Source organism: Anaerolineales bacterium (assembly GCA_003105035.1).
In the GTDB taxonomy this organism is placed as follows: Bacteria; Chloroflexota; Anaerolineae; order Anaerolineales; family UBA4823; genus FEB-25.
The window spans coordinates 57,672-106,180 of sequence record PQAL01000028.1; the positions used below are offsets into that span (position 1 = coordinate 57,672).

Annotated in this window: 43 protein-coding genes, 1 tRNA gene and 1 other RNA gene (1 of these 45 only partly in view); 31 read left to right on the plus strand and 14 right to left on the minus strand. The window is 51.0% G+C overall.

Features of this window, described 5'->3' with window-relative positions; all coding sequences use genetic code 11:
• Together C3F13_11975 and C3F13_11980 are read left to right on the plus strand one after the other, a co-directional pair.
• A protein-coding gene (locus C3F13_11975; protein ID PWB52239.1) for a hypothetical protein crosses the window boundary here: on the plus strand, positions 1 to 264 show its 3' end. It extends 339 nt beyond the left edge of the window; 264 of the gene's 603 nt are visible here — the last part of the coding sequence; its start codon lies off the left edge, out of view; its stop codon occupies positions 262 to 264.
• A complete protein-coding gene (locus C3F13_11980) occupies positions 248 to 3,145 on the plus strand; it encodes a hypothetical protein (protein ID PWB52240.1) in 2,898 nt (965 codons plus the stop codon). The genes C3F13_11975 and C3F13_11980 overlap by 17 nt, the downstream gene beginning before the upstream one ends.
• Before the next feature lie 166 nt (positions 3,146 to 3,311).
• Here C3F13_11980 and C3F13_11985 read toward each other — a convergent pair whose 3' ends face one another.
• Complete coding sequence (locus C3F13_11985; GenBank protein ID PWB52241.1) at positions 3,312 to 4,535, minus strand: hypothetical protein; 1,224 nt, start codon at positions 4,533 to 4,535, stop codon at positions 3,312 to 3,314.
• Positions 4,536 to 4,694: 159 nt separating this feature from the next.
• Here C3F13_11985 and C3F13_11990 point away from each other — a divergent pair, with 159 nt between their 5' ends.
• The 4 genes from C3F13_11990 (at position 4,695) to C3F13_12005 (ending at position 10,135) form a co-directional block, all read left to right on the plus strand.
• A complete protein-coding gene (locus C3F13_11990; GenBank protein PWB52242.1) occupies positions 4,695 to 6,002 on the plus strand; it encodes a hypothetical protein in 1,308 nt (435 codons plus the stop codon).
• Position 6,003: 1 nt separating this feature from the next.
• The gene (locus tag C3F13_11995) at positions 6,004 to 6,726 is read left to right on the plus strand and encodes a response regulator (GenBank protein PWB52243.1); all 723 of its coding nucleotides are present in this window, start codon (positions 6,004 to 6,006) and stop codon (positions 6,724 to 6,726) included.
• A gap of 87 nt (positions 6,727 to 6,813) precedes the next feature.
• Positions 6,814 to 8,904, plus strand: coding sequence for a hypothetical protein (locus C3F13_12000; protein PWB52244.1), 2,091 nt, complete (start codon positions 6,814 to 6,816; stop codon positions 8,902 to 8,904).
• A gap of 121 nt (positions 8,905 to 9,025) precedes the next feature.
• A complete protein-coding gene (locus C3F13_12005; protein PWB52245.1) occupies positions 9,026 to 10,135 on the plus strand; it encodes a BMP family ABC transporter substrate-binding protein in 1,110 nt (369 codons plus the stop codon).
• Here C3F13_12005 and C3F13_12010 read toward each other — a convergent pair.
• Genes C3F13_12010 through C3F13_12025 form a run of 4 tightly spaced genes read right to left on the minus strand, consistent with a single transcriptional unit; the run spans position 10,121 to position 14,095 of the window.
• On the minus strand, positions 10,121 to 11,260 hold the full coding sequence (locus tag C3F13_12010) for a hypothetical protein (GenBank protein ID PWB52246.1): 1,140 nt from the start codon (positions 11,258 to 11,260) through the stop codon (positions 10,121 to 10,123). The genes C3F13_12005 and C3F13_12010 overlap by 15 nt on opposite strands.
• Positions 11,257 to 12,366: a hypothetical protein gene (locus C3F13_12015; GenBank protein PWB52247.1), complete on the minus strand. Its 1,110-nt coding sequence runs from the start codon at positions 12,364 to 12,366 to the stop codon at positions 11,257 to 11,259. Before C3F13_12015 ends, C3F13_12010 begins: the two co-directional genes overlap by 4 nt.
• Positions 12,281 to 12,727, minus strand: a complete 447-nt coding sequence (locus tag C3F13_12020) for a hypothetical protein (protein ID PWB52248.1) — start codon at positions 12,725 to 12,727, stop codon at positions 12,281 to 12,283. Before C3F13_12020 ends, C3F13_12015 begins: the two co-directional genes overlap by 86 nt.
• 51 nt (positions 12,728 to 12,778) lie before the next feature.
• The gene (locus C3F13_12025) at positions 12,779 to 14,095 is read right to left on the minus strand and encodes a UDP-N-acetyl-D-mannosamine dehydrogenase (GenBank protein PWB52249.1); all 1,317 of its coding nucleotides are present in this window, start codon (positions 14,093 to 14,095) and stop codon (positions 12,779 to 12,781) included.
• 302 nt (positions 14,096 to 14,397) lie between these two features.
• On the opposite strand from C3F13_12025, the gene lexA reads away from it, so the two are divergent.
• From lexA to C3F13_12055, 6 genes are all read left to right on the plus strand, one after another.
• Positions 14,398 to 15,123, plus strand: coding sequence for a repressor LexA (gene lexA, locus C3F13_12030; protein PWB52250.1), 726 nt, complete (start codon positions 14,398 to 14,400; stop codon positions 15,121 to 15,123).
• Between the two features lie 124 nt (positions 15,124 to 15,247).
• Positions 15,248 to 15,880, plus strand: a complete 633-nt coding sequence (locus C3F13_12035; protein ID PWB52251.1) for a UDP-galactose phosphate transferase — start codon at positions 15,248 to 15,250, stop codon at positions 15,878 to 15,880.
• The gene (locus C3F13_12040) at positions 15,852 to 16,793 is read left to right on the plus strand and encodes an EamA family transporter (protein ID PWB52252.1); all 942 of its coding nucleotides are present in this window, start codon (positions 15,852 to 15,854) and stop codon (positions 16,791 to 16,793) included. The genes C3F13_12035 and C3F13_12040 overlap by 29 nt, the downstream gene beginning before the upstream one ends.
• A 13-nt stretch (positions 16,794 to 16,806) precedes the next feature.
• Positions 16,807 to 17,703, plus strand: coding sequence for a pyruvate dehydrogenase (locus C3F13_12045; GenBank protein PWB52253.1), 897 nt, complete (start codon positions 16,807 to 16,809; stop codon positions 17,701 to 17,703).
• 150 nt (positions 17,704 to 17,853) lie between these two features.
• Positions 17,854 to 19,446 (plus strand): FAD-binding oxidoreductase, encoded by a 1,593-nt coding sequence (locus C3F13_12050; GenBank protein PWB52254.1) that lies wholly within the window; start codon positions 17,854 to 17,856, stop codon positions 19,444 to 19,446.
• Positions 19,447 to 19,489: 43 nt separating this feature from the next.
• Positions 19,490 to 21,238 carry an FAD-dependent oxidoreductase gene (locus tag C3F13_12055; GenBank protein ID PWB52255.1) on the plus strand — a complete coding sequence of 583 codons (1,749 nt, stop codon included), beginning with the start codon at positions 19,490 to 19,492 and terminating at the stop codon, positions 21,236 to 21,238.
• 125 nt (positions 21,239 to 21,363) lie between these two features.
• Here the strand turns inward: C3F13_12055 and C3F13_12060 are convergent, their stop codons facing one another.
• From C3F13_12060 to efp, 6 genes are all read right to left on the minus strand, one after another.
• On the minus strand, positions 21,364 to 22,161 hold the full coding sequence (locus C3F13_12060) for a hypothetical protein (protein PWB52256.1): 798 nt from the start codon (positions 22,159 to 22,161) through the stop codon (positions 21,364 to 21,366).
• Positions 22,162 to 22,315: 154 nt separating this feature from the next.
• Positions 22,316 to 24,187: a cell division protein FtsH gene (locus C3F13_12065; protein ID PWB52257.1), complete on the minus strand. Its 1,872-nt coding sequence runs from the start codon at positions 24,185 to 24,187 to the stop codon at positions 22,316 to 22,318.
• Between the two features lie 178 nt (positions 24,188 to 24,365).
• A complete protein-coding gene (locus tag C3F13_12070; GenBank protein ID PWB52258.1) occupies positions 24,366 to 25,472 on the minus strand; it encodes a 3-oxoacyl-ACP synthase in 1,107 nt (368 codons plus the stop codon).
• A 2-nt stretch (positions 25,473 to 25,474) separates the two neighbouring features.
• Complete coding sequence (fabF, locus tag C3F13_12075) at positions 25,475 to 26,719, minus strand: beta-ketoacyl-[acyl-carrier-protein] synthase II (protein ID PWB52259.1); 1,245 nt, start codon at positions 26,717 to 26,719, stop codon at positions 25,475 to 25,477.
• 110 nt (positions 26,720 to 26,829) lie between these two features.
• Positions 26,830 to 28,062 carry a hypothetical protein gene (locus C3F13_12080; GenBank protein ID PWB52260.1) on the minus strand — a complete coding sequence of 411 codons (1,233 nt, stop codon included), beginning with the start codon at positions 28,060 to 28,062 and terminating at the stop codon, positions 26,830 to 26,832.
• A gap of 308 nt (positions 28,063 to 28,370) precedes the next feature.
• A complete protein-coding gene (efp, locus tag C3F13_12085) occupies positions 28,371 to 28,928 on the minus strand; it encodes an elongation factor P (GenBank protein PWB52261.1) in 558 nt (185 codons plus the stop codon).
• 123 nt (positions 28,929 to 29,051) lie between these two features.
• Between efp and C3F13_12090 the strand changes: the two genes are divergently transcribed.
• The 3 genes from C3F13_12090 (at position 29,052) to C3F13_12100 (ending at position 31,346) form a co-directional block, all read left to right on the plus strand.
• On the plus strand, positions 29,052 to 29,495 hold the full coding sequence (locus C3F13_12090; GenBank protein ID PWB52262.1) for a two-component system response regulator: 444 nt from the start codon (positions 29,052 to 29,054) through the stop codon (positions 29,493 to 29,495).
• Between the two features lie 83 nt (positions 29,496 to 29,578).
• A complete protein-coding gene (locus tag C3F13_12095) occupies positions 29,579 to 29,956 on the plus strand; it encodes a hypothetical protein (GenBank protein ID PWB52263.1) in 378 nt (125 codons plus the stop codon).
• 1 nt (position 29,957) lies between these two features.
• Positions 29,958 to 31,346: a hypothetical protein gene (locus C3F13_12100; protein PWB52264.1), complete on the plus strand. Its 1,389-nt coding sequence runs from the start codon at positions 29,958 to 29,960 to the stop codon at positions 31,344 to 31,346.
• Positions 31,347 to 31,368: 22 nt separating this feature from the next.
• On the opposite strand, the gene C3F13_12105 is transcribed toward C3F13_12100, so the two are convergent.
• Positions 31,369 to 31,650 carry a hypothetical protein gene (locus C3F13_12105; protein PWB52265.1) on the minus strand — a complete coding sequence of 94 codons (282 nt, stop codon included), beginning with the start codon at positions 31,648 to 31,650 and terminating at the stop codon, positions 31,369 to 31,371.
• A gap of 278 nt (positions 31,651 to 31,928) precedes the next feature.
• Here C3F13_12105 and C3F13_12110 point away from each other — a divergent pair, with 278 nt between their 5' ends.
• From C3F13_12110 to C3F13_12185, 16 genes are all read left to right on the plus strand, one after another.
• Complete coding sequence (locus C3F13_12110; GenBank protein ID PWB52266.1) at positions 31,929 to 33,515, plus strand: hypothetical protein; 1,587 nt, start codon at positions 31,929 to 31,931, stop codon at positions 33,513 to 33,515.
• On the plus strand, positions 33,515 to 33,961 hold the full coding sequence (locus C3F13_12115) for a hypothetical protein (protein ID PWB52267.1): 447 nt from the start codon (positions 33,515 to 33,517) through the stop codon (positions 33,959 to 33,961). The genes C3F13_12110 and C3F13_12115 overlap by 1 nt, the downstream gene beginning before the upstream one ends.
• A gap of 8 nt (positions 33,962 to 33,969) precedes the next feature.
• Positions 33,970 to 34,045, plus strand: a tRNA-Arg gene (locus C3F13_12120).
• A gap of 77 nt (positions 34,046 to 34,122) precedes the next feature.
• Positions 34,123 to 34,650, plus strand: a complete 528-nt coding sequence (locus tag C3F13_12125) for a thiol peroxidase (GenBank protein PWB52268.1) — start codon at positions 34,123 to 34,125, stop codon at positions 34,648 to 34,650.
• 24 nt (positions 34,651 to 34,674) lie between these two features.
• Positions 34,675 to 35,103 (plus strand): heat-shock protein Hsp20, encoded by a 429-nt coding sequence (locus tag C3F13_12130; protein ID PWB52269.1) that lies wholly within the window; start codon positions 34,675 to 34,677, stop codon positions 35,101 to 35,103.
• A 41-nt stretch (positions 35,104 to 35,144) separates the two neighbouring features.
• Positions 35,145 to 37,724, plus strand: a complete 2,580-nt coding sequence (lon, locus tag C3F13_12135; protein ID PWB52283.1) for an endopeptidase La — start codon at positions 35,145 to 35,147, stop codon at positions 37,722 to 37,724.
• Entirely contained in the window at positions 37,696 to 38,088 is a 393-nt protein-coding gene (locus tag C3F13_12140; GenBank protein PWB52270.1) for a hypothetical protein, read from the plus strand. Before lon ends, C3F13_12140 begins: the two co-directional genes overlap by 29 nt.
• A 62-nt stretch (positions 38,089 to 38,150) precedes the next feature.
• The gene (locus C3F13_12145) at positions 38,151 to 39,878 is read left to right on the plus strand and encodes a transcriptional regulator (protein PWB52271.1); all 1,728 of its coding nucleotides are present in this window, start codon (positions 38,151 to 38,153) and stop codon (positions 39,876 to 39,878) included.
• A complete protein-coding gene (locus C3F13_12150; GenBank protein ID PWB52272.1) occupies positions 39,829 to 40,317 on the plus strand; it encodes a GNAT family acetyltransferase in 489 nt (162 codons plus the stop codon). The genes C3F13_12145 and C3F13_12150 overlap by 50 nt, the downstream gene beginning before the upstream one ends.
• 24 nt (positions 40,318 to 40,341) lie before the next feature.
• On the plus strand, positions 40,342 to 40,839 hold the full coding sequence (locus C3F13_12155) for a molybdenum cofactor biosynthesis protein (protein ID PWB52273.1): 498 nt from the start codon (positions 40,342 to 40,344) through the stop codon (positions 40,837 to 40,839).
• A 52-nt stretch (positions 40,840 to 40,891) separates the two neighbouring features.
• Positions 40,892 to 41,488 carry a signal peptidase I gene (gene lepB / locus C3F13_12160; GenBank protein ID PWB52274.1) on the plus strand — a complete coding sequence of 199 codons (597 nt, stop codon included), beginning with the start codon at positions 40,892 to 40,894 and terminating at the stop codon, positions 41,486 to 41,488.
• A gap of 89 nt (positions 41,489 to 41,577) precedes the next feature.
• On the plus strand, positions 41,578 to 42,135 hold the full coding sequence (locus C3F13_12165; protein ID PWB52275.1) for a hypothetical protein: 558 nt from the start codon (positions 41,578 to 41,580) through the stop codon (positions 42,133 to 42,135).
• Positions 42,132 to 42,896: a hypothetical protein gene (locus C3F13_12170; GenBank protein ID PWB52276.1), complete on the plus strand. Its 765-nt coding sequence runs from the start codon at positions 42,132 to 42,134 to the stop codon at positions 42,894 to 42,896. The genes C3F13_12165 and C3F13_12170 overlap by 4 nt, the downstream gene beginning before the upstream one ends.
• Positions 42,897 to 43,107: 211 nt before the next feature.
• The gene (locus tag C3F13_12175; GenBank protein PWB52277.1) at positions 43,108 to 43,611 is read left to right on the plus strand and encodes a hypothetical protein; all 504 of its coding nucleotides are present in this window, start codon (positions 43,108 to 43,110) and stop codon (positions 43,609 to 43,611) included.
• 25 nt (positions 43,612 to 43,636) lie between these two features.
• Positions 43,637 to 44,143, plus strand: a complete 507-nt coding sequence (locus tag C3F13_12180; GenBank protein PWB52278.1) for a hypothetical protein — start codon at positions 43,637 to 43,639, stop codon at positions 44,141 to 44,143.
• Between the two features lie 23 nt (positions 44,144 to 44,166).
• Positions 44,167 to 45,396: a hypothetical protein gene (locus tag C3F13_12185; protein ID PWB52279.1), complete on the plus strand. Its 1,230-nt coding sequence runs from the start codon at positions 44,167 to 44,169 to the stop codon at positions 45,394 to 45,396.
• A gap of 66 nt (positions 45,397 to 45,462) precedes the next feature.
• Here the strand turns inward: C3F13_12185 and ffs are convergent.
• Positions 45,463 to 45,562, minus strand: an RNA gene (gene ffs, locus C3F13_12190) — signal recognition particle sRNA small type.
• Positions 45,563 to 46,150: 588 nt separating this feature from the next.
• A partial coding sequence (locus C3F13_12195; GenBank protein PWB52280.1) for a hypothetical protein occupies positions 46,151 to 48,509 on the minus strand: 2,359 nt, incomplete at its 5' end.

A 48,509-nucleotide genomic window follows, 5' to 3' on the forward strand; every position in this document is an offset into this window, starting at 1 on the left:
CAGACTCCTTCACCCGAGCAATCTGCCATCACCAAGGAGGCTAAGGAAAGTATCTGGAAAGCTGTCGATAAGCTGGATGAAAAGCACAAGCTGCCGATTATCCTGCGCTATGTGCACGAGCTAAGTGCGGCAGATATTGCAAACATGCTCCATATCAGCGAGGGTACTGTGCATTCGCGGCTTCATTATGCTCGCAATAAATTACAAACCTTGATTGGTCCAACAGCTCCTACCCAGGAGGCATTCCATGAAACTACCCGTTGAACTATCGCATGCCGAAGCCAGGAAACTGATCTCAAAAGCTCTGGATAGTAAACTGGACCATGCTCAAGCGGAAACACTTGAGCAGCACCTGCAAGATTGTGGTGAATGCCGGGCATACGCGGCACAGCTCGAAACGCTTGATCATAATTTAAAACATGAATTAAGGAACCGCTGGCCAGAGCAAGATTCAAGCAGCTCACGGGTGGCTGCTGTGTATGATGAAATTCAACCTGCCCTGAAGCGCAACAAGCGTAAAGATAGTCGAGCTGTCACGCTACGCAGCCTGGGATGGAGTGCCCTGGCAATTGTGCTCATCGCCAGCCTTGCCTGGACCATTAAGACCCTGGCACCCATCCCTTCCCAGGTACCAGCAGAAGAAACCACAGTTGAACCTACCTCACCTGTCCTTGAGGCGAGCCAGGTGATCACACCTACCCAAGCGGTCATCGCCAACACAGCTGAGGGTTTATTGACCGGGTCCTGGAGTGCCACTACCGATTTTGGTCAACTTATTTTCACTGTAGATGAAGCACCTGCAAGGATCACGCGCATTGATTACCTGTTTACCAATTGGAGCTGTGGTGAGATCACTCAAACCTCGGAAATTGTGGATGCTTCGAGCTGGCTATTCACTGGCAACCAGTTTACAGCCTACTCAACCTTTGACCGGGATGGTCAGCTGACCATGGAAATTAATGGCTCTTATGATCCTGCAAGCCAGAAATTAACGGGCACATGGCAGCAAGCCGCTCAAGGCAGTCTTTGTTCGGGGCCATGGGAGGCTTTGCCAGCCACCATCGCTGCGCCGAATCTTCCCAATGCTCCTGCCAGCCAATTCCCGAACCTGTTGATCACCTTCGCCGCCTCCCTCCCCAGCTCACCCACAAAAATGATGGTGTACCAGCAGCAACTATCAGAGGCAGTCAATGCGGAAAGCGCCCGGCAGGTTGCAAACGAGTGGGGCGTGGCGGGCGGGGTCTATTCATCACCCAGTGAAGGAATGAACGACACCATCTTTGACGTCATGGACGGGGCGCGTTTTATCCGCTTTTTGAACTTCCCCGATCAGTTTATCTATACCGTGGGGTATGCCAGTCCAAATTATGGCAGTGCGTTAATGGATAATGGTCCCCTGCCATCCTTTGATGAACAGGTATCGATTGCTGAGAGCTTCCTGAAGCCCCTGGGTATCCTGGATATGCCTTATCGGACCGTCCCCATGGAAACCGAACGGGGTATGGTGGCCTTCATCCCTCTGCTGGATGGTTTCCCCGTGATCCAAGAAATCGGCGTGGATCGCAGCAATATTGGCTGGATAGATGTTAAAGTTAACACACCCGGTAATGTGACCATGGTACAGTACAGCGACCACGAATATCTACCAATTGGAGAATATCCCATACTCACCGCAGAGCAAGCCTGGGAGCGATTTACCGCCGATACGAGCTTCCAACACTCCCGCTATGCGGTGCTTTCTCCGGAAGGGGAGAACTCCTACCAGACCTGGCTGCATAAATACAAGCCAGGGCAAGAGACAGAAATTTACGGCTGGGTGGAAGGTCACCAGCCAGCGGAGGTAGGCACACAGCCATTGGTGATGATCAATAACCTGCCCCTCATCGGGGACATCACCGGCCTCGTCCCCGACAATCCATATGATATTCGCTTCGTGCATGCCTGGGGACAGATTCAAGGTAGCCCCACAGATGGCGTCGCCTTGAGAGTCCAGGGCTGGGAAGACTCAACCTTGGCTGATGAATACATCACCGGCACGCTCACCACCCAGGCAGGCCAAACTATTCTCGTCAACCCTGTCCGTACCCTTCTGTTGATCGAACCCCCGCCTGACATTCCAGATGGAATGCAGGTGGGCATCCAGGGAGTGGTCCTGATGGCCAATCAACCTGCATTGAACTGGAAATTCATCGAGACCGGGCAAATGCACTTATCTTATGGAGCTTCCAATTCCTGTGGGGGAGGTGGAAGTGGTGGAGGTGGATCAGCCAACGCCGACTTTGGCGGCGGACGATTTTCACAGTTCAATGTTGATGGTCAGGATAGCCAGGCAACCGTTCAGGAAGACCCGCCTTATAAACCTGGCGATGCACTGGATGCTGTTGAAAGCCGGGTTTACGTGACACAACACATCTACCTGGGTGGCTCAACCTCACTGGATGTGATCTTATCTCCTGACCCTTCGTCCTCCCCGGACCAAAACTGGGTGTATTCCCTGATTGGCGAAAACCTAAAGGGCATTGAGCAATATAACAACCTCCCCATCCGCATCTGGGGGCAGGTAGATCGCCTGGAACCGAATACCGTGTATGTGGAAGTGAGTCGATTTGAACCTGTCTACCCTGGTGAGCAGATCCAGGCCTGGTCGGGGACTGAGCAGATCACCAACCTTGATGGGCAGGACGTAGTTTTATTCACCACTTTGGCGGGAGAAAGCTACGTGCTCAAATCCTCGCTAGTATGGGGAGCGGAAGGTAATATCATTGGCAGGCTGGGTGACCTGATCGAAATCGAAGGCTACCTCATCCCTGACCAGCAGATGGGCGGATACACTCTTATGCAGGACATCGCTGGTACTGCGCAGCCAGATGGTATCGTGGATAGCGCCATAGTACCCGTCCTGGATCACAGCCAGGACCTGGCTTCGAACCCCGGTGCTGTACTGCAAGGCACACTTACCATCGAAACGGTCGAGCTGGCATATGATGCCATTAACCTTGACCGTTGTAATCCATCAGCAGCAGATGACCCTAATCTGGTGCCCTGGTTGGTGGTACAGCCCATGTGGGTTTTCAACGGGCATTTCGATGATGGCCGCAGGTTTATTGTTCAAGTCCAGGCACTGCCTGAGGAGTTTCTCAAGTAGCTGGCAGCCTCCCAAATTTTAATTTTTATCTGCCCTTGTATCTGACCATCCATTTCTTATCGAGGCAGTTAATGGGGAAGGCCGCGCATCATAATTAGGAAATATTTGCTATCAGTTACTAAATCCTGGATGTTGGTGCTAGAACGATTGGGAGAGAGAAGAAAGCTTACCGGTCAACCAATAAGAAGTTATAAAACTCGCTTGCCAGCTGCATCACACGGCCATATTCTGCCCGTTCGCGAACCACTGCCAGGTTCTTATCCGCTGCCTGCTTACGTAATTGTAAGTCAGCGATCGCCTTGAGAATTACTCCCGAGAGAGCTCGGGGATCGCCCGGATCAACCAAAAAACCATTCTCCCCTGGCGTGATCCACTCCCGCAAGGATTCGATATCCCCGGCGATTGGGAAACATCCGCATGCCAGGGCTTCCAGCATGGTATTTGGGGTGCCATCATGGGTGGTGATGGATACCATAATTTCAGCCCGCCTGAACAGGTCTGCCATTTGCTGCTTGCTCTGCGGCGGTAGCAGCTCCACAGCCTGACAGATCTTTAGCTCAGCCATCCATTTTTCAGCCTGGGCTTCACCAGCCATTGCCGGGCAGACGAAACGGACATGCGGATGCTTTTCAAGAATCAAGGGAATGGCATTGAAGAACGTGTCATTCCTGACGTATGCCCGAAAACCGCGCGGATTAATTACCGTCAACGACATGTCGCTCGTTCTCGGTGCCTGACTGGCTGGTTCAGGTCTGGTGGCTGGATAAAAAATATCCATCTGCACACCTCCTCCACCGGGCAGCACGATCTTGGGCTTCGCTGCCTCAAAGCCGAACTCAACCGCCAGGCGTTGGTCACGCTGGCAATCCGTGTGCAGGGCATCCGCTGAAGCCATCGCCCGGCAGGTAAGATCATACATCGGGCGGGTCGAGCGGGCATGCAGAGTAAAATCATTGCCCCACACCGAGATTATCAAGGGTGGTTTCTTTCTCTTGCTTGTCCAATTTACGCTGCCCTGCATTGCCATAGCTGCCAGCATGCCTTCATAAGGGATACGCATGGCATGCACCAGGTCGGGTTGGATCGAGTTGATCAACCCGACCAGGTATTCTGCTGCCCGGGGTAATGCATATGGCACAGATCGATGCCTGATCAGCGTGCGGAACTTGACCGGCAGGATCCGGCGTAACAAACGGCTGCTGGCGGTTCGATTCTTACCTTTATACATGCCTTCCATGGGCAACGGGATTGTATTGATGGATGCCAAACCAGCCACCGGCTCACACGGAAATGTAGACGCTAGATGCACCTCGTAACCGGGTTGGATGAAATGGTTTATCCAATTCAGGGAAATCGGCGAGCGTCCATCAGCGACAAACAGGATTCTCATCTGCCAAAGGGTACAACATTTCTGCCAGAAAAGCAATAGCCAGTGTCAAAGAGCCCAAGGCACCTGAGTGCTTGACATTGCAGGTGGAAATCCTTATCCTATCTATTATCACCTGAAGTTATCAGCATTCGATATTTCGTTCTTAAGGGAGAAAACCGTATGAAATATACCACGAACATCCAGGCATTTTTAAACTCGCCCGAAAACCTGGAAAGCCTATACCAGAGCGCCAGACAAGCTAATGAAGAAGCCGAATTCCGTACGGATTTTCAGGAAGTATTCGATAAGAGCCCGGATAATATCCTGTTAGCTGCCTGGAACGCCCGGTTTATGCAGATGCCGCTCTTAAAAGTAAAACGGACAACCAATTGGCTGCTGGCAGTGATCCTCGGCCTCGTCACGGGGGCGATCCTGTGGGCGATTTCAGACCCTAGCCTGACTATTAAAAACGGAGCGCCATACATCACCCTCCTTTGGTCACCGATCGCGACCATCCCAACCTTGATTTTCCTGTCAGCGATATCCAAACGAAATTATCTATATACAGGTTTAATTGCCCTTGCCTTGATCGTGGCTGGCGTATACGCGCTAGTGATGGCACCCCGTATGTCTAGCTACCCAAGCAACGATTATCTCATCCTGATGCTCTTCGTGTTACCGCTCTTATGCTGGATGGGTCTGGGAATTGCAGTGTTGAAATTTAAATCATCAACCAACAACCGATTTTCCTTCCTGATTAAATCCATCGAGGTGATCATCACTGCCGGCGTCTACCTGATCTTTGGGGTAGCGTTCGGCATGATCACCATCGCCATGTTCGCCGCCCTGAATGTCACCTTCCCAGATGTCCTCATGCGGCTAGCAGTAGCTGGTGGTTTTGGACTGATCCCTATCATGGCTGTGGCGACGATGTACGATCCACTGTTACAACCAGAAGCTCAAGATTTCAGCCAGGGGTTGAGCAAGTTTATTTTCACCATGATGCGACTGTTGCTGCCACTCACATTGATTGTGCTGGTCATATATTTGCTGGTCATCCCGTTCAATTTCATGGCGCCTTTCCAGAACCGCAACCTGCTCATCGTTTATAACGTGATGCAGTTCGCCATCATCGGCCTACTCATCGGTGCCACACCACTAAAATTAGACGACCTGTCGGAAAAGTTGCAAACCTGGCTACGCAGGGGGATCCTGGCAGTCGCCATCCTGGCACTGGTCGTCAGCCTTTACGCCCTCTCGGCAGTAGTCTACCGGACAGTTGGTGATGTGCTCACCTTGAACAGGTTGACAATCATTGGCTGGAATATCATCAACATTGCCATCCTGTTCGTGTTGATTTATACTCAGTTCACGAAAACAAGCCCCGCCTGGCATGAGCGCTTGCAGCATGTTTTTAGCAGGGCAACCACGGTTTATTTGATCTGGTCGGTTTTTTTGGTCCTTGCATTACCATTGATATTTAGATAGCATGTTTTCAGTTCTGCTTGTTGAAGATAATTTGCACCTCCGCCCCGCCCTCAAGGCGGGGCTTGAGGCTCTTCAGGATGTATCCGTCAGATACGACTGTAGCAGCGGGGAAGAAATCCTTGAATACTGCCTGCAGACTGAGCTCGACTTGAGTTGTTCGGTGATCCTGATGGACGTGCAGCTGGCAGGCTCCCTCAATGGCATCCAGGCTGCCATCGCCATCCGTCGTGAATTTCCACGCTTCCCGGTCGTTTTTTACTCCATCCAGGATGAAGATAACTATTATCGCGAATTCAGGCTATCAGGCATCCTCTCCAATTATGCTTATGTAAAAAAATCCAACTTCCTGCTGCCCGAAATGCTCTTGCCCTTGTTAAAAATCGCTACCAGCGGGGGAAATTATATTGATCCCGAGATCGATGCCAGAGTACGTGAAGTACAGGTTAGAGATGAGAACAACCCGCTCGACCTGCTTGAACCCAATGAGCGCGAAGTGGCACTGATGCTCGCCGATGGAATGACAAATGAACAGATCGCCACGCGCATGGGGTTCAGGGATAAACGGACTATCAGCCGTATCAATGGCCAGATCTACAGCGTTTGGGGACTGAACCTATCCACCACCGATGAGAAAGTCGCCCGGACCCGGGCCGCCATCATCATGCGGGAGAGGAAAATCCTGTACTGGGACGATAATGGTGAGATAATCGAAGGAAAGGTATAACAGGGCGTCAACAGATTGATAATCCTATCGATGATCGTCTAGATATAATCTCTCAGTAACATGTCCACTGAAATACTACTAAACTGGATGGTCCTGGCTATCTCGATATTCAATACCATCCTGCTTTTATGGCTGGGTTTGACGGTGTTATTAAACGCAGAGCGTCGCACGCCGGGCGTATGGATAGCAGGAGCAGGATTATTGATGGGCAGCCTGTTCTTCCTCAACCATACAGCCATCCTGAGCGCTGGTCCGTTGCAAACCGATGCCAGGATGAACCTGATGTGGCAGACGGGCTGGATCCCCGTTGTGACGATGCCCTATGCCTGGTACCTGGTGATGCTCTGGTATTCCAGCTTTTGGGATGATCCACACAGCTCGATTAGGCAGCGGCATCAGATCCCATTGATCCTGGCAACCTTGTTAGCCATCAGTACGGTGGGATTAATCCTCATTTTTAATGCCCTACCATCCTACAACCAGGCCGTTCAGCTGGACCTCGGTGAGGTTCTCGCTGTCGGGGATATCCCCATATTGATGGTCGTATATCCCATTTACTTACTGCTTTGTATGGGTTTTTCCCTGGATGTTCTGCTTCATCCAGGTATGCCTGTGCGGTTAATGGGGCAGCTTGCCCGCCAGCGGGCACGACCCTGGCTACAGGCAGCAACGCTTTCATTGCTATTTGTCAGCTTATCCGTAGGCGCCATCATCATGTGGGGGATTTATCAATCGAACCAGGGAATTAGTGCTTCAGTTTTCAGCGAAGCGATCTCAATTTTTGATCTGGCCATCGATGTCTTGCTGGCGATAACCATCATCTCGATTGGTCAAGCTATTATCTCGTACGAGATCTTTACCGGGAAAATATTGCCCCGCCAGGGGTTAAAGAGGTATTGGTACTGGGCGATTGTCCTTTCACTTGGTTACGCAGTTTTTGCCTCCTTTGCCTTGGTTAACCAGTTCGAATCGATCTACCTGATCCTGATAAGCATCTTCCTGATCACAGGAATCTATGCACTGGTGGGCTGGCACTCATTTGTTGAAAAGGAAAACCACCTCAAAAGCCTGCGTCCATTTCTAACCAGCCAACATTTGTATGATCAGCTTATCTTTCGAAACCCGGAAGCCTTCAATCGTGAAATTACAAATGCCTTCCATACCTTATGTAAGGATGTATTGGGAATCAGGCAAGCCTACCTGGTGCCGCTGGGCATCTTTGGCCCGCTGGCTGGAACAAAAATCTCATTTCCCGAACGAGTCGACTCGAAAGACGATCAGGGTATCGAGCAGGAAATCCATGCCATCAGCACATCCAAGCTGGGTGCCGTCCCGCAGCTGCTACCTGGCTCGAAACACCTGGGACAGAATCCCCTGGCGATTGCTTTATGGAGCGAACGTGGCTTGATCGGTATGCTCATCCTGGGTGACAAACAAAATGCAGGACTGTTCACTCAGGAGGAAATTGACATTGCACGGACAGTGGGAGAGCGATTGATCGATAGCAAAGCTACCAACGAGCTTACCCACCGGCTAATGCAGCTTGAACGCCAGCATCTCGCAGAGACCCGGGTGGTGGACCAGCAAACCCGACGTACCTTGCATGACGACATCCTGCCACGTATCCACTCGCTGATGATCAAGCTATCTGGCTCACCTGCAGGCAACCCAGAAGCCGTGCAGGAAATGGGTGAGATCCACCACCAGCTTTCAGATATGATGCGTAATCTACCAGCAGTGCAGGATCCTGAGTTAGCCAAGCTAGGGCTGGTCGAAGCGCTGAAATCTTCGGTTGCCCACGATTTTGAACATTTTTTTAATACTGTAACATGGCAGGTGAGTGAAGGGGTTGCTAAAAATTCGCATGCATTTACCCCCCTTGTGATGAATGTCATCTATCACGCCACTCGCGAAGCCGTACGCAATTCTGCCCACCATGGCCGGCTACCCGGCTCGGACCAGCCCATCAACCTGTGCATCAGCATGAAATGGAGGGATGGGATACTCATCGAGATATTGGATGATGGGATTGGTTTTAATCCCGCGATGATCGCTCCTCATGCGGATGGCCATGGGATGAGCTTACACAGCACGCTGATGGCCATCATCGGTGGCTCTTTGGCTTGGGAGAGTATCCCAGGAAAATACACAAAAGTTACCATCAACTTGCCAGTTTGAAATATGTCCTAATAACCAGTTGACACACTTTTTATTAGGATTACAATTAAGCACAATTGGGGGATGGATTCTGCTACATAGTTTCTTCATGTCCGAGAGATCATGAAATGAGGAGGGTGTCATGAACGGACTGTTTTCAAACTTAAGAAGTGTAAAGAAATATTGGCGAGCGAGCTCCCTGATAGTAATCAGTGGTGTAGCTTTGTTAATCGTGACTGGATTACTATTTAGCCTGCATACCATCTCAGCCAAAGCAGCAAACACAAAAGTAGGTATGATCATCCTCGGATCCATTACGAATAATGGCTTCAACTGGCTCAGCTATCAGGGGTTGGTACGTGCAGAAACAGAGTTTTCTGTTATCGGAAACCTGTACATAGCGAACAACGAAGGCGAGATTGAGTTAAAAACGACGCAGTGTGTTGCAGATGACAATGACCTGTGTATCGGTGTGGGTTTCCTGACTCAGGAAGAAATTTCCGCAGCCGCTGCTGCTTATCCCACCACTTATTTCGCTATTGTTGATGCAGCATCTAGCATCTACCCGACTAACCTTCGCTCGCTGTTATTCGCCTCCGAAGAAGTCGGCTACCTGGCTGGTACGTTGGCAGGCCGAATGAGTCAATCCGACACCATTGGAGCTTTGGGTGGTTGGGAAATCCCGTCCGTAACTCCCTTCATTGAAGGATATGAAAATGGAGCTTTGTGTACCAATCCAGAAATCACCACGATCATCAGCTACACAAATGACTTTTATAATCCAAAACTTGGTTCTGAATACGCTCAAGGAATGATTGGACGTGGAGCAGACGTGATTTTTGCAGTAGCTGGGCCTACCGGTGACGGAGCCATCCTGACCACAACCCAATCTGGAGTATGGGCAATCGGTGTGGACACCGACGAATACTATACCTTATTCATGACGGGTACTGTCGAAGGGGCCGAATATCTTTTAAATAGTGCGATGAAGCGTACAGATAATGCAGTATTCCTGACGATTTCCGACGTGGTTTCGGGGACGTTTACATCGGGATCGGTCATTTACAACCTTGAAAGTGGTGGAGTCGGGCTCGCCCCCTTCCATGAAGCAGATCCAGCGGTACCGACGGAGACTAAAATCTGGCTTAATCTCATCTCACAGGCAATCATCTCGGGAGTGATACACCCGCTTGAAAAGGATAGCCCCTGCCTCGTGATGAACCAGCTCTATCTGCCATTAGCCCGTAGATGATGGAGTATTACATTCAAGGAGCTTGTTCAGCACTTCGATAAATACACGAACCATGGCTTCGACATTGATCTCATCCGCCACAATGCGATAGGAAGCTGCGCCCATCTGGCGGAGCCTGGTCCTGTCCGACAACGCCTGTTGAAGGGTATTTGTTAAGGCTGCTAAGTCTCCTGGGGGAACTTGCCAGCCATTTTCTTTTCGTACCAGGTCATCCTGAGTGCCATCACCCTGGGCAACGACCACTGGCAACCCTTGGGCCATGGCCTGCTGGATGGCTAACCCGCCCGTACCTGGCAAAACAAACAGGTCAGCTTGTGCGTAATACGGAATCAGTTCCTCGCCTTGCCTGGCACCGGGGAATTCTGCAGCTGGGTAGAGCTGAGTAGCCAAATCTACCAGCCTAGACTTTTCCGGACCATCCCCAACGATGACCAGGTGGGGTTGAAGACCCTTCGGGAGACTGGCACACGCTCGAAGCAACAGGTCGATGCGTTTACGTGCCTGGAGGCGACCGACGAAGAGCACATTTGGTTGGCTGTCTGCCTTAATTAGCCGGAGAGGAGGGGCTGATTCGGGTGCTGGGTCAACGGCGTTGCATGCCACGTAAACCTGCTCGGAGGGTAATCCTAATTGACGGTATTGTTCAGCACCCTGTCGGCTGTAGGCAATGATCGCATCCAGTGAGTGCAATATACTTAACCGTTCTCGGGCACGAAAACCTGCCAGGCTACCTGTAATGGCTGGGGCACCCAGTCCCCAACCAACCACCTTCCTGCCCTGCGCATGCATCCAGCGGATCGCCTGCCGTGTGGTGGGATAGCGGGGGTTGGCTTCAACAATCAGGACATCAGGTTGCCAGCTTTGCAGCCACTCCAGGAATCCTGGCTGCCAGCAGACAAACAAGGACGAGCTAGGGTCACTAAAATAACGGTTCGAAATACGGACTAATTGGGCAGTCTGCAGTTGGTTTACAGGTGCAATGCCCTCAATGGGAAGAGGCTGACCGGCAAGGACGCTCAGTCCCGCCCGGCAAGAACCAGCCAATAAATCGAGAAAAGCAGCCCGATAGGTGGGTATTACCCGCTGCTGTAAACCCAGCCTGCCCGGGAAGGTGTCGCTGTTCATAGCTGCATTGCTTCCAGATACCCTTCCACCATCCGATCGATCCCAAAGGCTACTTCAGCCCTACGTCTGGCAGCGAGGCGATAATCAGCCTGAAAATCGAGAATGCGGTTGACTGCCACGGACAACCCATCAAGATCGGGAGGGTCCAATTTCCAAGGGTCACCGCCATAAGGCACCAGCAGACCTGAGCCCTCGGTCACAATCTCGGACAAGGCACCCGTATCGAAGCCCGCTACCGGCAAACCACAAGCCAGGGCTTCGATGACAGAATTTGGGCAGGCTGGGTTGATATCTGCAGCGAATAAAACATGGGCAGAGCGGTCAATTTCGGGGATGATCTCAGCTGGCACCTGCCCGGTGAAGTTCAACATAAGATTGGTGCGAGCGATCCATTCCTGTTGTAATGCCTGGGATACACGCCCCACCACCACGACCTCAATTTCGCGCTTGAAGTTGTCACGTAAGAGTTCTCCCAGCCGGACGGCATTCTGTAAACCAGCTTCATAACCACTGCCCAGGGTGCCTTCCACCACCAGGATGCGGTAGTGTTCAGCAGGCAAATCCCCTTCACCTGTAGGGGTGTAATGTTCCAAGTCTACGCCATTGTGAACCACCCGATACTCAACCCGGGTTTTTCCATACACCTCTTCCCACCAGCGGTGTGAGAACTCACTCTGATAAATGATCTGGTCAGCAAGCCGCTGGCGGATGGTAGATAGTATGAAATTCCCATATTCGGAACGGAAATAATGACGCCACCCGGTATGCGTCTTGCGGTGGATCCAGTTCATCCCATCCAGCCGCTGAAAGATGCGTACTCCCCTACGTTTGGCCCGCCATAGCCCTGCTAAATCGCGCGTTCCCCCAATCACTAAGATGGTATTGTACGGAGTATCGCGCAGGTTGAAAGTGACCTCATACCCCCGCTCGAGTAATCCATTTACCAGCCTTCCCCGAAAGGAAACCATCCCACCAATACCATGCACTTTGGGGATGATACATACCCTGCGGATCGAGCGGTTACTTTCCATCCCTGGTGCCCACACAGCGGGCTGGCATACCCGCCCAAATTTCATTTTCGCCGGTCGACTCAAGCAGAACGGCATTCGCGCCAATGACGCTACCCTTGCCGACCGTGAGGATACCTTCTTTACATAAGATCTTCGCACCGGGGCAAAGGATACTATCGTCTTCGATGACAATTCCCTTGAATTTAGACTGTTCTATGGGGCGGTAGATATCCGCTCTTCCCAAAGTGACCCCTGGGTATATCTTCACCCGTGCTCCAATCGTGCTGGCTGAATGGATTACCACCCCAAAACCTCCGTGAGCCAGCTCAAGACCATCTCCCACCACCACCGAGCGAGGGATCTCTACCCCGAGAAGTTTTAAAATGTAATAAGCAATGCTTCCGAGCACAGGTGTTTTGCGGGCAGAAACCAACCGGGCGTAAATATCACGTGTCATATGCGGCACATGAAGGAAGTTACCTGCGAAACACGGGAAGGATAGAGAAACTCATCGGTCCTGCTTCCCATCGCCCAGGCGGAGGAATGTGAAGCCTGCACTAGACCACGATTCCTTGTCCCAGGCTCCCACGGTGTCGATCACCCAACGGGCGGAAGAGACCTGTCTGACCCACGCTGGATCTAGCTCTTTCAATTCCTTATGACCGACCAATAAACAAAGCAGGTCAGTGTCTCGTATGGCGTCTTCTAAACGCAGCGATAGGGTGACACCCGGTATCGATGCATCCGGTTTGTTTGGCTCATAGGCAGAGAGGATCACACCTGCCTCAGTAAGCAAGCGTGCCACCTCAATCGCCGGACTTTCACGCAGGTCATCCACATCGGGTTTAAAGGCTAAGCCGAGAAGACCAATATGCTTCCCAGGTAGCTTACCGTCAAAAATACCTGATATAAGATCGAAAACAAAGTGCGGTTGGGTATCGTTCAGATGACGGGCTGCAATGATGAGCTCAGTCAGATCGGGAGCGGCCTCTACCAGGAACCAGGGATCGACGCTGATGCAATGACCGCCCACCCCTGGGCCAGGATTCAAGATCTTCACCCGAGGATGCCGGTTTGCGATGCCGATCGCCTCCCAGATGTCCACGCTGAATCGTTGGGCCAGGCGTGAAAATTCGTTGGCGATGGCAATGTTGATATCCCGGTAGGTATTCTCCATCAACTTGACCATCTCAGCCGTGGTGGCATCGGTGAGGACAATCTCACCCCTGACAAAATGGGCATATAGATCACGTCCAGCTTCCGCTGAGGCGGCATTGATGCCTCCGATCACGCGTGCATTCTCGGTCAGCTCCTGGAGGATCCTGCCGGGCAGTACCCGCTCAGGTGAATAAGCCAGTAGAAAATCAACCCCGGCTTTCAATCCCAAGCCTTCCAGGATCGGCTTGACGAGATCAAGCGTAGTGCGCGGTGGAGAGGTTGATTCGAGCACAACCAGGTTCCCACGGCGCAGGTGGGGTAAGATCGATTGGGTTGCAGCAGTCACGGCGCGCATATCAGCCAGGCGATACTCGCGTCCATTTTGGACTTTCTGTTCGTCGTTATAAAATGGGGTTGGCACGGCGATGATGAACGCATCTGCTGACTCAGGGGTATCACTGATCACCAGTCTTCCTGCTGATAACGCTTCCTTGACTAATTTTCCCAGGCCCGGTTCAGAAATATGCAGCTCACCGTTACGCAAAGTGGACACCACACGGGGATTATTATCTACACCGATTACGTGCAGTCCATGAGTGGCAAATGTACTGGCAGTTGGCAGTCCGATGTAACCCAAACCTAATACACAGACTTTATCGAATTTCATACCTGCTCCATGATCACCTCGGAAGAAGCCCGAGAGAGTTTTATTCAAGAATAAAGCTTTCTAGACAATTATCCCACAATATTTTCCGGCATTCACCTGTGCAACGGTGAAACGCTTATGAATATGATCCATGATGGCGTTTTTTGACCCAAATCTATCATGGAGCAGGAGTTCACTTTTCAACTTTTATCGGTTCACTTTTCAAGTTTGAATAACATAAGTTACGAGCTACTTGACATCGAACGAATGTTCTGGTATTATAAGTTTATAGAACAACTGTACTGATATTTCGGAGGTGAAAGATGACACCCAGGCGTCGCAGCTCGACTCTCACTGAGCCACAGATCAAAGTCCTCAAGGTGATTGAAGATTATCAAAACAATAACGGCTTTCCCCCTTCCATCCGTGATATCCAGGATATGGGAAAGTTTTCTTCAACATCCGTAGTCAATTACTACCTGGATCAATTGGAGAGCATGGGGCATATCAAACGCTCAGGGCGAGTCTCGCGCGGGATACGCCTGATGAAACCGTTTAATGAGATCGCCCAATCAACAAAAGGGATGGTGCAAAATGTGCGCGAGTCAGTAGAGCAGGTGCTACGCATCCCGGTAATGGGGCGAATCTTCGCCAGCGAACCAGTCCCGGTTCCGGGTTCAGATTTTGCCTACCTGGACGCAGAGACAGTGGTCAACGTTGCCCGCAGTATGCTTCCAGCTCGTGAAAAAGTGGAAGAGCTGTTTGCCCTCGAAGTAAATGGCGATTCCATGATCGATGCGATGGTCAATGATGGTGACATCGTGATTATGAAACCTGCCAAAGATGTTCACAATGGAGACCTGGTAGCCATCTGGCTGCGCGATAAAGACGAAACCACATTAAAGTATTTCTACCTGGAAGATGGAAAAGTTCGCCTGCAACCAGCCAATCCCACCATGAAACCGATCTTCATCGATGACCCAACCACTGTGGATATCCAGGGCAAGATCGTGATGATCATCCGCCCTTGTCAAATGTCTCTTTTATAGAGGCATTTCTTTCAATAAGACCAAAGCTGAAATCCTGAGGATTTCAGCTTTTTTGTCCCCCAACTAGCCAGGCATTCGAATCCTTATCCCGGCTCTAATAACCAACATCTGGTAGAATTCCGGTATGCTCCTTGTTGGTACGCATTCACCTATCCCGGCAACCAAACGAATCCTGGACATCATCGTTACTATCCCCAGCATTATCCTTCTGTCTCCGTTATTACTGGTCATTGCCATCCTGGTCAGGATTAATTTCGGAAGCCCGATCATCTTCAGGCAAAAACGCCCGGGATTCCATGGGAAACCCTTCTGGGTGCACAAATTCCGCTCAATGACCAATGAACGTGATGACCAGGATCAGCTGCTGCCTGATGGGCAGCGTATGACGCGCCTGGGCCGATTCCTTCGCTCCACTAGCCTGGATGAGTTGCCGGAGATGATTAATGTGCTGCGTGGAGAGATGAGCTGGGTGGGGCCACGGCCATTGCTGATGCAATACCTGGAGCGGTATTCCCCTGAACAGAACCGCAGGCATGATGTGTTACCAGGGATCACCGGCTGGGCGCAAATTAATGGGCGGAATGCACTCACCTGGGAAGAAAAATTCGAGCTGGATGTGTGGTATGTGGACCACTGGTCGCTCTGGCTGGATATAAAAATCCTATTGTTGAGTGTCGTCAAAGTATTGCAACGCCAGGGGATTAATCAACCAGGTCAGGCTACTGCAGATGAGTTCATGGGCAACCATGAATCCTAATATCGGGGAGCTGGCAGCACTCCTTACTGCAATGTGTTACTCCATCTCATCCATATTTTTCACCGTTGCTGGACGGAAATTTGGTCCGGCAGTCTCCAACCGGGTGAGACTGGTGGTGGCAATCCTCCTTCTCTGTAGTGTACACTGGCTTATTTATGGCACACCGTTACCAGTTAATGCCGAGGTGGAACGCTGGTTCTGGTTGGGGATTTCTGGCATCGTTGGGTTGGCAATCGGTGATCTGTTCCTTTTCAAGGCATATATCTCGATGGGCCCGCGCATTGGATTGCTCTTCCTCAGCCTGGCACCCGCTATTGCCACTCTGCTGGCATGGGTTTTCCTGGGAGAGACACTCAGCGTGGGAAGCATTTTTGGCATTATCCTTACCCTGGCAGGCATCACCTGGGTGGTGCTGGTAAGTAACAGCCGAAGCGAGACCCAGCAAACAGTAGAGAGATCCATTGCAAGCCGGATTGATGCAAAGGGCGTCCTGGCGGGATTAATTGCCGCCTCAGGGCAAGCATTGGGTGTCGTCCTGGCAAAAAACGGGCTGAAGGGAAATTTTCCAGCGTTATCAGCCAATGTCATCCGCATGAGCGCAGCTTTCCTGGCTTTTTGGCTGGTAACGATACTGCAAAGGCAGGTTGTTTCTACCATTCAGCGAGTGAAAGATCAAAGGTCGGGAATGGTGTATATCCTGGGTGGAGCGTTATTCGGCCCGCTGATCGGTGTTTCCTTATCGTTATTTGCCATACAGAATACCAGCATCGGGATCGCCAGCACCATCATCGCCCTACCGCCCATTTTCCTGCTGCCCATCGGTCACTTCGTATTTAAAGAGAAAATATCCTGGCAGGCGGTGACCGGTACTATCGTCGCGGTGACCGGTGTAGCTATGCTATTTTGGTTATAAGCATATAATTAGGATGACCATGATTTTTGATAACATTTTATACCGGGCTCTCTACCGCATTCGCAGGTTCGAAGAAACGGTGGCGGATAATTTTACCCGTGGCGTATTTCACGGTACCACACACACCTGCCTGGGGCAAGAAGCTAACGCAGTTGGAGTACTCACCCAGATCCAGGAAAACGACATCGTCTTCAGCAATCATCGCAGTCACGGCCATTTCTTAGCGTACGGAGGCAATCCACGAGCATTATTTGCCGAACTAATGGGCCGGTCCACCGGGGTGTGCGGGGGAAGAGGCGGTTCGCAGCACCTGCATTGGCGTAACTTCTATTCCAATGGGATTCAGGGTGGCATTGTACCAATCGCCACGGGCATGGCATTGGCAGAGAAATTTAAACGTTCAGGAGACATTACCATCGCCTTCCTGGGCGATGGCACCCTCGGAGAAGGCGTTATCTATGAGGCCTTCAACATGGCCTCGCTATGGCAGGCACCGATCCTCTACGTGCTTGAAAATAACCACATTGCCCAGACCACACCTTCTGAGTATGCCGTGGCGGGGAGTGTCCCAGACCGCTTCAGAGCATTCAATATTCCTGCTCAAGAGCTGGATACATCTGACGTGCATGAAATCCTGGCAGTTGCCGCGGAATTACTTTCACAGGTACGCCAGGCTAGTTCCCCGCAGGCGATGATCATCAATACCAGACGGTTTGGACCCCACTCAAAGGGTGATGATACCCGCGATCCAGTAGAGATCGATTCTATGCGAAAGAATTATGACCCGATCAAGATCCAGGCTGCTCGTTTAAATACTGAGGAGAGGAAGACCATTCATGCTGAGGTTGATGAAGAAATAAAAAATGCATATGAGCAAGCAGCTAATGATCCATTCCCATCGTTCGGATGAAAGAGATGTAAACCAGTTTCTCGTCATTATCCAACACCACATCAGACTCCAAGATTGAAGAGTGGGAAGATAACAAGCTATGAAGAACAATCCAGAATGGAAGCATAAAGGTGATATCAAGGGCAGCACGGCTCTTCCAGGAGCCACTCTATGAGACGCTGGAATGGTTGGGGAGATGATTCAGTAGACTATCCTCTCCATGCTTCTTCACAAAGGTTCCTGGACAGTCTGGTGGGGATTGGAGCAAGGCCGAAGCAGGCAGGCTTGCAAGAATTAATCAAGCGTGTGCCTAAGTCGCGTCTACACTCACATCCCCTGGTATCAGTCGACCCATTTCAACGCCTGACGCATACACGCGGGCAGAGCTTCCCAAACTGGCTGGATTTGCGAAGTGGGCAGCTGGATAGCTTCCCGGATGGCGTGGGATACCCTTTAACCGATGAAGATGTCAACGAGCTTATCCAATATGCAAGCCGGCATGGATATCAAATTATCCCCTACGGCGGAGGAACTAGCGTCGTGGGGCATATCGACGTGATGAAGGGCAGAAAACCTGTCCTAACGATAGATATGTCGCACATGAACCGGCTGGTCGATCTCAATGCCACCAGCCTGCAAGCAACGTTCATGGCTGGTGTTTCGGGGCCAGTCCTCGAGTCACAGCTCCGGGCGCATGGCTACACGCTGGGGCATTACCCCCAATCATTTGAGTATTCCACCCTGGGCGGATGGATCGCCACCCGCTCAAGTGGACAACAATCCTTACGATATGGGAGGATAGAAAAGTTATTTGCTGGCGGCAAAATAGAAACCCCGACCGGGACGTTGAATATCCCGGCTTTCCCTGCTTCGGCCGCAGGACCGGACCTTCGTGAAATTATATTGGGTTCGGAAGGCAGGCTGGGTATCATCACCCAAGCTTGCGTACGCATCAGTCCGATCCCCGAGCGAGAAGACTTCCATGCCGTCTTCTTTCCTGATTTTCAACACGGCATCGAGGCGGTCAGGCAAATCCTGTCGTACGGCATACAATGCTGTATGCTGCGCCTCAGCACAGCCATAGAAACCTCCACCACACTGGCCCTGGCAGGCCATGAAAACCTGATCGGCGCCCTGGAACGCCTGCTGTCAATCCGAGGGTTAGGTGAGAAAAAATGTATGCTCCTGCTGGGTTTCAGTGGTAAAGCCAGCCTGGTACGTGCCTACCGCAGCGAGGCTTTAGACATCACCTCAAAATGGGGCGGTGTGCATGTGGGCAAGACCTTTGGAGAGCAATGGCACAGGAATCGTTTCAAAACCCCTTACCTGCGGAATACCTTGTGGGAGATGGGTTATGGGATTGATACGCTGGAGACAGCCATCGACTGGGGAAAAACCATCCAGATGGTTGACCAGATCGAGTCTACCCTACGTCAGACCATGGAGAGCTTCAACGAAAAAGTACACGTCTTCACCCACCTTTCGCATGTTTATCCTTATGGATCATCGGTTTACACGACTTACCTGTTCAGGCTGGCAGCAACGTCTGAAGACACGCTGAGCCGGTGGCAGGCGATGAAAGCCGCTGCCAGCCGGGTAATCGTCTCACTTGGGGGAACGATCAGCCATCAACATGGGATTGGGATGGACCATGTACCCTATCTGCCCGCAGAGAAGGGGCCTTTAGCGATAAAAACCATCACCAGCCTGTGCCATCAGTTCGACCCCAAAGGCATGATGAATCCAGGGAAATTAGTGCTGTAAAGTTGCCTGAGCCAGCCTAAAATAATATATGATGGAGAATGTGATGTGGAATAACGAATGGCGAAAAAAGACCTGGCAAGAGATTGCTGGCCCATGGGATATGATCGTCATCGGTGGTGGGATTACCGGGGCAGGCATCCTGCGGGAAGCCACCCGCCTCGGCCTGCATGCATTATTGGTTGAGCAGCGTGATTTCGCCTGGGGTACCTCCAGCCGGTCATCCAAACTGGTGCATGGGGGGCTGCGGTATCTTAAAGAAGGCAAACTTATCCTGACCCGTGATTCGGTCCATGAAAGGGAGCAATTGCTGCATGAGGGTCCGGGGCTGATCGATCCGTTAGGTTTCCTGATGACCGTATATAAAAATGACTCACCCGGTCGGTGGGCTTATGAGGTCGGTCTAACAGTGTATGACCTGCTGGCCTTACGCTGGGACCATGCCTATTACTCGGCTCAGGATTTCAAGCTGCTGGCTCCCTACATCAGCCAGAACGAGCTCAAGGGAGGCTTCCGTTTTGGTGATGCCCAGACCGATGACGCCCGCCTAACCCTGCGGGTCTTGCGTGAAGCAGTTGCAGATGGTGCCACTGCGATCAATTATGTCAAAGGAGAACGATTGATCGCCACGGAACAAGGTGTGAAAGGCGTACTGCTCACGGACCAGTTGCTAGGTGACCAGGCTGAGGCTTACGCGCAGGTGGTGATAAATGCTGCTGGTGCCTGGACGGATACCTTGCGAGAGCAGGTGGGCGGCAGTGCACAAATCCGTCCTTTGCGAGGCAGCCACCTGATCTTTCCAAATTGGCGGTTGCCTGTGGCACAGGCAATCAGCTTCTTGCACCCCTTCGATCAACGCCCAGTGTTTATTTTCCCCTGGGAGAAGGTCACCCTGGTAGGGACAACAGATGTAGACCATACAGATTCGCTTGAACGCGAACCGTGTATCAGCCCAAACGAGGTAGCTTACCTGATGGCAGCCGTTGAGTACCAATTCCCATCGCTGTCAATTGGCCTAGAGGATGTGATTTCTACCTATGCTGGGGTAAGGCCGGTCATAAGCAGTGGTAGAGCGAATCCCTCGGAGGAATCACGTGACCATGTAATCTGGGAAGATCAGGGGCTATATTCAGTAACGGGGGGCAAGCTGACTACTTTTCGGCTCATCGCTCTAGATGTGTTGAAAGCCCTCCAAAGCCGGTTCCCTGACCTGCCCGAACCTGATCATGACATGCCAGTGCTCAACCCGGTTGACCAGGCCCTACCTGGATGCGGAGAAATGCGTGAAACCTGTCGCCGCAGGTTATTAGGCCGCTATGGGGTAGATGCCATTCGCCTGGTGAAAGCTGCTCATGCAGGTGAGATGGAATCCATTCCTGGAACCGATTATTTGTGGGCTGAGCTCCGCTGGGCAGCCCAAAGTGAAGCTGTGTGCCACCTGGAGGACCTGCTCCTGCGGCGGACGCGCCTCGGTCTGATCCTGCCGCATGGGGGTGAATCCATCCTGCCGGTGGTAAAACAAATCTGCCTGAAAGAGATGAGCTGGAGCACCGACCAATGGCAAAAAGAGCTGGAGGCTTATCATCAACTGATTACTTCCTGCTATAGCTTACCCACACCAGCCTCCATCCCTGCCTGGAAAACCCTGCTGGCTGAGGCGGAGAAGAGACGAAAATCAGCCATTCAAGAAACACATGCCAGGAAGACGCAGCGTTCAATGCTGTTGGCAGCCGGCCTGGTCGCTTCCGTTATTATTGGCACCATTCTTTGGAAGAATTACAGGCAAGTAGAGTAACCATTTTGGTGGATCTATACCGTGATTTTGGATGTAGCCAGCTACACCTGGAAAAATCAAGCTGGGGTATTAAATAAAAGACTGCGAGAATTTTATTTCTCGCAGTCTGGATAGTATCGATATTTTTATTTGGGCGAGCGGGTTTTTAAAGTCCGCGAATAGATCGTTTCAAGCTCAGGGTTGGCCTCCGTGCTCTTGCGTTTCCTCTTCTTATCAGGAAAGGCATTTACAGTGTCTACGCCTTTTCGTTCCATGGCTTCACGCAGGGCCATTTCCATCGCTGTGGGAACAGGCACATCCTTCTCCTCTTCAGAAGCTTCTTTTTCCTTTTCCTGCTCACGGCTATGCTGTTCACGTTTATCCATCTTCTCAATTGTGGCCTTAACGATCTCTTCGGGTTTTTCCTGGAGCGCTTTCATGCTCAGCTTGATCTGCTTCTTGGGTTTGATGACCTCTAAAACCTTTACTTCCACCTCATCGCCTTCTTTGACCAGATCACCCGGCATGCGGATAAAGTCGTGCGTCATCTCACTGATGTGCACCAGACCCGGGCGTTCGGCACCGATATCGACAAACACACCAAACTTTTCCAGGCGAACAACTTTCCCGGTGATGACCATATCCTTTTTGATCTCGCTCCATTCCAGGCCTAACGGTTGGATCATGGTGAGCTCGATGCGGCCTTTTTTGGGTGACACCCTGCGAACCCATACATCCACCTCATCTCCTTCATGGATGACATCCTCAACGCGTTTCACGGGTGTTTTCTGAAGCTGGGATATGTGGACCATCCCGGGGGTTTCCATACCAATATCAACCAGTGCACCTGCGAGCGAGGTTTTGACTACCTTGCCGCGAAAATACATTTTATTTTTTAGTTCTTTGATATTGCCTGGAGCACCTGTTGTAATATTGGTATCCATAGCGACCTCTCTGATTCTTCGAATTTCACGCAAACTTAGATTATACCAAGTGCGTGTAAAAAAGTCAAAATTACTTCCCTTGCAGAAAACAATGGGGTTCCTGGCTTATTAGCCAGAAACCCCTTATATTATTCTGATAGCCAACCGTAAGAGCTTAGGCTGGCTTGGGCAGCGGAGTGCCCCCGTTCTTAGGCTGTGGGGGCGGAAACAACGTTTCAAACTCCTCGCGTGATAGCGTTTCAACTTCCAAAAGTTTACGAGCAATGGCATCCAGGAATTCGCGATATTGTATGAGGATTCCCTTGGCCTTTTCGTAAGCGTCATTGACAAGTGACCTTACTTCCTTGTCAATCTGCTCAGCCACTGCTTCCGAATAATCACGCTGCTCTGATATCTCACGTCCCAGGAAGATCAGCTCTTCCTTCTGGCCGTAAACCATGGGTCCCAAATCACTGCTCATGCCCAGGCGAGTAACCATGGCACGCGCCATCTTGGTGACGCGCTCCAAGTCATTGGAGGCACCGGAAGTGATGTCATTGAACACAATCTCTTCGGCAGCGCGCCCACCCATTAGTCCCACCATGTCAGCGATCAGCTTATTGCGGCCCATCAGTGTTCGGTCTTCTTCAGGCAAGGCAAGTGTATAGCCACCAGCCATGCCGCGGGCGGTAATCGATACTTTATGAACTGGGTCAGCTTCGGGCACCGCGTTCATAACTACCGCATGGCCAGCCTCATGGTAGGCAACGATACGTTTTTCCTCTTCACTGATCAGCCGGCTCTTGCGCTCCGGTCCAGCAATCACCCGCTCGATCGCCTCCTCCAAATCCTCCTGCTCAATGGATTTTTTATTGCGCCGAGCTGCCAGAATTGCACCTTCGTTGACCAAATTTTCCAGATCAGCACCCACAAAACCCGGGGTTGAACGGGCCAGAACAGCCAGATCGGTATTCGGGGCAAGAGGTTTTCCTTTGACATGTACCTTGAGAATGGCTTCGCGACCACGCATATCCGGGCGGTCTAAGATCACCCTGCGGTCGAAGCGACCAGGGCGAAGCAACGCAGGGTCAAGAATATCGGGACGGTTAGTGGCTGCCATGATGATGACGTTCGTATCGGTATCAAAACCATCCATCTCAACCAGCATCTGGTTTAAAGTCTGCTCGCGTTCATCATGGCTTCCGCCCAGGCCTGCCCCGCGCTGCCGACCAACCGCGTCAATTTCATCCACAAAGACGATGCAAGGTGAGTGACGCTTGGCTTGCTCAAACAGGTCACGCACACGGCTGGCACCCACACCCACGAACATTTCGACAAACTCGGAGCCGGAGATAGAAAAGAATGGCACACCCGCCTCGCCAGATACTGCCTTGGCAAGTAATGTCTTTCCGGTTCCAGGTGGGCCAACTAGCAGCACACCCTTCGGAATGCGCGCCCCGAGGGAGATAAACTTCTCCGGTTCGCGTAAGAATTCGACAACTTCTTCAAGCTCTTCCTTGGCTTCTTCCACACCGGCAACATCACCAAACGTCACGGAAGGTTGATCTCCGGTGAACATGCGCGCCCGTGATTTCCCAAACTGCATCGCAGCATTATTGCTGCCCTGGGCCTGGCGGAATACCCACCAGAAAACTCCACCCAGGAGAATGAACGGGATGATATATCCTAACGATGAAAGAATACCAACCAGTGGGCTGGGTGGTTTATATTCGATGGTGATATGTGCAGGTGACAACTGGTCGGTCGACACCCCCAAATCCTTCAGCTGTTGAACGAGCGTCCTTCCAGGTTCCTGATATGCCAGCTTTGTGATTTCTTGCGTGCCTGTCCCATAAATCACTGTGAGCTTTTCTTGTTCTCCGACAATCCGGGTGATTTTACCTGCAGCCACATCCGCAGCTACCTGGTTAATTGATAAAGTTTCCTGTCCGGTATTGGCTTGATTAAAGCTATAAAAAACCAGGATTATGATTGCGGCTAATAACAGTACATAGATAATCGATGATCGATTACGAGTCGGATTCACTGATGCCTCCAAAAGATGCGTAGACCCATGCAGCTATATCCCTTGAAGCTTGGGGTGCTTAAGGTCTGGGTCATTATACCAATCTCTTGTAATGACAGGTAGTATTTTGGGGATTAACGAAGTATTTCTAACAAGCCTCTAACCTTATTCGTCCTGGAAAGGGTGCCGATGAATACTTTTATCGATCGCGACCCCAAATCCAACCTTCGATCCGGCGGAGAAGCCTGAGTAATCTGGATCGTATTGAAACCCACAGCTGGTAGGAAGCAGGATAGATGTGGCGGTGTGGCAAGAATGGTCCAGTCCACCTAACCAGCGCTGCACCCCAGGTCAGGCCAGCTCCAAAGCCGACGAATACTATGGTATTGCCATATTGTAAGCGTCCTTGTTGGATGGCTTCGCAGGTTGCGATAGGTATGGAAGCGGTAGACGTGTTGCCATATCGCTCGATATCGATGAAACATTGCTCCATCGGGATTTCAAGGCCACGCATGGCAGCTTCAATGATACGCAGGTTTGCCTGGTGGGGAATCACAAGTTGGATATCCCCGATTTTCATGTCAGCCGCCGCAACCACATCCTTCGTAGCTTGTACGATCACCCGGGAAGCAAAGCGGAATACTTCCCGGCCATTCATATGGATGGTATGTTCGTGATTTTGAACTGTTTCCGCACTGGCTGGCTTATAGCTGCCACCGGCAGGCACAGAAAGTAGATCGCCCCCCGAACCATCCGAGCGCATCACGGATGAGAGTAAACCACCTGGCTCATCCCCTGCTTGAAGGATGAACGCACCTGCACCGTCGCCAAAAAGGATACAGGTGTTGCGGTCCTGCCAGTTCACAAAACGGGATAAGGTCTCGGCACCAATCACCATTGCATTTTGAATTGAGCCGCTCCGAATCGCCTGGGTAGCCATATTCACAGCGAAGATAAAACCAGAACAAGCTGCCGAAAGGTCAAATGCGCCGGCATGCAATGCACCGATCCGATCCTGAACCAGGCAGGCGGTGGCAGGAAAAACATGCTCCGGTGAGGAGGTTGAAACAATGATCAGATCTAAATCAGCTGGGTTTAGATTGGCTACTCGCAGGGCATTAAGGGCTGCCTCCCTGGCAAGGGTCGCAGTAGATTCATCCTCATTGACAATGTGACGCTGACAGATTCCAGTACGCGATTGTATCCATGCGTCATCCGTCTCCACAATTTTCTCCAGGTCTGCATTGGTCAGCACCCTGGAAGGAACCGCCATTCCCCACCCAGTGATATGGGCATAGGGGCACATAATTAAGCCCCTCGATAACGACTCAGGATGATACTGGCGTTGTGCCCCCCAAAACCGAAAGAGTTTGACATGATATTCTGGACCACCGCCTGCCGGGCTTGATTAGGAACATAATCGAGATCACACTCGGGGTCAGGAGTTTCATAGTTGATCGTGGGTGGTAATATTCCATCCTGCAGGGATTTGATGCAAATAACAGCTTCCAGAGCACCCGCAGCTCCTAATAGATGACCGGTCATCGACTTCGTGGAAGAGACAGGAATTTTATAGGCAAGATCACCAAAAACATATTTGATTGCCTGGGTTTCGCTTCTATCATTCAAAAGTGTGCTGGTACCATGGGCATTGATATAACCAATGTCCTCCACGCCTAGCTTGGCATCAGCCAGGGCGTTCTGCATACACTTAGCGGCCCCCTCTCCATTTTCAGCGGGAGCTGAGATATGAAATGCATCATTGGTCGTCCCATACCCGATAATTTCACCCAGGATCGTGGCACCACGCTGCACCGCATGGTCAAGTGATTCCAACACCACCACACCTGCCCCTTCACCCATCACGAATCCATCGCGAGTCTTATCAAAAGGCCGGGAGGCACGTTCGGGTTCCTCATTGCGGGTGGACAAGGCTGTCATCACGGTCAGTCCAGCCATGGCAATTGGCACGATCACCGCTTCACAACCCCCCGAAAGGACCACATCCGCCCTGCCATGGCGGACCATTTCGAAAGCTTCCCCGATGGCATTCGTTCCGCTGGCGCAGGCAGCCACGATAGCAAGGTTCGGCCCGCGGGCACCCAGCTGCAAACCAACCATGCTTGCCGCCGCATCGGGAAGCATCATCGGGACGAGTAACGGGCTGACCCGATCGGGACCACGATCGAAAAATATATGGGTCTGCTCATTCAAGGTACCCATCCCGCCGATCCCACAACCCAGCACGATACCGATCCGATCACGGTTTTCATCAGTAATGGTTAATTGGGCTTCCTGCAAAGCCTGTAAGGCGGAAGCCAAGGCAAACTGAGCATAACGGTCCATCCGGCGTGCATCTCGTGTTCCAAAAAGCGCCACACCGTTAAAATCTTTGACTTCTGCAGCAATCTTCACTTTGTAGCGGGTGGTGTCATAGTGCGTGATATAACCAACCCCCGACTTTCCTGTGCTAATATTACCCCACATCGTCGATACATCGTTCCCCAAGGGTGAGACACACCCCAAACCAGTAATAACGACGCGTTTACGCATAAATACCTCCAAGGTGAGTCGCTGATGACGCATCACCGATATGATTTTCGTAGTAATAACACCACCTCAGTGATGCAGAGGCGGGAAAAAATATAATAAAAACTAAACAACTACAAGGCCCTATAAACCTGCTGAATATGCAAGATATCATGTCCAGCAATGATATTGACTAATTCTCTCAATTTGATCGGGCCAAAAATTGCATGCCGCGCCTGCCGTTCCCAATCTTCTGGAGCAAGGTTTTCCAGCAAGCTCAATATAGATTTTCGCACCGAAGTGAATTCATCCAGTGCCATCCTACCATCCTGTTTATGATATTTGCGTATCTCTGCCCAAGGGTCTGTGTCTTGCCCGGGGAAGAATGGATTACGCTCATTAAGCAATTTCTGCAGCCGTGGCAGGTTTACCTCGGCATCCACATCCCTCAGATGGCAGAGCACTTCTCCCGGGCTCCACTCACCGGGCGAAGGACTGCGTGACCAATGGTCATCCCTGTGGCATAGTAATGAAGACAGCGCCGCAGGCGTAGCGCGCAATACTGCCAACAACGCATGGGGGGATGTAAAACTGGCAGGCATCGGTTCGATGTGGGCCGCATCAAGCCAAGGAAGCAGGTCACCAATGCTACCCTGCGGATACTGCAGGCCCTGGGCCTTTGATCCGGGGTTACCATCCTGGTTCAACCAAAAAACTGGCAGACCAAGCTGGGCTGCGGAAGTGATATCCAATTCCAAGTCATTCCCCACCATCACGACCGGTACCTTCAGCCAGCCAAGCTGCCCGAGAAACTCGGCAAAATAAGCTGGGTTTGGCTTGGCAAAGTGAAATGTTTCGTAGGACGGCACCAGGGAATAGGGTACCTGGCCAACAGGTAAGCCTGCCCATTCCAAACGCTGCAGGATGGCTGTGCGGGGGAAGAGAGGATTGGTGGCAATTGCGGCCTTATCCCCCCGGTCGATCACCTGGTGAACCACACGGATCGCTTCAGGTTTTTGTTGGGTAAGGGTCTTCAGGTGGGGAAAATCCAGGGAATAAAAATCGTCAATAATGGGTTGGACTTGCTGCCGGGTTACGCCCAGCCGTGGATAAAAGGCCTGGTCGAACTTCTGTTCGAGGGTCTGGCTCGGGTCTTGGTTCTCCACCATCTGGTGCGTTGCGGAGAGTAGTGTCTTAGTCAGGTATAAAGGATCGGCTACCTGCGACATACGTGTAGCCAATGTCTTCAGGTAGGCTGGGATAAAGGTATCTATATCATTGCCGAGCAGAGTGTCGTCGAGATCAAAAAGCAGGAGTGCCACTAGATCCTTCGGTGAATTCGGCAGGCAGTTTATGGCATTCCCCACAGCCTATATGGGGATCAAATCCCGCACGCTCAGTCTTCCTGCAGAAGGTTTGCACGCGAACTTCCTGCTTTCCAAAAGGAATCTTACGCACGAGCTTGGGAATCAAAACCATGTGCGGGCAGGAATTCGCTAATTGAATCGCTGGCACTGGGCAGGTGTTGCAGAAGTCCCTCCTCCAAGGAAGGGGCGGAGAAGCAGAATTGAGCAAGCGGCATTCCTCTTCTGAACGCCCTCGAAAATAATTCCCGTAAAAATAACTGCATTCTTTCCCAGCTGGAGTTCTCATTGATTATTGGGAATAGAAGAGATCAAACCCGGGTGACGTACGCCCCAGTGCGGGTATCGATACGAATTCGGTCACCGACGTTTACAAATGCAGGGACCTGCACTTCCAGCCCTGTATCAGTCTTCACTTTTTTGTTGACCCCTGTGGCAGTATCACCTCTGACAGCCACTTCGGCTTCCACCACATCCATATCGACCGTGATGGGCAGCTCTACATCGATGGGTTCGCCCTGGTAGAAGGTCAGTTTGATCTCCATGTTTTCGGTCAAGAAATCGGCACTCTCACCCAACACATTCTTGGATAGGGCTGGCTGGTCATATGTATCCAAATCCATGAAATGATACAGCTCACCGTCGGTATACAAATATTGGACAGTGTGGAAATCCAATCTGGCATCCTGAACTCGCTCGCCACTTTGAAAGGTTTTTTCAAGGGTGGTCCCCGAACGCAGGTCTACAGCTTTAATCTTTATGGTGGCGTTCCCACGTCCCGGTTTGTTGTGATGATAATCGAGTACTTTGTAGAGTTTTCCATCGAACTCGAAAGTCACCCCTTTTCTTAAATCATTCACGTCGATCATAAAATTGCCTCGTTCAATTTAGTATTTTAACATGCGGATTATAGTTTAGGCTTAGTTCCCTGGCAAGGTTGGATCCAGGGTTCCTGGCTAAACGAGTGAAGTTGGAAAGAGAAAATTCATTTTATGGTAAACTTTACTTTACCCCTATCGCCGAAGGAGGCAGCCTTGAGCAAGCAATCCACGCGGGTAGCTTATATCGAAGACGAATCTGAAATGATCGATCTGGTTAGGTTGATCCTGGGTCGTCAAGGATTCACGGTGCTGGGGGCATTGGGCGGTAAGGAAGGCGTTGAGCTTGTTCAAAAGGAGAAGCCCGAATTAATCCTTCTGGACCTGATGATGCCCGACCTGGACGGCTGGGATGTATACCACCAAATCAAATCAGATGAGACCACGCGCGATATCCCCGTGATCGTTATCACAGCTAAAGCGCAGGATATTGACAAGATCCTTGGCTTACGGATAGCGAAAGTGGATGATTACATTGCTAAACCCTTTAGCCCTGAAGAGCTGATCGTGAGAATTGAGCGGGTCATGGCTGGCGCACCAAAAAAGGCAGAGGGTTGACTGCTGATGTTGGGTGGCATGCTCCATCCAACTGATTCTTGAGCCTGTTCTCTATACCCTTTTAGGTGGGATACTTCCTGGCGATGAAATATATCCAGATCACCAACCAGACGCATTCATTAGAATCGCCAATCCAGGCGAAGTACTGTCAGTCTTTCCTTTGCCAATTACGCGGCCTGATGTTCACGCAAAGCCTGCCAAAAAATTACGGATTATTGCTGGTGCAGGGTTCTGACAGCCGCATCAATGCTTCCATTCACATGATGTTCATGCGCATGGACCTGGCGGTAGTATGGATTAACAGTACTTTTGAGGTGGTCGACCGGGTACTGGCGCGCAAGTGGAAACTAAGCTATGTTCCCCAATTCCCGGCCAGGTATGTACTCGAAACCAATGTGTCGAGCTTGAACGATTTTTATATTGGTGATAAAGTTGCCTTTGAAGAGATCGCACTAGGCTAAAATGAAGAAAATATCGTTTTTTCTATTATTGGTATTATCCCTGTTAATCCCCGCGGGTTTCGTTCACGCACAAACACCAACCTCTTCTGGACCGGTGTATATTGTCGAGGAGGGAGATTCTCTTTGGAGCATTGCTTACCGGTTCCATGTTTCACAGGATGACCTGGCAAATGCCAATGGGATCACAAATGCGAACCAGATCACCATCGGCCAGCAGCTGCTCATCCCCGGGTTGGAAGGCCTCCAGGGCATCCTTGATACTGTCCAGGTCCCTTATGGAGAAACCTTACACAGCCTGTCATTACGATACTACCTGACAGAGGATGTGCTGGGGCAGCTGAATCACCTTACTAGCCCCAATGAAATTTTCAAAGGCTATTACCTGGTTATCTTCCAGAGTAGCGTTGCGAGTACACCAGGTGCACGAGACGATTTGGAAGCAGGAGAATCCATCCTTGAGATGGCGGTAATAAATAACACCAACTCATGGAACATCCTGAGCAATAATCAGCTGGAGAACTCTGCTGGTGTGGTTGCCGGAGAAATCCTTCGTATGCCAGGGGGAGACGATTCAGGCCCAGGGGCTTTACCTCCTGGCATCACAGCGGTGAGCATCTCCGGGCTCGAGCAGGGGCAAACATCGGAGACAATCATTGAGGGAGTTGAGGGCGCCTCCATCCAGGGTTTACTTATGGGCCACCCGTTGAATTTCTTCCAAGACCCACAAAGCCTGCTGGTAGCCTTGCAAGGTATCCACGCTATGGCAGACCCCGGATTATATACGCTGAGCATCTCAGCAACCCTGGCCGACAATACCCAGTTTACCTTCGCCCAGAATGTGCTGATTGCAGCTGGTGACTTCTTGTTTGATATCCCACTCACTGTTGACCCAGTCACACTTGAACCGGAAAATACTGTGCCGGAAGATTCGCAGTGGCGTGAATTATCCTCCCCAGCCAGCCCTGAGAGGTTATGGGATGGCGTTTTCTCACTGCCAGTCGAACCAGTTTTCGCTGAGTGCTATGCATCTAGGTTTGGAAGCCGCAGGTCCTATAACGGAAGCGAGTATAAATACTATCACACCGGCCTGGATTATTGTGGCCAGGTGGGTGATCCGATCTACGCAGCCGCAGCGGGGGTGGTAGTCTTTGCCGGGCCTATGACCGTGCGCGGCAATGCCACGATGATCGATCATGGCTGGGGCGTCTACTCAGCCTACATGCACCAATCGGAGATCCTGGTAAATGTCGGAGATCAAGTGGAAGAAGGGCAGTTGATCGGCTGGGTGGGGAACACCGGGCGAGTAGAAGGTGCCCATCTTCACTTTGAAATACTGGTAGGAAATATACCGGTGGATCCCCTGATGTGGCTGTCTCAGGAATACCCGTAATTTATCCTCACTGTCTACTTATTCATTCTTCCGGAGGTTCGTCAGGGCCAGGATCAGTAAACTCCATGTTTTCATAATCCCCCCGATAATAGGCTTCTAGCACCTGGCGGGCGTCAGCGACCATGCTGGTTGGAACTAAAATTTCCACCATCCCCAAACTTCCCACTTCGATGGCATAAGCATGGGCAGCCCCTTCCTGGTTCAACCAGACCATGATCCCTTGCGCTTCAAGTAAGCCCTTTAAGATCTCAGCGGTTAGCTGACCTTGCACCCTATCCAGCAATACCCATTCTTCTTCAGTCATAACTGATCTCCATCAGCACCATCACATATGGTCAATCATTCTCAAACTGGCTGATATAACAATATTATAGCTTACCACATGGCAAGCAAGCTTGCTAAGAATGCACCGATAAATATTTATGAAATTTTTAATCATCGAGTATAATACCCATGCAATTTAATAGGAATGATGGGTGTCGATCGAGGGTTGTTTTGGCGTGTCTATATGAATATAAATAAGCAGAAGGGACATGGAAATAAATCCAACTCATGGGTTGACACATTAAGGTACCAAGTACAATGACGAGTCTGGCTTCATTATCAATACGGGAAGACTATTGGGAGACATTTGAACTTAAAGAGGAAGACCGCGAATTCATATACAATTATCTCCTTGAAGTCGAAACCCCATTAACATCACCCGAAATCCTGACAGCTTTAGTAAATGAACGTCTCCGCCAAGAAAAACTGGCGATCGAAAAACAACGCACCTCCGGTGGGGATATTTATAAACCAGCCAATAATTTCAAGGTAGACCAGGATTTGGTTTTTCCGGCATTGGGTTGGGAACATGCCAGGGTATTTGCCATCCGCCCCGGTCAAAACCCCGACCTGGGAGACTTCAAGGTTATCAAAGTAAAGTTTGACAACCTTGAAGTAAAGGAATTTGCAGCAAATATCGCAGACCATGTCCTGAACCAACCGCAAGAGCTTTCCATCTCGGAAGATACAATGGACGCGGAAACTGTGCTCGCTAACAGTGGAGATAAACTGCTCCAAATCCTGGATAACGAGCTTACAAAAAATCAGGAGTTTGTGCGAATCGCAGGTAAATGGTTTCCACGGGCTTTACTGGTGGATATTAATGTCGGTCACTTAAACCTGGCTGAAGCTATCCTGGATATGGCAGGCGGAGGGCCGCTTCATACTAAAGCCCTGCTGGAACAAGTAGGCCTGGCATCTAACACAAATTCTAAGCTCGTGGAGTTTTCACTTGACCATGCACTGCAGGAAGACCCCCGTTTTGACGAAGTAGGTCCATCTGGAGAAATCCTGTGGTTTTTAAATCGCCTCGAGCCAGAAAGTGTTTTGCAGGTGCCGGTCTATCTACGCTACCAGGCAGTTGATTATGATCCATCTGTACTTACCCAGGATATGCTTGACCTGGAACATCGCCTGGATGATGAGCTCTCGCCATTGGATGGAAAATATCCAACTCAGGGCGAGGTCCAAATTAATCTGATATTCCCACACTGGCGCGCAGGAACGCTTCCACTCACCCCCCGGCTCAACCACCTGATTCCCACGGCTTACGAAGCTCCACGCATCCGTTTCCAGCTGGTTGACGGTGAGACTGGCCAAAAATTCCCCGGCTGGGTGGTACGCAAAAATCATTACGTCTTTGGTCTGAAGGACTGGTACAAGGCACACGGTCTCATGCCAGGCAGCTTGATCAAGGTGAAACGTGGCAAAAACCCAGGCGAAGTGATTGTGCAATGTGATTCTCAGCGCGGCTCGCGTGAGTGGGTTCGCACGGTGCTGATTGGTTCAGATGGTGGCATTGTGTTCGCCATGCTCAAACAAATCGTCACAGCGGCATACGATGAACGCATGGCGATCGCCATCCCCGACCCGGAAGGCCTGGATGTAGCCTGGAAGCAAATCCAAAAAGACCGCCAGCCTTTCGAAAAGATCGTGGTGAACATCGTTCGCGACCTGGTCAAGCTGAACCCCCAAAGCCATGTCCATGCCAGTGAGCTGTATGCAGCCGTAAACATCATGCGCCGCTGTCCACCTGGCCCCATCCTGGCCTTGCTGGCTTCCAGACCCTGGTTCATCCATGTGGGTGACCTGCATTACCGCTTCGATGATTCGGAGAAAAGCTAATGGCCCCGTTGCCTGATGTGAAGCGCACTTCACGCGTCAGACCGACTGTCCAGTCTACTTTCCATATCGATTTCAAGTGGTGGCAGGATCGCGACCGTGACTGGCGGGTCTTCTTACAAAGCTTGCTCTGCCCTGAACACCAGCATGCATTTGCCGACCTGCCTGACGACCACCTGGTAGATTTTGTTGATCCACTGACCGCAGAAGTACAAAGGGTGGATGGCTTGCAGCACATTCTCATCACCCACTGTGCCAAATTAGAAGGGTTCATTTCGCCGCATACGACTCTAGTGGATGCGATCTTCCGTATCTTCTTGGCGAGTGGTAACATCCCCATGACACCTTTAGAGTTGGCACAGATCTCCGGGCGATCCCCGGATCTCATCCTTCGGGTTTTGACCGGTGAACAAATTTACCGCGGGTTGCGTCCTACCGTAGAGGGGTAGAAATGCCTGCCCCTGTAGCTCAATGGATAGAGCAGCAGCCTTCTAAGCTGTTGGTTGTGGGTTCGAATCCCGCCAGGGGCGCTATTACCATAGTTGACTAAGTTGATGCATAGAGCAACTGGGGTAAGTAACTTGCATCTAATATGAATATGGAGTTCATTATGACAAACGAGAGAGTTGGTATTATAAAGTTCGCTGGAAATGATGTGACCGTGGTTGGTCCGGAGATCCTGGTGGGTCAGAAAGCTCCAGATTTTACGGTCACCAACCAGGAATGGGCCACATTCCATGGATTAAAAGACACCCAAGGCAAGGTGCGCATCATCGGGTCACTCTTGTCACTAAGCACATCGGTCTGCGACCGGGAAACCCGCCAGTTCAACCAGGAAGCTGCAAAACTTGGTGATGATATCGTCATCATGGCTATCAGCATGGATTTACCCTTTACGATAAAAAACTGGTGTGCAGCGGCAGGTATTGACAAGGTCATTGCCTTATCCGACCACAACCAGGCCGATTTCGGTCAAAAATTCGGGGTCTTGCTTAAGGAACCTCGTTTCCTGCGCAGGGCAATCTTTGTCGTTGATCGGAACGACCAGGTGGTCTATTCAGCCTACATGCCAGTACTTGGTGAAGAACCGAAGTATTCCGAAGTCCTGGAAGCTGCCAGGCGTGCACTGAAGAGCTGAAATAACTCGTAAGGAGTTCAGCGTATGGAGAAAATAACAGTTACACCAGATTCCCTGCGGCGTGTCTGGCACATATCTGAAGATTATCAAAACCCGATCACCGATACTTCACGATGGAGGATCATCTCTCGACCTCACGCGTGGCGGCCACCGACAGATGTATATGAAACGGATGAAGCATTGATCATCCGTGTCGAAGTTGCTGGGATGCGTGAGGCTGACTTTACCATCTCACTGGTTGAGCGTACTCTAACGATTCGCGGTATCCGCCAGGATACCTCCGAGCGGCGTGCTTATCATCAAATGGAAATTGCCTTTGGGGAATTTACAACGGAGGTAGAGCTCCCGTACAATATCGTCTCAGAAAAGGTGGAAGCGAACTACCGGGATGGTTTCCTGCGTATCATGCTCCCCATTGCGCAGCCAAAACATATCAAAGTGGAGGGCGAATAGTCAAACACATGTCTGCCACTCGTTGGAACACGCTTAACTTGATGCGGTGGCTGGAAGAACATGGCTGGCCGGAAGAGGACCTGGAATTGAAGGAAACGATATTGGATTCGGATAATCCCGGATTGACTTCGATTACGACCCAGGCATTAGCTGACGCCGAACCAGTCGGCGAAGGACAACAACTCCAGGGGAAAATCCCCGACATACTCCCCATCCTGCCCCTGCGTGGATTGGTGGTATACCCGGAAACAGCTGTCCCACTAACCATTGGGCAGCCGCGTTCTATCCGGCTGGTAGACGATGTTGTGTCCGGTGACGACCGCCTGATTGGGCTGGTTACCTCGCGTGATCCAGAGCTGGAGATACCCGAACCCAAAGACCTGTATGAAATTGGCACGGTGGCGATGATCCACCGCCTGTTCCGTGCTCCTGATGGCACCATCCGCTTGCTCGTCCAGGGGACAGCCCGGTTCAAGCTGGGAGAATTTATTCAGCACGAACCATACCTGAAGGCAAATATCCTGCTGATCCCTGAGACAGAAGAAGAAGGGGTGGAAGTTGAAGCCCTTGCCCGGAATGCCAGGGATCAGTTTTCCCACATTGGTGAGCTAATCACGTCCATCCCGCGTGAGCTGGTGGCATCGGTCCAAGCGATTGAAGACCCACTTCAGACGGTATATACCATTGCCAATTTCCAGCGTATGGACCTGGCAGCGGCCCAATCCTTGCTGGAGCTCGATTCGGTCAAAGAAAAATTACATAAATTAGTCGGAATCCTGACGCGCGAAATTGAAGTCCTGGAAATTGGCCAAAAGATTCAGAATGAAGCCCGCTCTGAGATTGAAAAAATGCAGCGGGATTATTTCCTACGCGAGCAGTTAAAAGCCATCCAACGCGAGCTGGGTGAAGGCGATGAACAGGCCGCTGAGTTGGAAGAGTTACGCCAGAAAATCGATGCAGCCAAGATGCCCGAAGAAGCGGATAAGCAAGCCCGACACGAACTCGACCGCCTTTCACATCTGCCGACAGCGGCAGCCGAATACGGGGTGATTCGCACATATCTGGACTGGATGGTCTCTCTGCCATGGTCGATCCGCACCGAGGACAACCTGGACATCTCGCACGCCCGGGAAGTGCTTGACCAGGACCACTATGGTCTGGAGGATATCAAGGAACGCATCCTTGAATATCTGGCGGTGAGAAAACTTCGCCACGAACGCAAGGATGATGCCGTCCCAGAAGCGACGGATGAGATCCGTCGCCTGCGGGAAGGGGTGATCCTGTGTTTCATTGGTCCACCCGGTGTGGGAAAGACCTCCCTTGGACGTTCGATCGCTCATGCCATGGGACGTAAATTTATACGCATTTCATTGGGTGGGATGCGCGATGAAGCCGAAATCCGCGGTCACCGCCGGACGTATATTGGTGCCCTGCCAGGGCGAATACTGCAAGCTTTACGTCGCATTGAAACCGGCAACCCAGTCTTCATGCTGGATGAGATTGATAAGCTTGGCATGGATTTCCATGGCGACCCCGCCTCCGCACTTCTGGAAGTGCTCGATCCTGAACAAAACTCTGAATTCCGCGACCACTACCTGGAAGTGGCGTTCGACCTATCGCAGGTGATGTTCATCACTACCGGCAACTTGCTGGAACCTATCCCAGACCCCCTCAGGGATCGCATGGAGATCATCACACTGTCGGGATACACAGAAAACGAAAAATGCGCCATTGCCAAGCATTACCTGATCCCTCGCCAGATCAAGGAAAACGGACTGCGACCGGAGGAAGTCGAATTCTCAGAGGAAGCGTTGCTCACCATCATCCGCTCCTATACCCGCGAGGCGGGGGTGCGAAACCTGGAGCGGGAGATCGGCTCGGTGTGTCGTAAAGTAGTCACCATCATCGCTGAGAATGTAACGAAATCGGTGCAGGTAACTCCAGAAAAGGTCGAAGAATACTTAGGCCGGCCGCATTTCTTCGGTAATGAAGAAATCGCCATCCGCACCTCCATCCCTGGAGTCGCAACCGGTCTGGCCTATACCCCGGTTGGTGGTGATGTCCTGTTTATTGAAGCAACCCGTATGCCAGGCAACAAGGGTTTTCAGATCACCGGTTCACTCGGAAATGTGATGCAGGAATCAGCCCATGCAGCCCTTTCGTTCGTCCGCTCACGGACGGAACCACTCAAACTTGATCCCGATTTCTTTGAGAAGTCGGATATTCACCTGCATATCCCCGCAGGCGCACAACCCAAGGATGGTCCTTCTGCCGGGGTCACCATGGCGACCGCGCTGGTTTCGTTGATTTCAGGTAAGCCAGTACGCGCCGACGTCGGCATGACAGGTGAAATCACCCTGCGAGGTCAGGTTTTGCCAGTGGGTGGCATAAAAGAGAAGGTTTTGGCAGCCCACCGGGCAGGCTTAAAAACCGTCATCCTCCCCAAGCGCAATGAAAGTGACCTGGAAGACTTGCCAGATGAAGTCCGAAAATCGATAAAGTTTATCTTCGTGGAGACGGTGGATGAGGTGTTAAAAGCAGCCCTGGAGCCCGATGCACACCGAAAAAACCAAACAAAGGTAAAGGAAAAAGATGGTAAGCGGGCAAAATCAGGAAAATAATCATCTCAAGATCATTGTCATCGAAGATGATCCTGACTTGGTGACGCTTATTTCAACCCTTTTAGACCTGGAAGGCTATGTCGTTAGTGCACCACAAAATCACCACAGCAAGCAAGTCATAAGCCATTTCCACCACCAGCGCCCGCAAATTGCCCTGGTGGATGCTAATCTAAAAAGTGTCAGTGGGCTGGATCTGGTACGTGCCATACGGGCTGAGCCTGGGCTGGAAGACACTTGCATTTTGATGACCTCGGGATTGAACATAAAGAAAGAATGCCTGCAATCAGGTGCAGACGATTTCATTCAAAAACCATTCATGCCTGATGAATTAATCAGCCTGATCAAAAAATCATATAAACCATAACAATACAATAATTATAAGAAAGCTAAGCAATCATTGTGACAAAAAAAAGAATACATACCCAGATGCAATGGTATTCAATGGATATCCATCTGCATACACCAGCATCGAGTGATTATCAACAACCCGATGTCAGGTACCTCGAAATCCTTCAGCGTGCTGAAGCACGAAGCCTGGATATCATTGCATTTACCGACCATAATACCATTTCAGGTTACCGCAAATTACAAGACGAACTCCACCAGCTTGAGTTGTTGGAGCGGCTGAACCGCACCCTGCCTGAAGAGCAGACCCGCCTCCGTGAATACCGGCGGCTATTTGAGAAGATACTGATCCTGCCAGGATTTGAATTTACGGCTACATTTGGATTTCATATCATCGGGCTCTTTCCCCTTGATACACCCGTGCGCGAGATCGAACATCTGCTGATCGATCTCAACATCCCCAATAACCAGCTTGATCTGGGCTCTGCCACCGTTGGAGCTACCACCGATGTGCTGAGCGCCTATCGAATGATCAATGAGGCGGGAGGTATCGTCATCGCCGCTCATGCCAATTCGAATAACGGGGTAGCTATGCGTGGCTTCCCGATCGGCGGACAGACTAAAATTGCCTATACCCAGGACCCGTATTTGCACGCCCTGGAAGTGACTGACCTTGAGCAGCGTGGCAACCGGACCACGGCGGCATTTTTTAACGGTACCAAACCAGAGTATCCACGCCGGATGCACTGCATCCAGGGCTCCGATTCGCACCGGCTGACGACCGACCCTCAGCGCAAGAAAAATCCCGGTATTGGCGATCGGGTAACTGAAGTATTACTCCCAGAGGCATCCTTTGAAGAGCTGCGCGAGCTATTTTTGAGTAATGACTTTTCTCGCACACGCCCGCGCCATCATAAGGAACAACCAGCTTTTGATTTCATCCTCGGCGCGCGCGAAGAAGGCGCTAATATCATCCAGGATTTTCACGAGAACATGACCGTGCGGGGAGGAAAGCTTTACAACATCATTGCTGACGTTTGCGCCTTTGCCAACACAAACGGTGGCACCTTATACATCGGCTTGAACAGCGAACCCAAAAAAACCGTGGTTGGGATTGCCAACCCTGAACAGGCGATTAACCAGCTGGATAAGGAGATCAGCACGCGCATTACGCCTCCTCTGCAATGCACTATCGATGTGCACGAAACGAATGGCAAAAAAATCCTGCGCATCCTCATCCCACGCGGGGATGACCCGCCATATGCAGTCGATGACAATAAAGTCTATGTGCGCGACGAAGCTGAAACTGGCTTAGCCGTGAGAGACGAGATAGTGAGCCTGGTGATGCGCAATAATCAGGCACGCCTCGTTCCTGAAACCAAGCCTGAAACAGATAAACTACCTGCTGCAGTAGAAACACAAACGAGCCACATGCCTCAGATAAGTGACGGGGACTCCCCACCCCGCACTGGCGTGGAAGTGGTCACCGTCCATGAACGGGATGGGATTTCTTATTACACCATGCGCGACTTACGCAACGGCAACGAAGTTAAAAATGTCACCCGGGTTTCTGCCCGTCGCCTGTGGCATTACGCCATTACGGAGTTCGATCAGCTGCCCACCGATCTTTCAAAGTCGAAGATTCAATGGCAGGGTAAGTTTGGCCTGCTTGGCATCCAGCGGCAGGGTAAGAATGTTCGCTACAATCTGGTGGAACGAACTTCCAAGGGGAATCGCCTGTACTTTGGTGTAACCGAGGATGGCGTACACGGACCATGGAAGAGCCTGGTCGGCAGCGACGATGAGTGATCTGTTACCTGATGAAAATCTAATCCTGCGTGAATACCAGCACCCCAACGATTATGAGCAGGTGATTGCCTTATGGAAGAATGCTGGCCCTGGCATCCACCTGCGCCGGTCGGATGACGCCGACGAAATCGCCAAGAAAATACTTCGTGACCCAGATTTGTTCATCCTGGCAGAGATTGATCACAAGATTATCGGCTCAGTCTTAGGTGGATTCGATGGCCGGCGGGGGATGGTTTACCACCTCGCTGTTGATGATCATCATCGAAGAAAAGGTGTTGGCGCAGTCCTGATGGCCGAGCTTGAAAAGCGCCTGAAAGCAAAAGGCTGTCTGCGCAGCTACCTGCTGGTGACTCGAGATAATTATGAAGCGATCTCCTTTTATGAGAACCTGGGCTGGGAACCGATGGACCTGTTAATTTACGGTAAGAACTTGGAATAACACCAGAAGATGCTAAGTATGTCTATGCGCATAGGAATCATCACCATCTCTGACCGGTCCGCACGCCTCGAGCGCCTTGATGAATCAGGTCCTGCCTTAGAAAAGGCGGTGACAGCCCTAGGGTGGCAGGTCATCAGGTCGACCATCTTACCAGATGAATACGATGCGATAAAACAACTGCTTGAAGTTTGGGCAGATGGCGGGGATGTGGATGTTATTCTGACCACTGGAGGGACCGGGTTCAGCCCGCGCGATATCACCCCTGAAGCCACCCAGGCGGTCATCCAACGCTCCACCCCAGGCCTGACAGAAGCCATGCGGAGCGCCAGCCTGCGCATCACCCCGCACGGCATGCTCTCAAGAGCGGTAGCCGGCATCCGGTCGCAGACCCTGATCGTGAACCTACCCGGTAGCCCACGCGGTGCTGTGGAAAACCTGGAGGTCATCATTCCCGTGCTCCCCCATGCCGTCCAGCTTTTACGACAAGAGCCATCCGCAGAGCAAGGGCATCGGGCAGAATGAGTAGGGTATAATCCTGCTAAACCTACCCCATTTTAATACTCTGGAGGATTGAGTGGATTTTTGGCACGCCGAGATGTTTCCTGACGCGCCGGCGGAGGAACAAAAACCCGGCTGGCGCAGGGTGACTCTCGACACCCTCGAAACGATACTGTTATCCCTGGTACTTTTCCTGGCGATAAACGCCATTTCCGAGCGGATTCGCGTCGAATCCATCAGCATGCAACCGACGCTCTTTCCTGGGGATTATGTTATCGTAAACAAACTGGCGTATCGCTTTAATCATGATCCCCAGAGGGGAGACGTGATCGTATTTAAGTACCCCCCCAACCCTGAAGCTATCCCTTACATCAAGCGCATCATCGGACTGCCCGGAGACCAGGTTCACATATCTGATGGAAAAATATACATCAATGGGCAATTAATGCTTGAACCCTATCTTAAAGTTACCACAAATAGGGGTGGTGATTGGACCGTACCCGAAGGTCAGTTATTTGTCATGGGTGATAACCGTAATAACTCATCAGATTCACGATCCTGGGGTTTTGTACCCCTTGAGAATATCATTGGCCGGGCTGAACTCATCTATCTTCCTCCCAAACACTGGTCTTTCCTACATCAAAATATTGCCGTCGCCTCGCCTGAGCCCTAATTAATAGCCCTGCGAGTTCCTGCGCGCCTTGGTTACAATATTGCAACCTGTAACAAATCTTGTCCTACTGCGTTCTACTAGGTGAATGTATGCCAGGTAGGCTCGACCAGGATCACGAGCTGATCAAAAAAGCCCAACATGGTGATTGTCATGCATTCGGTGAACTTTACGAGCTACATGCATCGGGTATCTATCGCTACCTTTATGCCCACCTGAATGACAGCATGGATGCAGAGGATCTCACTGGAGAAGTCTTCCTAAAAGCCTGGCAGTCCTTACCAAAATATACCGAACGTGGCATACCTTTTAGAGCTTTCCTGAACAAGATTGCCCGCAATGCTTTGGTTGACCATTACCGGCGAAACAATCTCACCGACCCGAAAGCTCCCGATGAACTGGACGGATACAAGGCTGACGAGAACCCTGAGATTGGGGAGATCATCAGCGAAAAGGTCGAGCACAGGCGGATCTTGCATACACTATCTCAGATTAGGCCAGATTACCGGGAGGTACTCACCCTGCGCTTCATTGGGGAGCTATCTCCAGAAGAGACAGCCCGGGTGATGAAGCGCTCGACAGGAGCCGTGCGGGTGTTGCAGCATCGAGCATTAGCAGCTTTACGCGAAGAGCTGGACAAGGTTGGATGAAAAAAGCGCGCTTGATTGAGCAGGTTATTGATACGCATGCTTCTCACCTCATCGTTGGTGAGGAGACGGTCGATTCTATCATTCACATGCACCCCCAAATTGAAGCCGAGCTGCGGGCAGAGCTAGAAGCGCTTAAGTGGTTGGGGTCCGTAAAAACCAGTCTGGAACCACGACCCGGCTTTATCGCAGCTTCGAGTAATCGCCTCGTAAAACAACTTGCCTCAAACCAGGCTTCAGTTGCCTGGGAGCAAATTAGTGATCGAGTTACTGTTCGACAGCTGTTGCTTAAGTTCGCTGTACCCCTAATCATCATTACTATCCTGGTATTATTCATCAATAGCCTGATACTGACTGCCCGGCTATCTATTCCTGGCGACCCATTTTATTCAATAAAACTCTTGAGTGAAGGGATACACCTGGCAGTAACACGCGATCCAATCGATAAGGCTGCATTATATACTGACTTCTCGCGCGAGAGGACGACTGAGTTCGTCGAGCTGGTCCTCAATGGCAAATATGAAGAACTTCCAGCTGCCTCAGCACGCCTGGAGAATGAAATTATCGCAGCCTTGCATTCCATCAACTATCTTAAAAACCGAGGTTTACCAGGAGAACTTTCTGAAACCCTCGAGCTTAAGGAGACCCTGGTCAACGAGATTTCCATGCTGAGCGCATTGAAAGGTAGCTCGCCTCCCGCCGCGTATAACGGAATGGATCTGGCCATCCAGGTGTCTCAAGAAGGCCTGAGGGCATTACGCTGATGACTGCCAATCTGAATCTGGCTTGAAATTACCTAACAATAATGATAAGGAATATTAACCGACTAGCAGGTATGATTAGGTAGGATAGGTGTAACGGATATGTGGTAGATCCGTTAATTAAGGTAAAATTAGTGACTGAGAAATTTATTGCAGAATGAAGATCAAGATAAAATATTATTTGCCTACTTTTAGGTGAACCGTGAAGAAGAAAATGACAGCCAAAAAACTCCACATATTCGGGTCGGAAAGAGCACAGACGATGGTCGAATTTGCGCTGGTGTTTCCGATCGTTTTATTGATCACGTATGGAATTATCGAATTTGGACGCATGGTCTTTATCTATGCAGCTGTCACAGGTGCAGCTCGAGAAGGTGCCAGGTATGGGGCAGCTTCTGGCACAATCAGTGGGACGCGTTTCTACAAGGACTGTCCAGGCATCCGCACAGCCACGAAGCGTGGGGCAATCCTCATCCCCATTAATGACGCCGATATCACCATCTGGTACGATAACGGCCCCAGCCCAACCAGCACCTGGACTGGCTGCCCACCTGTCGGCTCAAACAGTCTCGACCCGATCCTGCTGGGCGACCGCATCGTCGTGCAGGTGGATGTTGATTATCAGCCCATCATGGGAAGCTTTTTGGGCGTCAATGGATTTCATATCACATCACAAAACGCGCGTACCATCCTTTTGAATGTTGAGATGAGCCATTGAGTGTGATTTTCCTTGAGAAGGAAAAATGAAAAAAGGCGCCAGCTTTCACGAAAAAAACTTATCTTGTGAACCCGCAGGAAAAAGCACGGTGAATGAGGTTCGTATGCAAAGGAATATTCATTTACGACAAAAAGAAAAAGGGCAAAGCATGGTGGAGTTGGCGCTGACCATCACCTTCCTGATGATGTTATTAGCCGGCACAATTGACCTGGGACGGGCGTTCTTCACATGGCTGGCACTGCGCGATGCCGCCCAGGAGGGGGCTGCCTATGGTTCCTTTAAACCAGGCGATACAGCTGGGATTCAAGCAAGGATTTGGGATAACCTTGAACAGGTGGTGAGGAATCCATCTACCAATGTAGGCGTCACTGTGACTACCACTAGCTGTGATGATGGTCACATGATCAGGGTAGATGTCAACTACCCGAATTTTCCGATCGCTATGCCATTCCTGGGTACCGTACTCGGCTCACAAGTGATCCCCATCCACGCTACCATCAATGACACGATCATTATCCCGGTCTGCCCTTAGCAGGCATCCAGGGGAAGGAGAGAATGATGAATAATCAATATTACAAATCCGAACAAGGCCAGGCAATTGTCTATCTTGTTCTCGGAATAGTCGTTTTCTTTGGTTTTGTGGCCCTCGCCATCGACGGGGGGATGGCCTTGGCGGACCGTAGAAATTCACAGAATGCAGCCGATTCAGCCTCTCTGGCCGGTGGCGGCGAAGCAGCACGCATCCTGGAACAAGCTGCCCCGGTTTGCTACAAAAACTGGACCTGCGGCGATGCTGGGTCTGCCGTTGCCCATGCCGACATAGCCGCCAAAGCTCGCGCCACTCAAAATGCTTTCAACCTCGACAATAATCTCAATGATCACAATGGCGTGGATACTACCTGCGAGGATGTGAATGGAAAGTATATCGATGTCACGGTTTATATATCAGCTACCACACAGAGTAACTTTCTACAGATCCTGCTGCCGAACGCATTGCATAATGAAGTCGAGGCCGTAACCCGTGTCCACCCAGCCCAACCAATTGGCATCGATGCAGCAGTCATAGGACTTAACCCGGGCATCTGCAATGGTCAGGATGGAGTCACGGTCAACGGCTCAGGGGAAACCCAGGTGATTGGTGGGGGTATCTTCTCCAATGGATGTCTGCAAGGCAACGGCGCTGCCGGTTCTGCTATCGTCATCGGCGGAACTGCAGAAGGTCACTTTATCAGCGAAGGCAACCTTTCCTGGAATCCAGATCCAACACAAACAACTGAAACTCTTCAAACGTCGGACTTCTATATTCCTCCACCAACCTTGGATGCCCACGGAAATTGCATTGGTGGCAATAATGTTAATAACTTGCCGAATAATCTAACACCTGGCCTCTGGTGTGTGAAGGGCAATTTAAATATTAACAAGGATATGACAGGTACCGGCGTCACGATTTATATGAAGAACGGCCATCTAACTTATAATGGAAATGCATCGGTCACCCTCTCTGCACCAACGGCTTCTCCGAATCCCGCTCCTGCTATTCCTGGTGTGCTATTTTATATACCTAACGGAACAGCGTTAACACTGGATGGAACATCGGATGATAATTTTACCGGGATGATCTATGCCCCAAAATCAGATATTCAATTAACAGGTAACGCAGATAATGTTTTTAATGGCCAGGTTATCGGCTGGAACGTGAAAGTCGGTGGTACGAATAATATGGTGGTTAATTATGATGATTGCTCCGGTTTTGTCCGTCAACCCTATATCGAGCTGTACAGGTAAGCGGGCAATAAATTTACGAGAAAACAGGCGGTCAAAATCACCGCCTGTTTTAATTTAAATAAGTACTCCGGACAGGCTACCCAGCGGCACCCGGAATATCCTCCTTACTGCTGCTTCCTCTCGGACCTGACAGATTTCGAAGGGTTCCGCCGCGCTGGACCCACCCGGAGCGCTGCAAGCATACCAAATGAATACCCGCCTGTCAATGTTTTACCCTCCGTCTCGATCCCAAGACCCCACCGATAATTATTAATACCAACACACTTGCCCCGATCACCAGACCGGAGTTACTACCTACAGGGGGTAGCTGGCGATCACTTGTAGAGGTGACAACAACCGGGGCTAAATCTGTCGGTATTGGGGTGATTTCAGGCAGGTACGAAGGCGCAGGATGGCTCAAACCCTCGTCTTCACCCGGGAAGAATGCCTTGGCATTTGTAGAGTATCCCCCTAGAATGACCACCGAAGCGAGGAATATTACCAGCCACCTTAGTTGAATTTTCATGATGCCAAAACCTTTTCGTATGATAAATAATGATTTAAGCTAGTTTATCACAGGATGGAAAGCAGATGATTAATCTGCTGATGGGCATAACTCTTATCTTGAAATCCACAACATTATTGATTGATCTCCTTACAGGAGTAATTAGGATCACACAGATTACAGCTTTCCGAGCATAAGTTTAGCAGAGTGGTCATAGAGATTGCATCTACTCACCCATGCAGTCCGCATGAATAAAGGGTTACCCAATAATTAAGGTAAATCGCCCACAACCCGCAAACGGTATCTAGTTACATCGTTATAGTCGCGGATATATCCAGGGAAGTTAATTTTGAATAAACTTGCCTCGCCCGGGGCCATGCTTTGCTTAACAAATGCATATTGGCAGCCAACCGGTAGCCCTGAATTATTATATAGGGTGCCGCTGACATAAACATTACTCGCAATCTGGTTGCCGTCATTCCATATCTGACCAAAAAGGCTATAACTACCTGCATCATATGCCCCAGAGGTGTCATGGATTGTCAGGCTTGTGTTGGAATCACCCAACCAATATTGGGGAGCATCAAACTTATAATACGACCAACCGGGTGGGATTTGCATAGATACAATGAAGCAACCCTTCTGCTTGGCAGGCAGATCAAATGGAAACGGGTAAGTAGTTTCATCCGCTAGCCATTGCCCCCCTGCATTGAATAAATTCACTTTCACTTTCACCCATGCTAAAGCTCTATCAGTATTGTTGAATACCTCACCGATAATATATAAGTTGTCAGAGTATTCATATGAATATGTTGAGCTTAGAATATTGACCCCATCAGGCGTGGGTCTTGAAACGAGCGGCATGTATATATTCTTCATCTGTGGGACAAGAATGACGTTGACAGATTGAGTATTGGACCAGGGACTCTCCCCCGCAGGGTTGCTGGCTAACACCCGGTAATACCAGTTGCCTCCAGATTGGCTGGTGGCCTCAAATTGGCTGGCAGATCCAGTGTACCGATCGACCGGCGTTGTAAAGCCAGGATTATCATCCTCCTGCAGGCGGTAGCCAGTGGCACCCACCATCTCATTCCAATCCACCAGGTAATCACCATTACCATCAGCATTCTCGATTGGCAATAATACCGGGGCTGCGGGGATCACACTCGCCGTCTCTACATTCGACCAGGGACTGTCTCCCCCAGCGTTACTGGCCAGCACACGGTAATACCACGTACCTGATGGCTGCCTACTCACCTCCAACTCCGTCAGGCTTCCTTCATACCGCACCGTAGGCAAGTTGAAACTACTGTTATCCGCTTCCTCCAACCGGTAGCTCGTCGCTCCACCAACCTCATTCCAATCCACCAGGTAATCCCCATTCCCATCCGGGTTGCTGATCCCAGCCAGCACTGGGCTCTCCGGTGGCGCATCTTCCACCGTCACCCACTCAACATTCGACCACCCACTCTCCCCACCTGCATTACTGGCCAATACCCGGTAATACCAACTCCCATAATACTGCCCTGTCACCGCATATCCGTTTTGTGCACCTTCATAAACCACCCGCGGTGAGGTAAACTCAGCATTGTCGTCTTCCTGCAACCGGTAGCTCGTGGCACTCACCACCTCCGTCCAGCCTACCTGGTAATCCCCATCCCCATCTCCATTTTCAATCGACGATAACACCGGCACCCCAGGCACCACCCCTGCCGTTTCACTGTTCGACCAGGGGCTTTCCCCATAGGTGTTGCTGGCCTGCACCCGGTAATACCACATTCCCGTTGCCTGACCAGTTACCTGGAACTCACTTGCAGCACCTTCATACCGTACCGTTGGGGTAATAAAATCACTGTTATCCGCTTCCTCCAGCAGGAAACTGTCTGCTCCTCCAACGTTACTCCAATCAATCAGGTAATCCCCATCCCCGTCTGGGTTGACTATCGGCAGCAGAGATGGTGCAGCAGGCATTACCCCTGTAGACTCAACATTCGACCAGAGGCTATCTCCAGCAACGTTGATGGCTAACACCCGGTAGTACCAGGTGCCGCCTGCCTGGCCGGCAATATCGAGCTGGCTAGCCGGGCCTGTGTACCGGTCAAGAGGCGTTCCAAAGCCAGGATCATCATCCTCCTGCAGGCGGTAGCCAGTGGCACCCGCCACCTCATTCCAATCCACAAGATAATCCCCATTCCAGTCAGGATTGCTGATCGGCAATAATTCCGGTTCATCTGGCCTGACATTCACCACTTCAATATTCGACCAGGGACTATTACCGCCAGCGTTGCTGGCCATCACCCGGTAATACCAGGTGCCTGCCAGCTGTCCTGTGACCACATGCTGGGTGATCGTGCCTGTATAGCTTATGCTCGGGGAGCTGAAGCTCGAGTTGTCATCCTCCTCAAGCGTGTAGCTTATTGCCCCGGTAACTGTGCTCCATTCAATGTTGTAACCTCCATCTCCGTCTGGATTACTTATTGGAGCAAGAATCGGACTGGCAGGAGGAGCCACCATGACATTCACCAGCTGGGTATTCGACCACAGGCTATCTCCCCCAGCGTTACTGGCCTGCACACGATAGTACCACGTACCTGCTGGCTGTCCTATGACCACATGCTGGGTGATCGTG

What these genes read in the sequence shown, in the direction of transcription:
- C3F13_12170 (PWB52276.1), top strand. Translation starts at nt 42,132, where the DNA reads ATGAAAAAAGCGCGCTTGATTGAGCAGGTTATTGATACGCATGCTTCT.
- lon (PWB52283.1), top strand. Translation starts at nt 35,145, where the DNA reads ATGCGGTGGCTGGAAGAACATGGCTGGCCGGAAGAGGACCTGGAATTG.
- C3F13_12140 (PWB52270.1), top strand. Translation starts at nt 37,696, where the DNA reads ATGGTAAGCGGGCAAAATCAGGAAAATAATCATCTCAAGATCATTGTC.
- fabF (PWB52259.1), bottom strand. Translation starts at nt 26,719, where the DNA reads ATGCGTAAACGCGTCGTTATTACTGGTTTGGGGTGTGTCTCACCCTTG.
- C3F13_12165 (PWB52275.1), top strand. Translation starts at nt 41,578, where the DNA reads ATGCCAGGTAGGCTCGACCAGGATCACGAGCTGATCAAAAAAGCCCAA.
- C3F13_12025 (PWB52249.1), bottom strand. Translation starts at nt 14,095, where the DNA reads ATGAAATTCGATAAAGTCTGTGTATTAGGTTTGGGTTACATCGGACTG.
- C3F13_12145 (PWB52271.1), top strand. Translation starts at nt 38,151, where the DNA reads ATGCAATGGTATTCAATGGATATCCATCTGCATACACCAGCATCGAGT.
- C3F13_12000 (PWB52244.1), top strand. Translation starts at nt 6,814, where the DNA reads ATGGTCCTGGCTATCTCGATATTCAATACCATCCTGCTTTTATGGCTG.
- C3F13_12070 (PWB52258.1), bottom strand. Translation starts at nt 25,472, where the DNA reads ATGTGCCCCTATGCCCATATCACTGGGTGGGGAATGGCGGTTCCTTCC.
- C3F13_12115 (PWB52267.1), top strand. Translation starts at nt 33,515, where the DNA reads ATGGCCCCGTTGCCTGATGTGAAGCGCACTTCACGCGTCAGACCGACT.
- C3F13_11990 (PWB52242.1), top strand. Translation starts at nt 4,695, where the DNA reads ATGAAATATACCACGAACATCCAGGCATTTTTAAACTCGCCCGAAAAC.
- C3F13_12010 (PWB52246.1), bottom strand. Translation starts at nt 11,260, where the DNA reads ATGAACAGCGACACCTTCCCGGGCAGGCTGGGTTTACAGCAGCGGGTA.
- C3F13_12150 (PWB52272.1), top strand. Translation starts at nt 39,829, where the DNA reads ATGGCGTACACGGACCATGGAAGAGCCTGGTCGGCAGCGACGATGAGT.
- C3F13_12100 (PWB52264.1), top strand. Translation starts at nt 29,958, where the DNA reads ATGAAGAAAATATCGTTTTTTCTATTATTGGTATTATCCCTGTTAATC.
- C3F13_12125 (PWB52268.1), top strand. Translation starts at nt 34,123, where the DNA reads ATGACAAACGAGAGAGTTGGTATTATAAAGTTCGCTGGAAATGATGTG.
- C3F13_12050 (PWB52254.1), top strand. Translation starts at nt 17,854, where the DNA reads ATGAGACGCTGGAATGGTTGGGGAGATGATTCAGTAGACTATCCTCTC.
- C3F13_11985 (PWB52241.1), bottom strand. Translation starts at nt 4,535, where the DNA reads ATGAGAATCCTGTTTGTCGCTGATGGACGCTCGCCGATTTCCCTGAAT.
- C3F13_11980 (PWB52240.1), top strand. Translation starts at nt 248, where the DNA reads ATGAAACTACCCGTTGAACTATCGCATGCCGAAGCCAGGAAACTGATC.
- C3F13_12155 (PWB52273.1), top strand. Translation starts at nt 40,342, where the DNA reads ATGCGCATAGGAATCATCACCATCTCTGACCGGTCCGCACGCCTCGAG.
- C3F13_12105 (PWB52265.1), bottom strand. Translation starts at nt 31,650, where the DNA reads ATGACTGAAGAAGAATGGGTATTGCTGGATAGGGTGCAAGGTCAGCTA.
- C3F13_12055 (PWB52255.1), top strand. Translation starts at nt 19,490, where the DNA reads ATGTGGAATAACGAATGGCGAAAAAAGACCTGGCAAGAGATTGCTGGC.
- C3F13_12130 (PWB52269.1), top strand. Translation starts at nt 34,675, where the DNA reads ATGGAGAAAATAACAGTTACACCAGATTCCCTGCGGCGTGTCTGGCAC.
- C3F13_12175 (PWB52277.1), top strand. Translation starts at nt 43,108, where the DNA reads ATGACAGCCAAAAAACTCCACATATTCGGGTCGGAAAGAGCACAGACG.
- C3F13_12180 (PWB52278.1), top strand. Translation starts at nt 43,637, where the DNA reads ATGAAAAAAGGCGCCAGCTTTCACGAAAAAAACTTATCTTGTGAACCC.
- C3F13_11995 (PWB52243.1), top strand. Translation starts at nt 6,004, where the DNA reads ATGTTTTCAGTTCTGCTTGTTGAAGATAATTTGCACCTCCGCCCCGCC.
- C3F13_12040 (PWB52252.1), top strand. Translation starts at nt 15,852, where the DNA reads ATGAGTTCATGGGCAACCATGAATCCTAATATCGGGGAGCTGGCAGCA.
- C3F13_12095 (PWB52263.1), top strand. Translation starts at nt 29,579, where the DNA reads ATGAAATATATCCAGATCACCAACCAGACGCATTCATTAGAATCGCCA.
- C3F13_12090 (PWB52262.1), top strand. Translation starts at nt 29,052, where the DNA reads ATGGTAAACTTTACTTTACCCCTATCGCCGAAGGAGGCAGCCTTGAGC.
- C3F13_12020 (PWB52248.1), bottom strand. Translation starts at nt 12,727, where the DNA reads ATGACACGTGATATTTACGCCCGGTTGGTTTCTGCCCGCAAAACACCT.
- efp (PWB52261.1), bottom strand. Translation starts at nt 28,928, where the DNA reads ATGATCGACGTGAATGATTTAAGAAAAGGGGTGACTTTCGAGTTCGAT.
- lexA (PWB52250.1), top strand. Translation starts at nt 14,398, where the DNA reads ATGACACCCAGGCGTCGCAGCTCGACTCTCACTGAGCCACAGATCAAA.
- C3F13_12185 (PWB52279.1), top strand. Translation starts at nt 44,167, where the DNA reads ATGATGAATAATCAATATTACAAATCCGAACAAGGCCAGGCAATTGTC.
- C3F13_12060 (PWB52256.1), bottom strand. Translation starts at nt 22,161, where the DNA reads ATGGATACCAATATTACAACAGGTGCTCCAGGCAATATCAAAGAACTA.
- C3F13_12045 (PWB52253.1), top strand. Translation starts at nt 16,807, where the DNA reads ATGACCATGATTTTTGATAACATTTTATACCGGGCTCTCTACCGCATT.
- C3F13_12015 (PWB52247.1), bottom strand. Translation starts at nt 12,366, where the DNA reads ATGCCGTTCTGCTTGAGTCGACCGGCGAAAATGAAATTTGGGCGGGTA.
- C3F13_12035 (PWB52251.1), top strand. Translation starts at nt 15,248, where the DNA reads ATGCTCCTTGTTGGTACGCATTCACCTATCCCGGCAACCAAACGAATC.
- C3F13_12005 (PWB52245.1), top strand. Translation starts at nt 9,026, where the DNA reads ATGAACGGACTGTTTTCAAACTTAAGAAGTGTAAAGAAATATTGGCGA.
- C3F13_12110 (PWB52266.1), top strand. Translation starts at nt 31,929, where the DNA reads ATGACGAGTCTGGCTTCATTATCAATACGGGAAGACTATTGGGAGACA.